Here is a 42985-nt window from a genome sequence, read left to right as displayed (position 1 = left end):
CCCCCTAAGTAATAATTGGTCCCCATCTGGATCAGGCTGGTCGCGCCAAAGGCCTCCATCACGCTTGTCATCAGGCTGGAGCTTGCGATGGTACCGTCGGCGAATTGGAAGTACTCGATACCCGTGTCGATATCAGCGCCCTCAGGAGAACCATTGCGCAGGTCGACCAGGGTGAAGGTCTGCGTCGTGGCATTGTACGAAATCGTGTAATTGGCCCGGTTGCCGGAATACACCGCGATGTCCGTACCTGAACCACCATTGATGGTATCGTTCCCTCCACCGCCCGTGATCGTGTCGTTGCCGCCGCCGCCGTTCAACGTATTGGTGATGGCGTTGCCGACGATAGTGTCGTTGCCGGATCCGCCGATCGCGTTGTCGATGTAGGAGCGTGCGTCGCCGTTGTAGAGATAGGCGTTGTAGACATTGCCCGAGGCGTAATGGCCGTCGCCGAGATAGGCCAGCTGCGTCGAGGAGAACACCGACGAGGCACCGGGATTGAGGTTGATGCTCAAATTCGTCGTGTAGTTCGAGAGGTCGTAGGTATCGACGCCGCCGCCGTCCCAGACCGTCTCGTAGATGCGGTTGGCCGAGCCGCCGACGCCGCCGCCCGGCGCGAGCTGCCCGACGCCGTTGATGAACTCCTGCCCGGTGGTCGCATTCCAGGTGTAGACGGTGTTGCTGCTCTGGGTCGCGTAGTCCGCGCCGTACATGGTCTGCAGCGCGAGGATATCGTTGGCCATATAGGTCTGCGAATATCCGTACGCTTCGTTGGTGTAGCCGGACGTGGTCGAACCGCCGACATAGCTGCGATAGCTCATGACGGTGTATTCGCTGTCGTCGTGGGCGCTGGGCACCGCGACGTTGGCGGGCCCTCCGGCCTCCTGGCTGTGCTTGAGGCCGACGGCATGGCCGAGCTCGTGCAGCGCGGTGGTGAAGTAATAATTGCCGAGCTTGGCCAGCGAGAAATTGTACTGAGTGCCGAACCAGATGTCGCCGCCGGGCGCGTAATTGCCGGGATAGTAGGCGTAGGCGGTCGGACTGGCTGCCGGCGACTGCGCGATCATGATGTCGGCGCCGTTCGTGCCCGCGTACTGGATGTCGGCGTTGGTGTAGCTGAGGATCAGCCCAATCGCGTAATTGATCGCCGCCTGGATCGGCGTGGGCACCGGGGCAAAGCCCGACGTCGTCGGCTCGCCGTTGCCGCCGCTATAGGGATTGGCGTAGTCGCTCGTTGCGTCGGGAAAACTGTAAGTGATCGTGCCAGACCATTTGGCACCGGACAGCAGGCCGTCGATCTCGGCGTTGTTGGTGGCACTGACATTAACGGCGGTAGCCAATGGACTCTCCAGAGCAACGCATCGTGTGCGATTCGGGACGAAAGCGCATGATTCTAGCTTGAGAGTTAAACGTTTGGTTTAAATTGGGCGGCGGCGTTCTCGCCCCTTCCATAAGACCGTGTTAGCCAACAAATCCCGTAATCATACGGGCGCGCAAACAGCGGCCTGCGCCCGAAGCACCCGTAATTTGCAGGGGTTTCATGCTACGACGTTCACTCCCGGCCGGCCTGTTTGGCGCCCTGATCGCGCTCGCCGGACTGGCCCATCAACCTGTCGGAGGACTGCCTGCCATGGTGCAGAAGGCCAAGGCGGACGACAGCGGCAAGGCGGGGCACGCGCCCGCCATGCCGATGGCCCGCGATCCCGCCGTCGCCGTGGCAGAGGAATACGAGGCCGCCCGTCGCAAGGGAACGCAGGAGGCCTTTGAGCTCTTCATCGCGCGCCATGGCGATGATCCCTTGGCAGAACAGGCCCGCGCGGAGTTGAAACGCCTGTGGCGCTGACCCCTCAGGCATGGCATTTCGGCAGGCGGCATCGGCGCCCGGGGCGGGTTGTCGCGTGATCTTTCGGCTCTATGGTAGGCTGGTAATCTCGTCCCGGAGCCATTCAAAATGCCTTTTCCGCATGCCTCGGAAGCCCTGTCGCGCTTCACCGTGCTCGATCTGACCCGCGTCCGCTCCGGGCCGACCTGCGTGCGGCAACTGGCGGACTGGGGGGGCGAATGTCGTCAAGATCGACGCGCTGACCGAGGATGCCGGCGGCGAGCAGCCGGGCGGGCCCCGGCGCGGTTCCGACTTCCAGAATTTGCACCGCAACAAGCGGGCCATGACGCTGAACCTGAAGGACGAGCGCGGGCTAGCCGTGTTCAAGCGCCTCGCCGTCAAGGCCGACGTGGTGGTCGAGAATTTCCGGCCCGACGTGAAGAAGAAGCTCGGCATCGATTACGAGAGTCTCGCCGCAATCAACCCACGCATCGTCTATGGCAGCATCTCCGGCTTCGGCCAGGACGGCCCCTATCACAAGCGGCCCGGCTTCGATCAGATCGCGCAAGGCATGGGCGGGCTGATGTCGATCACGGGGGCGCCGGGCGAAGGCCCGATGCGGGTCGGCGTTCCCGTCGCGGACCTGACGGCGGGCCTGTTCTGCGCCATGGGCATCCTCACCGCGCTGCTCGAGCGCGAGGTCTCGGGCAAGGGCCAGTGGGTGCAGACCTCGCTGCTCCAGGCCCAGATCTTCATGCTCGACTTCCAGGCGGCGCGCTGGCTGATGGAAAAGGAGGTCGCCAAGCAGGCCGGCAACAACCACCCGACCAGCATTCCAACCGGCGTGTTCAAGACCTCCGACGGCTACATCAACATCGCCACGACGGGGGGACGGATCTGGGAGCGCTGCGCGCAGGCGATCGGCGCACCGGAGCTCTACAGCCATCCCGACTACGCGACCGCCCCTGCCCGCTCCAAGAACCGCGACGCGCTCAACGCCGAGATCGAGAAGCGCACCATGACTAAGTCGACCGAGACCTGGGTGCGCGAGCTTAACGAGGCCGGCGTGCCCTGCGGGCCGATCTATGCCATCGACGAGATGTTCGAGGATGCGCAGGTCAAGCATCTCGGCATCGCCCAGGACGTGCCGAACGACGAGGGCCGCCAGATCCGCCTGGTTAGCCAGCCTGTGACACTCTCGCGGACGCCGAGCAGGATAGTGGCGCGGCCGCCGGAATTCGGCGAACAGACCGAAGAGGTGCTGAAGGAATTCGGCTTCGACGCGGACGAGATTTCAAACCTGAGAAGAGTCCGAGCAATCTAAAGATGCACTACAGGCCCAAGCGTATCTTAACGCGACACGCCGCCTACTTGAGGATGGCTGGTGCTCTCGGCTGTGCAAACGCTGCAGTTTCGGGCGGAGCATGGAAGCTAACTCAGTTGGCCCCGGCGAAAACTCGCTCCGATTGATCTGATGCAATACGGTTCAATTTCCGGCCAGAAACGGGAAGGGGTCGCCTCTCTTCTGATACTCCGCGGCAAGTCGCCATCCTGCAATGTCGTTGGCTGCACCGCACGCCTCGCAACGCAGCTGCTTCTCGCCCATTAGCCTTTGTCCCCGCACCAAGGTGGCGCTTGTCGGCGGCTCAAGACAGCTGGGACACACAAGGGGCAGACGCTTAGCTTTCCAATAGTCTATCAGGCTGAACAGACCTCCGAAAACCCAAAAGCGAAAACGATCTACTCTCATTGTAAGCTCTGTTTGCGTGAATCTGTTGGCTAAACTGGCTCGGATAACCGAAGCATTTGGTGTAGTATTGTAAACTGGTGATGGCCTCATGCGAAAGCCTCCCCACGCAAACGCATCCTGTCCCTCTTTTTGTTTTACGGAACCGGGCGGCGCGAGACCGAGAAATCTGCCCTTGAGCCAACGCCAGCGAACAAGCAAGCCAATAGGTAATCCTTTGGCTGCTATTCGCGGCGGAGTAGTAGCTAGTCAGGTCTGCGTACTGGCGGTCGGCTAGGCGGCGGCACGTTCAGATCTCGGGCCCACGGAGCACCAGCTGCACTTTTGGATTTGGAAGAGATGTCGTCAGAGCTCACGCAAGAAGAAGTAACTAGGCTTGCCGCGACTGCAGCGGCGCCCCAAACTATCCTGATACCGTACGCCAAACGCCTCGATCGAGATGAAGCTTCCCGCATGCCGAGCACCCAGCTGAGTCGAATGTAAATAACATTAAGGTGCAGAAGCCGTCGAGCCCGCAATTATTCTCCGAAAGTCATTATAGGACGCAGCAAGCCGGGGACTGCGAAGGGACAATTGGTCGGAAGGCCGGTCCCGTACAGTATTCGGTGGCCGCGATGGGTGGAAAGAGTGATCTGTTTTGGGCCAAGTCGCAGCAACCTAAGACTGCAACGATGAGATCAAGCTAAACCATGTGGTTGTTGCCTCCGCCAAACATCCGGGCGCCTTATAGATGATCAGATGATTTTGAGCACACATGCAGTTGTCGGCGGCGCGGTCGCCAGCCTACTTCCATCTCAGCCGGCAGCCGCGGCAATCGCTGGGTTCGCGAGCCATTTTGCCATCGATGCAATTCCGCACTGGGACTATCCACTTCGCTCAATAACTCTAGGCAAAGGTGCTAACAATCGCCGCCTGCCCTTCAGCAGCGCGACCCTGATGGATTTTGCAATTATCGGAATTGATGCGTGCGCTGGACTCGGCCTGGCGCTTTGGATGTTTGCAACGGAAGGATCGATTTGGACGATTGCGATTGGCGCCTTCGCCGCAATGTTGCCAGACGCGCTGCAGTTCGTCCACACCCTTTACCCCCGTGGCCTACTTCATGCCCTCCAACGCTTTCATTGGTGGATACACTCAAAGCGCGTGTTGACGGGATTATTTGGTGTAGGTTCGCAACTCGCATTTGCCGGAATGATTGCGGCACTTGCGAGAAGTTTCCATTGATTTCGGCCAGCAGTCAGCCGCACTTTTCGGTTGGTCATTTAATAAGGAATGGAGTCTCTCCAGGTCCAAAACGGACAACCTCCTATTTCATCTACTTTTCGTTTCGGGCGAAGCCAGACCCGTAAGTTCGAGCCCTGCAAAACTGCAAACTCATCGGCAAGGAGACTGTTTTGCAGACAACGATGCTCGTTGGAAGCATCAGATAGGTTGCTGAACGGGGACCATCTACGACCACCTCAGTCCGCCGACCCCCTTGGGGCAACTCTTGGGGAATAGCCGAGCCGGCGGACTTTCGGGCGGAACTGGGAGTTGCGCCGTCCAATGCTATAAAACCAAGCCCGCGTGTCAAACGGCAATATGCTAATGAAGAAGCGGCGCACCGATCGTGTGCCTCGCACTCTTTCACCAAGCAAAGCCTTTTCCTAGGCCTAGCGGAGCCTGGTACCCAATGAACTATGGAATTCCGCGAAAAGTCGATGTGAGGCCGGAAGAACGAGATCGAAGCGTCGGGAACAGCGGCGGACATTGACCGCTTTAGTGACCACTAATATCCTAAACTACGCCCTTTCGAGTTAGGGCGAAGGTACCATGGCCGATCAAAATACCTTTCACATAATCTGCCCGGTATGCCAGGCCGTATATGTGCGTTCCATAAGAGCCTCCCTAAGGCCCGAGATGGGGCAGTTCTCATGTCACACTTGTGGCAAGCTCATCGCGCAATGGCATACGTCGTATGTGCCCATCTACACAATTTGCGACCAAGTGATCTTATCGCGGCCTGTCGAGCCCCCTCGTAACACAAAGTTGGCTTTTGCGGTGGCTATAGCGAACGAGAACAGAACCACCGATCTTTTCTCTGCCCCGCGCACCATAAGCGGAATGCCGATCTTCTTGACGACGTAGCCAACCCCGCCAAAGCCGAGAGCATAGGGACATATGGACCATCGCGTTCTGGATCGCGTAGGCGCCGGTAGCGCAAAACACCACGATCATCGGCGCCACCACCGTCGCGATGCTCTGGCAAAGGGGCGAGCCGGAAACGACAAAGCCCGGCGCGAGCCGGGCTTTGCTTCCTAGTTTGACGCTCTGTTGAGCTCAATACCTGGCGACCACCGGGCCGCCGAACTGGTAGTTGATGCCTGCGCGCAGGATGTGATCGGTGAAGCGCGACGATCCGGTGGCCGCGATCGCGGCAGCAGGCGCGAGCGTGAACGGACCGGACGAGAAGCGGCCGAGATCCATGTAGAGATATTCGAGCTTGGCGCTCCAGTTCTGGGTGATCTTGCCTTCGACGCCGGCGCCGACGGTCCAGCCAGCACGCGTCGTCGAGGTCGAGCCGATCGAGGCAATTGCAACGCCCGCCGGGGTGAAGCCAAACAGGGTGCCGGTGGTCTTGATCTCGCCGAAGGCCAGACCGCCGGTGCCGTAGAACAGCACCTTCGGGGTCGCGAGGATGCCGATTCGGCCGCGGACCGTGCCGAACCACTGAAGATGTTGGTCGATCGTCAGCGACGTTCCGGCAGCGGAACCCGGGGGAAGGAAGGTCAGGCCCGGCAGACAGGCGCCGCCTGCGAGGCTGGAGGGGGCGCAGTTGAAGCCGGCGCTTCCTCTTTCACCGGACCACTGCAGGTCGCCCTCGATGCCGTACACCCAGTTGGCGTTCTGCCAGTTGTAGCCGGCCTGGCCACCCGCGACTCCGCCGTTCATGTCGAACGAGGCGCTGGTAACAGAACCGGCCGGCGGCACGATCACCGCACCGGTCGCCGAGTTGTTATAGGTCACATCAGTCCGCGAGCGACCCCAGCTATAGCCGCCGTTGACGCCGACGTACCAGCCGGTCCAGCTCCAGACCGGGTCCATCACCGGGGCCTTCACGTAAGGCCGGGCCGCGAGATCGGCAGCCATTGCACCCGTCGCGAACAGCGACATTGCCGCCGCCATACCAATCACGATCCGCTTCATGGAGATCTCCCCCTCGCACGATGTTGTGATTGGAAATATACACTGCCTCGCGCCCAAGGGTTGTGCCGCGATTGCAACATTCAGCAACAATTGGAGCTGCCTCACGCGACGTATCAGGACACCAGCGACAACCCTATCCCTTTGACCTAAAAGGACTATGCACCCCTGCGTTGAACCGCCCCGCCGCGCTGCGTCAGTCCGACGCGGGCGAGCATGCTGTCGATCACCGGCCAGAACAACAGGACAATCGCCAGCGTCGTGATGAAGCCGACCAGGCCGTTCGACCAGAACACCCCGAGGTTCCCGCCGGAGCCGATCATCGACAGACGGAAGGCATCCTCGGCGCGGTTGCCGAGCACGAGCGCGAGGGTGAACGGCGCCAAGGGAATGCCGATCTTCTTGAAGACGTAGCCGACCACGCCGAAGCCGAGCATCAGCCAGATGTCGAACATCGCGTTCTGGATCGCATAGGCGCCGATCGCGCAGGACACCACGATCATCGGCGCCACTGCAGCGAACGGCACGCGCAGGATCGAGGCGAAGATCGGCACCGTCGTCAGCACCAGCACGAGGCCGACGACGTTGCCGAGATACATCGAGGCGATCAGGCCCCAGACGAAATCCTTGTGCTCGACGAACAGTAGCGGCCCTGGGTTGAGCCCCCACACCATCAGCCCGCCGAGCAGGATCGCCGCGGTGCCGGAGCCTGGAATGCCGAGCGCCAGCATCGGCAACAGCGCCGCGGTGCCGGAGGCATGCGCCGCCGTCTCCGGCGCGAACACGCCTTCGATGCGGCCCTTGCCGAAGCTCTCGGGATCCTTGGCGAAGCGCTTGGCGAGGTTGTAGCCCATGAAGGAGGCCGCGATGGCGCCGCCCGGAGTAATGCCGAGCCAGCAGCCGATGAAGGAGGAGCGCAGCAGCGTCACCCAATATTTCGGCAGGTCCTTCCAGACGCCGAGCACGACGCGCAACGAAATGCTCGCCGCATGTCCGCGTAGCGCCAGCCGCTCCTCCATCGTCAACAGGATCTCGCTGATGCCGAACAGGCCGATGACGGCAACCAGGAAGTTGATGCCGCGGAGCAGTTCCGGCGAGCCGAAGGTCATGCGCAGATTGCCCGACACCGTGTCCATGCCGATGCCGGCGAGCAGCAGCCCCAGCGACATCGAGATGACCGTCTTGTGCTTGGCCTCGCGCCCCAATCCGACGAAGGAGCAGAAGGTGAGCAGATAGACGGCGAAGAACTCGGGCGGGCCGAACTTCAGCGCAAAGGACGAGATCATCGGTGCAAGGAAGGTGATCAGGAGCACCGCGACCAGCGAGCCGATGAAGGAGGAGGTGAACGCCGCGGTCAGCGCCTCCGCCGCCCTGCCCTGCTGCGCCATTGGATAGCCGTCGAAGGTGGTCGCGACCGACCAGGCTTCGCCCGGGATGTTGAACAGGATCGAGGTGATCGCACCGCCGAACAGCGCGCCCCAATAGATGCAGGACAGCATCACGATCGCCGAGGTCGGATCCATTGTGAAGGTGAGCGGCAGCAGGATGGCAACGCCGTTGGGGCCGCCGAGCCCGGGCAGCACGCCGACAAAAATGCCGAGCACCAACCCGACCATCATCAGGACGAGCGTCTTTCCCGTCAGCAGGACGGCAAAGCCGTGAAGCAGGAGACCGAAAGCTTCCATCGCGAAACCGCCTAGCGGCCGAAGGCCGCTTCGAGCGGCCCTTTCGGCATGATGACGTCAAAGGCGATGTCGAAGGTGACGAACATGATCGCCGTGAACAGGAAGGCGGTGAGCAGCGACTTCCACAGCGCGATCTTGCCGACGAAGCGCATGAAGCCGGAGATCAGCAGGAAGCTCGCGACATAGAGGCCGAGGAACTGTGTCACGAGACAGAACAGCAGCGTCGGCACGAACACCGCCAGCACGCGGCGGGCCTGTGCGCGCGTGACGAAGGTGTCAGACACCGTGCGACGTGCCAGCAGCGCCACGACCAGCCCGTAGAGGCTGCCGCCGCCGAGGATCACCGAGAGATAGAACGGGAAATATCCGGGTTCGGGCCCGGTCGAATCCCAGGACGCGCCGGTGCGCCAATTGTCGGTGCCGAGCGTGACCGCCAGCGCGAGCAGCAGCAAACAGACGACGATCTCGACCGTGCCGGAGGAGGCGACGGAGGGCGAGTTGTCTTCAGGCGCGGTCGGATCGTCGACGACGATTTCAAGATCTGTTTGGGACATGAGCTCTGATGCACGTCTGGAAATTACTCACCTTTCCCCGTGCTTACGGGGAGAGGTCGGCGCGAAGCGCCGGGTCGGGGGTTCTCTCCACGAGTCCAGACTCGTGGAGAGAACCCCTCACCCCTGCCCTCTCCCAGCAAGAACGGGGAGAGGGAGAAGAGGGAGACGGCTACTTCGCGACGAACCCGGCTTCCGTCATCAGCGACTTGTTCTGCGCATCATCCTCCTCGAGGAACTGCACCATGTCCTTGCCGGTGAGGAAGATCGGCTTCAGCGCTTGCTTCTCCATGTAGTCCTTGTATTCCGCCGTCTGCGTCACCTTGTGGAACAGATCGACATAGAACGCCTGCTGCTCCGGCGTGACCTTGCCGGGCAGGAACATCGCGCGCAGCATCAGATATTGCACGTCGACGCCCTCTTCCTTGCAGGTCGGGATGTCTGCCCAGGACTGGGTCTCCGTCACCTTGCTGGTGTAGGAGATGCGCTCCTTGTCGAACACGCAGAGCGGCCGCACCTGGCCCGCGCGCCAGACTTCAAGATTTTCGCTGGGGTTATTGACGTTGGCCTCGGTATGGTTGCCGACCAGCTGGGTCGCGGCCTCACCGCCGGACTTGTAGGGCAGATAGGAGAATTTCGCACCGGTCTTCTGCTCCAGGAAGACGGTCAGCACGTGATCCTCGCGCTTGGAGCCGGTGCCGCCCATCTTGAAAGGCGCGCTCGCGGCCTTCGCGGCCGCGACGAACTCCTTCACCGTCTTGGGGCCCGCGCTGTTGTCCCAGAGCACGAACTGGTCGAGCGCGACCACCGAAACCGGGGTCAGCTCACGCCAGTTGAACGGGATCTTCGCCGACAACGGCAGCATGTAGATCAGCGAGTAGGCGATCAGCACCTTGTTCGGATCGCCCTCGCTGGACTTCATGTACATCAGCGCTTCCGCACCCGAGGCGCCGCCCTTGAGCGAGACGACGATCGGCTGCTTCATCAGATTGTTCTTCTGGATCGCGGCCTGCATCATCCGCGCCATCTGGTCGGAGGCGCCGCCCGCGCCCGCGGCGACCACGATCTCGACCGGCTTTGCCGGCTCCCAGCCGGCAAATGCCGGCGTGCCGCAAAGCGCGACTGTCAGCGCGATCGCGGCCTTCATTCCATGTCCCACGGGCGTCTTCCCTATGTTCTTGTTTGAATTGGAAATTCAGAGCTGAATTCTGCGCCATTGTGCGGGCGAATCCAGCCGAGTTCAAGCCATCCGACGTCATCCCCGTTATGACTTTGGAATGAGATCCGATATGGGACAATGCTCGCGCAACTGAGCTACAAGCGATCCGCTAGTGCTCACCGGCTCAAGAAGAGTAATCAATGGCCCTGATCCGGTCCATCAGAGGAAGAGGCGCTTCGATTAAGCGAAATTTCCGAAAATGCAAAAGAGCAAAGAGTGACGAGTGATGCCGCGCCTGATTTACATCAACGAAAAATTTGGTCACGATGCGACGATCATATTGGACAGCGGAGACGCCTGCTGGATCTCCGTGGGCAAGAAGGGGGTCTTAGTCCGTTCGCACAAGCACAGCTTCTGGGGCGGACTACTGGGAAGCGTCCTTGGTCCGAAGCTCTACCAGGAGCGGAATATCTATCAAGCACTCAGCGTCGCGCAGGCTCTCGCGGCCACATTCCGTCCGGTTCCACAAATTAAGTGCAAGGACATGATGCTGAAGGCATTCTGTACAGCAGCCTGGCAGTGCTCGTCGCCGGAACGTGTGAAGATCGTGTTAAACGATCCGGGGTTGCTCGCCGCGTAAAACAGCTGCGCGTCACCAAGCCATTTTTTGCTACAACGCGGCGCTTGCAATTTTCTGATCTAACCATATTCGTGAAGTATGAATACGCGTGGAAAAGTACGTTTAGATCTCGACTACGGGCGGCGGAGAACGCGGTGGAAAGTCCAGTGGGGAGTTCCCGCCAGAGCCGCTGGCGGCGCTGCAAGAGCGGCCGCCCTATCAAGTGACGAGCGACGGGAGATTGCTCGGAAGGCGGCCAAGGCGCGTTGGGCGAGGAACTTGCCGCAGGCGACGCATCAAGGTGCCCTCCGTTTTGGAGACATCGAAATCGAGGTTGCCGTCCTCGACAACGGTCAGCGTGTAATTACTCAACATGGCTTCATGGCCGGCCTTGGTCGCATTCGGCCAGCCAAAAGACGTCAATATCACAGGAACGGCGCCAATCTCCCCGCCTTCTTGACAGCGCAAAATCTGAAGCCTTTTGCCCATGGAGACCTCTTGGTGCTAGCTAAACAGATCGAGTTCCGTACCCAACAGGGCGTTAAGATATTTGGGTACGCGCCGAGCTTTCTCCAAAAGGTCTGTGATGTCTTTGCGCGGGCTCAACACGCTAAAGTCTTAAAGGCTACTCAACTCAATATCGCTAATCGCGCCCAAATTATCGCCGAGCAGTTCGAGCGCTCATGCACGATGCGTCTCATAGACGAAGCGACGAGCTACCGAGAAATCTGCAAGACACAGACGCGGCGGAATTCTTATCGGCGCGAGGCATGAAGACAAGGCTCTGCCAAATATTGGTTTGCGGTATCGTTTAGGCAATGAGGAAAATCGACACGGAGCTCCACAGCGATCTCACCTCGTATCTTAGCTGGAGCATTGCGGTGCAGACTGTAGAGTCCTTGGTCGCGGTAGCGGAGGATATGAATCAGAACCTCTCGACGGACGGATGATCGCCGCAGCATACTGATCAAGTCCGTGCGGTCCTGCAGGAACGTAACGTGATAGAGATCCAGGATCTGGGTCGTTGAGCAGCTTCGCAATGGCAAAGCGCTGAAGGAGCTTCTCAAAGCGATTCCGGCCGGGAACGCTTAAGCACTATTATTGAGCACGACGGGTGAGGTCGATCGTCGCAGCAGATCAGACGGATGTGCACGTAGGGGCTCAGGCATGCCACTATCGAGACAAAGCGTCGCGAGACGGCTAGTGCTTGCCGGTAGAGCCTCGTTCGACTGTGGCCTTCATCGCGTCCGCCTCTGCCTCAATTGCTTTTGTTTCTGCGGGATCGAGTGGCGCTTCTTCGGCGGCCTTTTCGAGCCTGGTCATGCGACGATTCATTTCGACCAGTTTCCGGTAAATGAGGTCCAGATACAGCGTCTCGCTCTTCTTGGCCTCAAGCAGCTCCTTGGCCAAGAAATCAAACCGTTCGGTCGAGGGTTGCTGGATCCGATCGAAATAGCTCTGTTCAGTCCGCCAGATTTCAAGCCTTTGCAGCTGTAGAAGGGCCATGAAAACAAGATTGGCCCCAAGGAGCGTCACCAAAATTACGCGCCAGTTCTCCTTGAGCATTCGCGCTCCTCCATATGAAAAACAATCAATTATCGAGGACCTTCTGGCCACCAAAGCCTTTCGTTACCTGCAAAGCGGAACTGCTGCCATCGTCGAGCGGCTTTCCCTAGGTACTGCATGGCAACACTGTCCTCTTCTTTGCACCATAATGTGCATTTGGTTCCCCGTAAGTGTCTACAGCAAAAGGGATCTACCCTGAAGGCGGTGACTGGGTGTTGCGGATTGGGTACATCAACCTGCGGGCGAATGGGATACTCTTAGGACGACGCACGTGGGTGTGATTCCCATTTTGAAGTTTGATGGCACGAACCAACGATTTGGGAGGGGGGTATGGTGGAGCTTATTACAGTCAGCCGTGCCGCGAGGGCATACGGCTCGAATCCTGCAATCAGAAATTGGTGCTTGTCGTTGGTTTGGATCGCGCTCCTGGCGTTTGCCGCCTACGCGATCGCCAATCTCCCTTGGTAACGCGGGAGTTTGTCCTGGCTGAACGTCAACGGCTTCTGGCTCACGCCGAAGGCTTTTTCGTCGCGCTCAGCGTAGCCGCTAGCACCGCTGCCAATAAAGCCCAGCCGACGATATCGATCGTAGTCATGGCTTGCGTCCCTCACGTCCGTAGTAGAGTGAGTCCTCCGGGACCGAGATAGGTTCAAAATCATCGTATCATCGCTGACGCGTTTGGGCGGTGCTACCCGAACTGGGCTTTTTGGCTTTTGCTGATTGTCAACTCAAGCGAGGCGGGCTGTTGCCCCTGCTGATTGGGTTCGCGCCCATAGTGTTCGCTAACAAGCTAGCCTTGCCGGCGGCTGAGATTTGGTGTTGAGGTATTCCGTTCAGGGAATAGCCATTAATCACGTCCTCCCACATCGCCAGATGATCTAGCCCACGAAGGGAGACTCCGAACTCGTGGCGAGCGAGTTGCGCAGCCGGCGCATCGCTTCAACCTTGACCTTCTCACAGTCCGTGATCAGGCCGACTTGTGCGCGGCGATGATCCTCGAAGAGAAGGAATTCGGCTCCTTTCCGTTGCAGGCAGGAGGCTTGAAAGTAGCTCTTTAAGAAGGTGGTCCAGGTAGGAAATGCAAAGAGCACAAGGCCCCGCTCCGAACCGGAGTGAACTTCCTTGTTGTGGTCGTCCAAATAGTTCTGGAGATCGGGCAGGTCCACCGAAGCGGCTCTCAATGTTGAAACGCCATGAACTAGGAGATCGCAGGAGTTATCGCGAGCCATGCATTCGCAAGCAATGCGCTGCAAGTCCAGGCAGTTATTTTCGATCATAGAGCGGTCGTACTTGCGCAGCGGCCTCTGGATGGATTGTTGCAGGGCAGGGTAATTCAGCTCGTCGATGCCGTAAGATGCCGTGCTTGCTGCCGTAAGGACTATGTATGAGCTTCCTACAGGACGCCCTGGTTGCCTTAATGTTGGTCGGTGCTGGTACGGCCGTCTTCGCCAAGGGCGTGCCGCAAGATCCAAAACCCAAATCGCATTGCCTCGTGAATGCCTCCGAACTGCCGGCGGGAACACCAGACGTCATCTGTCCAACTCGAAGCTCACCGGGAGGCTTTTGCGTCTGCCCAAGATTCAACAAGGACGGCGGGGCAGAAGGATACTTTGTTGGGACGGCGAAATAGCCAGCTCCCGTCAGACCTACACGTGCATCATCGATGCTCTCGCGCATCTCGCCTACATAAGCCTCTCTTCCCGCGTAAACATGTAGCTGGTCCGGTGCACCGATTCTCCGACAAGCGATGATGGCGCGGGAACGGACAAATATGTTGCCCGAGAGCCACGATGATCGAAAAATGCAAGCGAAACGGACAGGGGCCAGGCGCGCATGGATGCCCGTTCATTGCAGCGCGTTCCTGCGCCATGAGATCATGGCGTGGGCGCCGGGCCTCGGTACGCGCCCCGGTTGCATGTTTGCGATGATTTCTTTGCTGATTTGAGACGATCGGATGGCTGGACCGACAATGGCAGGAGGGCGGATCGGATACGGGCTGCGTTCTGTCGTGCGCCGCTCCCTGGCGACGCTCCTCGCCACCACGGCGCTCGGCGTCGTCGCCGCGCATGCCGTGGACGGCACCTGGACCGGCGGTTCCTCGGATTGGACCGATCCGACCAATTGGACATCGAACCCGAGCGTGCCCGATGGGACCGCGATCCTCAGCACCATCGGAAGCACGGCGGTCGACAACAATAACGGTGTCATCAGCATCGGCACGATCCAGTTCGGGGGTACCGCGCAGGCCTACACGTTCACGATCGGCAACCCGTTCATCGTCAACGCAACGGGCATCATCAACAGCGACACGGTCAATAACCAGAATTTCGTGGTCACCTCGGGCAACAACCTGGTGTTCCAGAACAGCAGCACCGCGAGCGGCGGCGCCGGGATCGTGATCATCACGAACGACGTCGGCGGCAACGTCAACTTCATCCAGGACAGCACGGCCGGATCGGCGCGCCTCGTCAACAGCGGCTTCGTCACGTTCGAGGATTCGGCCTCCGCCGGCAGCGCCCAGATCACCAACAATGCCACCGGCCAAATCGATTTCTTCACCAACGCCTCGGCCGGCACGGCGACGATCAACAACGGCGCCGGCGGCATGCTGAACTTCCACAACACCACCACCGCCGCGACCTCGTCCATCATCAACGACGGAACCGTGAACTTCGACGGCTCCGCCAACGCAGGCAGCGCCACCATCACCACCAATAACGGCGCAACGACGAATTTCAGCGGGTCGGCGACCGGCGGCAGCGCCACGTTCATCACGAATGCCGGCGGCACCGTCGACATCTCGGGCCTCACCAGCGGCGGGATGACGTCCGGCTCGATCGAAGGCGCCGGCAATTACGTTCTCGGCGCCAACACGCTCACCACCGGCAGCCTCAACACCTCGACCCAGGTCGACGGCGTGATTTCCGGCGCCGGCGGCGGGCTGACCAAGGTCGGCACCGGCACGCTGACGCTGACCGGCACCAACACCTATAGCGGCGCGACGACGATCTCGGCCGGGACGCTGGCGATCTCCGGCTTCGGCAGCATCGCGTCGTCCAGCGTCGTCACGGTGGATGCGACGTTCGATATTTCCGCGGCCGCCGTTCCGTTCAACGCCATCACAACGCTTGCCGGCAGCTCTTCCGGCGTCGTCAATTTGGGCGGCAACGGGCTGGTGTTGACCAATGCCTCGACCGAATTTGCGGGCGTGATCCAGGGCACCGGCGGACTCGAGGTTTTCAGCGGCACACAGACGCTCTCAGGTGTAAACACTTATTCGAACGCCACCCAGATCGATGCCGGCGGCACCTTGGCGCTGAAGGGGGCTGGCTCGATCGCGAGTTCGGCATTCGTCTCGTTCAGCGCGCCGAACGCCACGCTCGACATCTCGCAGACCACATCCGGCACGTCGGTTCGCGGTCTGGGCTCCCCCGGCGGCAGCGGCATCGTCGCGCTGGGCTCCAAGACGCTGACGATCACGTCCGGCAGCACCTTCGGCGGCGTGATCCAGGACGGCGGCATCGGCGGCGGCACGGGCGGCAGCGTCGTCATCGCCGCCGGCGCCGTTCAGGCGCTCGGAGGCGTCAACACCTATACCGGAGCGACCACGATCCAGGCCCTCGGCGAGCTGGACCTCGTCAACTCCGGGGGCACCGACGGCAGCATCGCGACCTCGAGCGGCGCTGTGGTCAACGGCACGTTCGACATCGCGGGCCTCAACGCGGGCACCTCAATCAAGTCGTTGTCGGGGTCCGGCAATGTCCATCTCGGCGTCAATACGCTGACGATCACGGCCGGCAACGGCACCTTCGCCGGTGTCATCGACGAAAGCGGCGGCAGCGCCGGGCTCACGATTACCGGCGGCACGGAAACCCTTACGGGCGCGAGTACCTACAGTGGCTTTACCACCGTCGCCGGCGGCACGCTGGTGGTGGACGGCTCGCTCCTGAATAGCCCAGTCAGCGTGAATACGGGCGGCACGCTCGCCGGCATTGGCGCGGTCGCCGGCATCGGGGTAAACGGCGGAACCCTTGCCCCGGGCAATGCGGTAAACCCGTACGGCACGCTCAGCGTCGCCGGAAACGTCACCTTTACCGCGGCGTCGACCTATCTGGTCCAGGTCTCCTCGGCCAGTGCCAGTCTGACCCAGGCCAACGGCACGGGCGACCTCGGCGGCGCGACGGTGCGCGCGAATTTCGGGACCGGCACGCTGAAGAAGCAGTACGCGATCTTCTACGCGGCGGGCGGCCTCGTCGGCACTACCTTTAATCCGACCGTCGTCTCCAACATGCCAACGGTCAATGCGACGCTGAGCTACGACGCCCTGACTGCCTACCTCAACATCGGCCTCAATTTCACACCGGCGAGCGGCCTCAACGTCAACCAGCAGAACGTCGCCAACACGCTGACCAATTTCTTCAACAGCAGCGGCGGCATTCCAGCGGCCTTCGCCGCGCTGGGCCCGGCGGGGCTGACCACCGCTTCGGGCGAGCTCGGCACCGGGATCATCCAGTCCGCGATCAATGCCGACGGCCAGTTCCTGAACCTGATGCTCGACCCGACCGTCGTCGGGCGCAGCGGCGGCTTCGCCAAGGCGGGCAGTGTCGCACAATTTGCCGAGAGCGATGACGCTTCCGCCTTCGCGACCATGCGTCCGGCCGATGCGCGCGAGCGCGAGGCTTATGCGATGGCGAGAAAAGCGCCCTCGTTGTTGTCCGCGCAGCCAAGCAGCCGCTGGAGCGTCTGGGCCGCCGGCTATGGCGGCTCGGCCGAGGTCGGCGGCAATGCGCAGGTCGGCTCGCAGGACCTGACCGCGCGGGTCTGGGGCGGCGCAGCCGGTGCCGACTACCGCCTCTCGGTGGACACGCTGGTCGGCTTCGCGCTCGGCGGCGGCGGGCTGAACTACTCGCTCGCCAATGCGATGGGCTCGGGCTCGGCCGATTTATTCCAGGCCGGCGTCTATGGCCGGCACAATTTCGGGCCGGCCTACGTCTCGGCCGCGCTCGCCTATGGCTGGCACGACGTCACCACCAACCGCGCCGTGGCGCTTGCCGGGCTCGACCAGCTCCAGGGCCGCTTCAAGGCCGACACGTTCTCGGCTCGCTTCGAGGGCGGCTATCGCTTCGCGACGCCGCTGATCGGCATCACGCCCTATGCGGCGGCGCAGGTGACCAATTTCAACCTACCCAACTACTCCGAAGTCAGCCTCAACGGCGGCGGCCTGTTCGCGCTGAACTACGCCTCGCAATCGCTGACCGATACCCGTTCCGAGCTCGGCCTGCGCACCGACAAGTCCTACGCGATGCAGAACGGCGTGTTGACCTTGCGCGGCCGCGCCGCCTGGGCGCACGATTACAACCCGAACCGCGCCGTCACCGCGCTGTTCCAGACCCTGCCGGGCACCAGCTTCGTCGTGAACGGCGCCAGGGTCGATGCCGATTCCGCGCTCGTCAGCGGCAGCGCCGAGATGAAATGGCTGAGCGGCTTCTCGATCGCCACCACCTTCGACGGCGAGTTCTCCGGCAACGTCACCAGCTATTCCGGCAAGGGCGTGTTCAAATACAGCTGGTGAGTGGAGCAGGCGCTACTTCCCCGCCTGCCACTGTCCGAAAACGCCCGGGATCACCCTGACAGGGCGGCGCCGGCGTCGCTCTGGGCTGTCGTTTGCTTCCTGTTGGGGTAGCGCGGCCTACTTGCCCTTCCAGACCGGCGTGCGCTTGTTGAGGAAGGCGTCCATGCCCTCGCGGAAATCCTCGCTCATATAGGCCTTCAGGATCAGGTCCTCGCCTTCCTCGCGCGACAGCGTGCGCCGGATGCGGCGCACCGCTTCCTTGGTCGCCTCCAGCGTCAGCGGCGCGTGGCTGGCGACGAGCTTGGCGGTCTCGTCGGCGCGACGCTGCAGCGTCTCGACATCAGGCACGATTTCGGTGAGCAGGCCGAGCGCCAGCGCTTCCTGCGCCTCGACGAGGCGCGCCTTGAAGATCATGTCCTTGGTGCGGGCGGGACCGACCAGCGCGACGACGCGGCTGATGTTGGACATCGACAGGCAGTTGCCGAGCGTGCGCGCGATCGGGAAACCCATCCGCGTCGTCTCGGTGCCGATCCGCAGGTCGCAGCAGGCGGCAATGCCGGCGCCGCCACCGGTGCAGGCGCCGGCGATGGCCGCGATCACGGGCACGCGGCACTGCTCGAGCGTGCCGAGCACGCGGTCGATGCGCGCCTCGTAGTCGAGCGCGTCCTGCGCGGTCTTGAACGCACGGAATTGCGAGATGTCGGTGCCGGAGGCGAACGCCTTGTCGCCGGCGCCGGTCAGGATGAGCGCCTTGATCGAGCGATCGGCGTTGATCTCGGTGCAGATCTCCGCCATGCGGTCATACATGGCGAAGGTCATGGCATTGCGCGCCTGCGGGCGGTTGAAGGTGATCCGCGCGATGCCGTCCGTGACGGAGTAGAGCAGGTCTTCGTTGGTCGTCGTCGGTGCGTTCATCGCGCGCTCACTTCTCTTCCAGGTTAGCTCAGGCCACTTGCGCCTTGGTCATCGGCACCGCGTCGCGCCCCTTGAGGACGTCCATGGCCGCCAGCACGCCGCCGCTCCGGTGCGGAATCTTTGCAAGATCGAGGCCCATCTCGACGCCGGCGAGCGTGCCCATCAGCATCAGATCGTTGAAATGGCCGATATGGCCGATGCGGAACACCTTGCCCTTGACCTTGTTCAGGCCGGTGCCGAGCGACATGTCGAAGGCTTCCAGCACGACCTTGCGGAACGCGTCGGCGTCGTGTCCATCTGGCACGCGCACGCCGGTCAGCGCCGGCGAGTGCGCAGCGGGATCGGAGCACTGCGTCTCCAGGCCCCAGACCTTGACCGCGGCGCGCGTCGCGGCGCTGTGGCGCTTGTGGCGGGACCAGACGTTCTCGAGGCCCTCCTCTTCCAGCATCTTCACGGCTTCGCGCAGCCCGTAGAGCAGGTTCGTCGCCGGCGTATAGGGGAAGGTGCCGAGCTTGTTGAAGCTGATCACCTCCTGCCAGTCCCAATAGGAGCGCATGCCGGGATTGGCTTTCGCCACGGCCAGCGCCTTTTCGGAGACGGCGTTGAAGCCGAGGCCGGGCGGCAGCATCAGGCCCTTCTGCGAACCGGCAACGGAGACGTCGATGCCCCAGGCATCGTGCTCATATTCCATCGAGCCGAGGCCGGAGATGGTGTCGACCATCAGCAGCGCCGGATGCTTGACGCGGTCGAGCAGCTTGCGCACCTCCAGCGGCGGCGTCACGCAACCGGTCGAGGTCTCGTTGTGGACGACGCAGACCGCCTTGATGGCGTGCTGCTTGTCGGCGACCAGACGCTTCTCGATCTCGGCGAGGTCGGCGCCGTGGCGCCAGTCGCTCGGGATGAAATCGACGTCGAGCTTGAACTTGTCGGCGATGCCGCGCCACAGCACGGCGAACTGGCCGGTCTCGCACATCAGGAGCTTGTCGCCGGGCGAGAACACATTGACCATCGCCGCTTCCCAGGCGCCGGTGCCGGATGAGGGGAAGATGATCACGGGCTGCTTGGTCCGGAACACCCGCTGCATCGCGGCAAGGACGGCGAAACCGAGCTCAGCGAACTCCGGACCGCGATGGTCCAGCGTCGGCATGTCCATCGCCCGCAGCACCCGGTCGGGCACATTGGTCGGTCCTGGAATCTGTAGGAAATGCCTTCCAGTATGCACGGTCATCGGCGTCCTTCCCGGTCTTTGAAGCTTGTGTCGGCCTTGGTCTCGGAGGGCCCGAATTCGGGGCTCCGCGAGCCGCTCGCATATCACTATTCGCCGGGCTTGTCCCTCGCCCGGCGGGGTCCGTCAATGCACAAGAAGCAGGGCTCGCTTGCCAAGGGCCGTGACGGGAGGCAAGACGGTGCCGGCAAACAGGGCGAAGGCGGATCATGGCGGCGGAAGTGGCTGGGAAATCACCGGAATCGGTCGAAACGGACCGTCTGGCGGCGCGTCTGGCCCGAGAAATCACCGGCGACGTCCTGTTCGACCGCTTCAGCCGTGGCCGCTACGCCACCGACGCCTCGTTCTACCAGATCGTGCCGTCAGGCGTGGTGGTCCCGAAGACCATGGACGAGGCCCTGCGCGCGCTGGCGATCGCCCGCGGCGAGGGCGTCAAGGTCACGCCGCGCGGCGGCGGCACCTCGCAATGCGGCCAGACCGTCAATGACGGGCTCGTGGTCGATCTCTCAAAACACCTCAACCGCATCCTGTCGCTCGACGTCGAGGGCCGCACCTGCGTCGTCGAGCCCGGCATCGTGCTCGACGATCTCAACCGCCAGCTCAAAAAGCACGGCCTTTGGTTTCCCGTCGACGTCTCCACGGCCTCGCGCGCCACCATCGGCGGCATGGCCGGCAACAATTCCTGCGGCGGCCGCTCGCTTCGTTACGGCACAATGCGCGACAACACGCTGTCGATGGAGGCGGCGCTGGCCGACGGCACGCTGAGCCGTTTTGGTGAGGTCTCGCACGATCTCTCTGATCTCGACGCGAGCGAGAGCGTGCGCCCCCTGTTCCGCGACATGCTCGATCTCGGCGCGCGCGAGGCTGAAGAAATCGCAGCGCGCTTCCCAAAGGTGCAGCGCCGCGTCGGCGGCTACAATCTGGATGCGCTGGTGCCGCGCAATGCGCGCAACAACATGGCGCATCTGCTGGTCGGCTCGGAAGGCACCCTCGCCTTCACCACCAAGGTCGAGCTGAAGCTGTGGCCGGTGATCCGCAACAAGGCGCTGGGCGTCTGCCATTTTGGCAGTTTCTACGAGGCGATGGATGCGGCCCAGCATCTGGTCAAGCTGAAGCCGATCGCGGTCGAGCTGGTCGACCGCACCATGCTCGCGCTCGGCCGCGACATCGCGATGTTCAAGCCGATCATCAATGCGGCGATCAAGGGCGATCCGGACGCCGTGCTGGTGGTCGAGTTCGCCGAGGATGACCAGGCGGATAATCTGGTGCGCCTGAAGCAGCTCTCCGAGCTGATGGGGGATCTCGGCTTCGGCTGGAACAACGAGCCGCGCAAATGGGGCGGCGTGGTCGAAATCACAGAGCCCGCGCTGCAGGGCGGCATCGCCGATTTCCGCGCCGCCGGCCTCAACGTCATGATGTCGATGAAGCAGGAGGGCAAGCCGGTCTCCTTCGTCGAGGATTGCGCCGTGCCGCTGCCGCATCTGGCCGACTACACGCAGCGCCTGAACGAGGTGTTCGCCAAGCACGGCACCAGCGGCACGATGTACGCGCACGCCTCCGAGGGCTGCCTGCATGTGCGCCCGGTGCTGAATTTGAAGCTGGAGAAAGACGTCAAGGCGATGCGCGCCATCGCCGAGGAGGCGTTCGCGCTGGTGCGCGAATACAAGGGCTCGCATTCCGGCGAGCATGGCGACGGCCTGGTGCGCTCGGAATTCCACGAGACGATGTTCGGCGAGCGGCTCGTTGCGGACTTTAAGGAAGTGAAGCAGCGCTTCGATCCTGAGGGCGTGCTCAATCCCGGCAAGATCGTCGATGCGCCCAAAATGGACGACCGCTCGCTGTTTCGCTTCAAGCCGGATTATCGCGTCGGTGAGCTCACGACAAAACTCGACTGGTCGGCCTATCCCGGCGCCGGCGGCGGCTTCCAGGGCGCGGTCGAGATGTGCAACAACAACGGCGCCTGCCGCAAGCTCGAGGGCGGCGTGATGTGCCCGTCCTACCGCGCCACGCGCAACGAGAAGGATGTCACCCGAGGACGGGCCAACACCTTGCGGCTCGCGATCTCCGGCCAGCTCGGCCCCGATGCGCTTTCCTCCGACGAGATGATGGAGACGCTCAAACTGTGCGTCTCCTGCAAGGCCTGCCGCCATGAGTGCCCGACCGGCGTCGACATGGCCAAGATGAAGATCGAGGTGCTTGCCGCGCGCGCCGCCTCCCACGGCCTGACGCTGCGCGATCGTCTGGTCGGGTATCTGCCGCGCTATGCCGGCCTTGCCGCGCGCTTCGCGCCGCTGGCGAATTTGCGCAACCGCAGCCCGCTGCTGCGAAACCTGTTCGAGCGCTTTGCCGGCATCAGCGCACGGCGCGCCCTGCCCGCCTTTCGCAGCGATGTGTTCGTGCCGCCGCCGGGCAGCGTCGGTCCGGAGAGCGGCCGCGAGGTCGTTCTGTTCGCCGACACCTTCAATCGCATCTATGAGCGCGAAAACCTCGATGCCGCGCTGCGGGTGCTGACGGCGGGCGGCTATCGCGTGCACCTGCCGCAGCCCGTGAGCGGCAGCCGTCCTCTGTGCTGCGGACGCACCTTCCTGTCTGCCGGTCTCGTCGACGAAGCCAAGGCCGAGCTCGACCGACTTGTGGCCGCATTCGCCCCCTTTGCCGCGCGCGGCGTGCCGATCGTCGGTCTCGAGCCGAGCTGCCTGTTGACGCTGCGCGACGAGCTCGCCTCGCTGCGCAAGGACAACGACGCCAAGGCGGTCGGCGCGCACGCGTTGACCTTCGAGGAATTTTTGGTGCGCGAAGCCGAGGCGGACCGACTGCAATTGCCGCTCGGCGTCGTCGCCGACAAGGCGATGGTGCATGGCCATTGCCATCAAAAATCCTTCGGCGCCTTCAAGCCGGTCGAGCAGGTGCTGCGCCTTGTTCCCGGCCTTGAGGTCGAGACCATCGAATCGAGCTGTTGCGGCATGGCCGGCGCCTTCGGCTATGGCGCGGACACCTATGACGCCTCGATCGAGATGGCCGAGCTGTCGCTGCTGCCCGCCGTGCGGCGCGCCGACCAGAACACACTCGTTGTTGCCGACGGCACCTCTTGCCGGCATCAGATCCATGACGGCACGAAGCGCGAGGCGCTTCACGTCGCACGCGTGCTGGCGATGAGCCTCGATCGCGCCGAAGGAAATTCCACCTCAACCGCTGCAAAGGAAACCAGCCATGGCTGACCTCACCCTCGACACCGCCCGCAAGATCCTCGACGCCGCCTTCGCAAAATCCAACGAGCTGAAGCTGAAGCCGCTGGTCGTCACCATCCTCGACGCCCGCGGCGTGCTCAAGCTCGCCGCGGCCCAGGACGGCACCAGCCTGATGCGCGCCGAGATCGCTCACGGCAAGGCCTATGGCGCACTCGCGATGGGCATGGGCTCGCGCGCCCTGTTCCAGCGCGCGCAGGAGCAGGCCTATTTCATCGACGCGGTGAACACGATTGCCAAGGGCGCCCTGGTCCCGGTGCCCGGCGGCGTGCTGATCATGGATGGCACGACGCTGCTCGGCGCGGTCGGCGTCTCCGGCGACACCTCCGACAATGACGAGGCCTGCGCGGTCGCGGGTATCCAGGCGGCGGGACTGAAAGCGAACGCGGGGTAGCGCTCGTCATTCCGGGGCGCGCGAAGCGCGAGCCCGGAATGACGGTGGAGAGTGGGGCTGCATTCTCTTTGAAAATCGAATGGAGCTGGTGAGCCCACTCTCGTGCCCCGGACGCAGCGCAGCGCTTCTTCAGCGGTGCGCTGCAGAGCCGGGGCCCATCTCGCCGGATATTCCGCTGCAGCTCTGGATCCCGGCTCTGCGCAGCAACGCTGACGCGTTGCAGCGCGTCCGGGACACGAGATCAGGTCCCGCTCACCTCCCCGTCCAGACCGGCTTCCGCTTCTCGCTGAACGCCTTCAGGCCCTCCTTGGCGTCCTCGGTCATCGCGAGCAGCGCGATCTGGCTTTCAGTGTAGGCGATGCTCTCGTCGAACGACATCGCGGCGATGGCGCGCATCGCATATTTGCCGCGGCGGATCGCGGTCGGGGATTTGTCGACGATGCGGCCGATCAGCCAGTCGACCTTGGCATCGAGCTCGGCCGCGGGCACCACGTAGTTGAGAAGGCCCGCGCCCTGCGCAGCCCTGGCGTCGAACGGCTCGCCGGTGAGCGCCCATTCGTTGACGAGGCGCGGCGGCGCGATGTTCTGCAACAGGCTCAGCACCTGCATCGGGAACACCCCGACCTTCACCTCCGGCAGACCAAAGACGACCTGATCGGCCGCAACAGCCATGTCGGTCATGCACAGAAGGCCCATGCCGCCGGCCATGCAGACGCCGCCGACCCGCGCAATTGCCGGTTTGGTGGCGTTCTGTGACAAACGTAACAGATCGGCATAGTCGACATTTGGTTTGGAATGATCCATCGCGAAAGCGGCGCCGGAATTCTGCAAATCGGCGCCAGCGCAGAACGCCTTGTCGCCCGCACCCGTCAGCACGATGACGCGGACGTCCTTGTCGTCATGCGCGTCGCGATAGCCCTTGGTGATGCCGGCGATGACCTCGCCGTTCAATGCGTTGCGTTTCTCCGGCCGGTTGATGGTGATCCAGAACGCCTGCCCGCGCTTCTCGGTGATGACGGCTGTGGTGTCGGTCATGGTACGCTCGCTTCCTTGCCTTCCGTTTTGCCGCCATTTGCGGCAGGACGGGCCGCGCGTGCAAGGGCAATCTGCAACGCCCCGTCACCATAGCGTGTGGGCGCAAATTGGCTTGGCGATTGAATTAGCGGTGACGGCCGCTATCCTGACTGGAGATTTTGATCACCGATGAGCCATTTCATGCGCACTGCGATGACGATGTTGCTGGCAGGCTTGCTCGTGACGAGCGCAGCACCTGCAAGCCGCGCGGCCGACGCCGCCAAGCTCGCGCTGGTGATCGGCAACGCGAGATATCCCGACAACGAATTCGTGCTGAATGACGTCGCCAACGATACCCAGGACGTCACTGAAGAATTGAAGCGCGACGGCTTCGTCGTCGATCGCCAGAGCAATCTGACGGCCGACACCATGCGGCAGGCGCTGGATCGCTTCTATGCCCGCATCGACCGCGGCGCGGTGGCGCTGATCTTCTTCGACGGCTTTGCCATCCAGTCCAACCGGCAAACCTATTTGCTTCCGGTCGACGCGCAGATCTGGACCGAGCCGGACGTGGCGCGCGACGGCTTCAGCCTCGACGCCATCCTCGCCGAGATGAACACGCGCGGCGCCGCGATCAAGATCGCGCTGATCGACGCCTCGCGCCGCAACCCGTTCGAGCGGCGCTTCCGCCGCTATTCGGCTGGCCTAGCCCCCGCGATCGCGCCGAGCAATTCGCTCGTGCTCTATTCCGCGGCGCTCGGCGCGGTCACGGCCGGCGGCAAGACCGATCATGGCCTGTTCGTCGCCGAGCTGCTGCGCGAGATGCGCGCGCCGAGCATCAGCGCCGAGCAGGCCCTGACCAACACCAAGAACGGCGTGGTCGCCGCCACCAACCGCGAACAGGTGCCGTGGCTGTCGTCCTCGCTGACCACGGAATTCTCGTTCGGGGGTTCGGTGACCAGGCCGACCGACAACGCGGGCGGCGATCCGACCAAGCCGGAGCCTCAGAAACCGGAGCCGCAGAAGCCGGTATGCGAGGCGCCGCAGGCGGAGCCGCCCCCGAGCGCGGACATTCTTGCCAAGGATTCGGTCATCGCCGATCTCAGCCGCAAGATCGCAGCGAACGCCAATGATGTCGTCTCTCGCTACAAGCGCGGCCAGGTCTATGCGATCAAGCGGGCCTATGCGCTCGCCATGCAGGATTTCGACGTGGTGATCCGCGGGAATCCCAGGGATGCACAGGCGCTCAACAACCGCTGCTGGACGCGCGCGGCGACCGGCGACCTGCAGGGCGCGCTGGCCGACTGCAATCTGGCGCTCCAGATCAATCCCGGATTGAGCGATGCGCTCGACAGCCGCGGTCTGGTCAACCTCAAGCTCGGCCGGACCGCAGAGGCGATCAAGGACTACGACGACGCGATCCAGCGTAACCCGCGCTCGTCATCGTCGCTGTTCGGCCGGGGCGTCGCCAGGCGCAAAAGCGGCGGCGACGGCGCCACCGATATCGCGCAGGCGAAGTCCATGAACCCAGACATTGCGAAGGAGTTCGCGGGCTACGGCGTCACGGAATGCGTGCCCTGAGCGGCGGAGGCTTTCCTGATCCAGACCTTGTTGTCGTGGAAGGCGGCCCCGCCGATCGGCGCGACGGCTTCGGCGCCCGTCAGCATGTTGATGCCCCGCCCGCCGATATGGTTCTTGCTGGGATGAACGGATTCCGCGATCAGCACGCCGCGCCGCACGCCGTCGAACAGCGTGGCAACCAGCGTGGTCTCGCCGCGGGTATTGCCGAGCGTCACCGCGTCGCCGTCGGCAATGTCGAGCGCGGCAGCATCCATGGGATGGATCATCACGCTCGCCTTGCCCTCGCGCGCCTGCGAGGACGGCGTCTCGTTGAAGGTGGTGTTGAGGAAGCTGCGCGAAGGGCTGGTCGCAAGCCGGAACGGATGGGCCCGGTCGGCGTGCTCAATCACCGCCCAGTGGTCCGGCAGAGCAGGCATGTTGTCGACATCGCCCATCGTCACGCCGAACGGCGGATGGGCCCAATCCGCCCTGAAGTGGAATTTGCCGTCGGCATGCGCGAAGCCGTCGAGATAATGCGAGGTGCGGAAATCCGGTTGCAGGTCGCGCCAGATGTCGGCTTCGAGGCCGGCGATGTCGCCGTGATTGCTCAGCTTCAGCGTCGCGTCGATCAATTCGCGCGGCGTCATCTCGAAACCCCGGTGCTTCGCACCAAGCCGCGGCGCCAGCGCTTGCAGGACTTCATGGTTGGAGCGGCATTCGCCGGGCGGGTCGATCAGCTTCGGCCCGACCGAGATGTGCTGGTGACCGCCGCCGTAATAGAGATCGTCATGCTCCATGAACATGGTCGCCGGTAGCACGATGTCGGCCATTTGCGCCGTCTCGGTCATGAACTGCTCGTGCACGGCGACGAACAGATCCTCGCGCGCAAAACCCTGCCGCACCAGCGCCTGCTCCGGCGCCACCGTCATCGGGTTGGTGTTCTGGATCAGCAGCGCCTTGACCGGCCCCTTGCCGCACAACGCCTCGGCATCGCCGGTGAGGATACGGCCGATCTTGGACTGATCGAGCGCGCGGACACTCGGGTCGATGGCCTCGTGCCCCTCGATGATGGATTCGTTGAAATGCCAGAGCGCGTAATTGTTGAAGAAGGCGCCGCCGCCTTCGTATTGCCAGGCACCGGTCACTGCGGGAATGCTATTGGCCGCATGCATCTGCGTCGCACCATTGCGGCTGCGCGTAAAGCCGTAGCCAAAGCGGAAGAAGGTCCGCTTGGTCTCGCCGACGGCCTTGGCAAAGGCCTCGATCTCCGCCACCGGCACGCCGCAGATGGCGGAGGCCCATTCCGGCGTGCGCGTCTCAAGATGCGCCTCGAGCTCGGCAGGGCAATCGGTGTATTGGTCCATATAGGCGCGGTCGGCATAGCCGTCGCGGAACAGCACGTGCATCACGCCGCAAGCGAACGCGCCGTCGGTGCCCGGCCGCAGGATGATCTTGATGTCGGCCTGCTTCATCGTGTCGTTGTCGTAGATGTCGACCGCAGCGATCTTCGCGCCGCGCTCCTTGCGGGCACGCGCGGCATGCGTCATCACGTTGACCTGGGTGTTGACGGGATTGGTGCCCCAGATCACGACGAGATCGGACAGCGCCATCTCGCGCGGATCGACGCCGGCGATCTTGCCGGTGCCGATCGCAAAGCCGATGCGCGCGACATTGGCGCAGATCGTCTGATAGAAGCGCGAATATTTCTTCACATGCGTCAGGCGGTTGAGGCCGTCACGCATCACGAGGCCCATCGTGCCGGCGTAGTAATAAGGCCAGATCGATTCCGCGCCGAACTCGCGCTCCGCCGCGTTGAAACGTTCCGCGATCTCGTCTAGCGCCTCGTCCCAGGAGATTCGCGCGAATTGCCCCGAGCCCTTGGACCCAATGCGGCGCATCGGAAACGTCACCCGCTCAGAGTGATGGATGCGCTCGGCGTAGCGGGCGACCTTGGCGCAGACGACACCGGCCGTGTAGGTCTGCTTTTTCGAACCGCGGACGCGGCCGATGCTGCGGCCTTCGACCACCTCGACATCGAGGGCACAGGCCGAGGGGCAATCGTGCGGACAGGTCGAATGGCGGATTTCGATCTTGGTGTCGATCTTGGCGTGCTGGTTCATGTCTCAGTTCGTAACACCAAAATACCAGCCAGCCGAGAGCATTTTGCCGGCATTTCCCATGCGAATTGCTCAAGGCGCATGCGCCAGCGGTTCCTACCGCGCCTGCGAAAGGCGGGGCCATCACACCGAAAGCCGCTCGATATTCCCGGCCCGGCCGGTTTTGTAAGGCGTCGACAGTCCGCAGTCCCTGCCGCTACAGTGCCGGCCAACAAGAACGACATCAGGGAGGTGGGCATGACGGCCCGAAGCTTCATGCTGGCACTGGCTGCCGGCCTGCTCGCCGCGTTCTCCGCGCCCGCCTCACTCGCACAGGATTATCCCACGCACGCGGTCCGCATCGTCGTGCCCTTCGGCGCCGGCGGACCGGCCGATGTCGCGGCACGGCTGATCGGCAACGTGCTGCAGGAGAGTCTTGGCCAGCCCTTCGTGATCGAGAACCGCACCGGCGCCGGCGGTGTCATCGGCACCGTGGAAGCTGCGAAGTCGCCGGCCGACGGCTACACGCTATTGATGATGTCCAACACCCAGACCGCGAATGAATCGCTTCTGACGCCGGACAAACGCAAATACGAGCTGATGCGCGACCTCGCGCCGATCGCGCCGGTGAACTATTCCGATCTCGTCATCGTGGTGAATCCGCAAGTCCCGGCGAAGACTCTTGCCGAGTTCATCGCGCTCGCCAAGGCGCAACCGGGCAAGCTGAACTACGCCTCCTCCGGCCAGGGCACGCCCTATCACATGGCCGGCGAGCTGTTCAAAGCCATGGCCGGTATCGATGTCGTGCATGTGCCCTATCGCAACAGCGGTGAGGCCCGCAGCGGCGTGATCGGCGGACAGGTTCAGATGATGATCGACGCGGTGCCGGCGATGGCGCCGAACGTCGCCGAGAACCAGGTGCGCGCGCTCGCCACCACCGGCAAGCAGCGCTCGACCGTGCTGGCGAATCTGCCGACGGCGATCGAGGCGGGCGTTCCCGGCTATGAGGCGACGATCTGGCTCGGCTTGATGGCGCCTGCCGGCACGCCGAAGCCCGTCATCGACAAGCTCAATACGGCCGTCAACGCAATGGTGAAGCGGCCCGACATCATCAAGCTCTGGACGGAACAAGGCGCCGTGCCCATGTCGATGACGCCGGACCAGTTCGACAAGTTCCTGCGGGGCGACATCGAAAAATGGGCCGACGTCGTCAAGAAATTCGACAAGTCCTGAGGCCGCAGAGCGAGCATGCCAACCATTCAGTTCCGCCTCAACGGTGCGGCGACGGCCGTCGATGCCGGTCCCGATCAGACCCTGCTCGACGTGCTCCGCAGCCGGCTCGGTGCCACCGGAGCGCATTTCGGCTGCGGCGCGAACGAATGCGGCTCCTGCTACGTCATGGTTGGCGATCGTGCGATGGCCTCCTGCGACATGCCGTTATGGTCGGTCGCAGATAAGGACGTCGTCACTGTCGAAGGCCTCGGCACGGCAGAGCAGCCACATCCGCTGCAGCGCGCCTTCATCTCCGAACAGGCGATGCAGTGCGGCTATTGCGTCTCCGGGATCCTCGTCAGCGCCGCGGCGTTGCTGAAGCGCAACCCGGCACCGACGGAGGCCGAGGTCAGAGAAGCACTGGATCGCAATCTGTGCCGGTGCGGATCGCACAACCGCGTGGTCCGCGCCGTGCTGCGTGCGGCGACGGAGATGGCAGAGTCATGAGCATGCCATCCTCTGCCCCGAAACTGCCGGTCAGCCTTGCGGCCAATCCAAAACTATCGTCATGGGTGAAATTCACCGATGGCGACCGTGTCGCGATTTCGCCCGGCAAGGTCGAGATCGGCCAGGGCATCGTCACGGCGTTGGCGCAGATCGCGGCGGACGAGCTCGACGTCGATATCTCCAGGATCGAGATGATCCGCGCCTCGACGGCGATGAGCCCGAACGAAGGCGTCACCTCCGGCAGCCTGTCGATCCAGCAATCCGGCCGCGCGCTCCGGCACGCCTGCGCCGAGGTGCGCCAGCGCTTCCTTCGCGTGGCATCGGAACGCCTCGACGTCGATGTCTCGCTGCTCGATGTGGATGACGGCACGATCTCGGGCCCTGGCAATGTCAGGATCAGCTATTGGGAGCTGGCTGGAGACGTTTCGCTCGACCACGATGCCACCGCGGAGACGCGCGCGAAGAGCATCGCCAAGCGCGTTGTGGCTGGCCAATCGGTCCAGCGCGTGGATATTCCCGACAAGGTGTTCGCGCGGCCGCGTTTCATCCACGACCTCACGCTCCCGGGACTGCTGCACGGCCGCGTGCTGCGGCCGCAAATCTCGGGCGCCAAACTGATCGCGCTCGATGAGGAAGCTGCACGCGCCGTCCCCGGTCTCGTTGCGATCGTGCGTGATGGCGGCTTTTCCGGCGTGGTCGCCGACAGCGAGGCGGCGGCGGACGCCGCGTTGAAAGCCCTGCGCAAGGGCGCGACATGGTCGGCCGGCGAGCCGCTACCCGATGAAGACGACCTGGCCGGCTTTCTCAGGAGCCAGCCGGTCGAGACCTCAATGATCGACACCAGGATGGCGGCGCGGGCGCGCAAGCCCGCCCAAACCCTGCGTCGGCAATATACCCGCCCCTACATCGCCCATGCCTCGATCGCGCCGTCCTGCGCGATGGCGCAATGGGACGGTGAGCGTGTCCACGTCTGGACCCACAGCCAGGGCGTCTATCTGCTCCGCGCCGATCTCGCGATCGTGCTCAAATTGCCGCCGGAGAACATTGTGGTCGAGCACATGGAGGGCGCCGGCTGCTATGGACACAACGCCGCCGATGACGTCGCGCTCGATGCCGCGTTGCTGGCGAGAGCGGCCGATCGCCGTCCCTTGCGGGTCCAGTGGTCGCGCCACGACGAGATGTCCCATGCGCCGTTTGGCGCGGCAATGGCGATCGAGATCGAGGCCGATCTCGATGCGGACAACGAGATCGTCGGCTGGCGCCACGCGATCTGGAGCAACGGCCACGCTGCACGGCCCGGGCGGGCGGCACAGCCGGCATTGCTGGCCGCAACCGAAATCGCAAATCCCTACCCGCGCATGATCTCGACCAACCCGCCGGCCGCGAATGGCGGCGGCGGCGACCGCAACTCCGTTCCGCTCTATGATTTTCCTGCCTGGACGATCACGAGCCACCGGCTGCTGACCATGCCGGTGCGGACCTCGGCGCTGCGGACGCTGGGCGGACAAGGCAACGTGTTCGCCATCGAGTCCCTGCTCGACGAAATCGCGGCCTTGCGCGGCGAAGACCCGATCGCATTCCGCCTGCGGCATCTGCGCGACGAACGAGCGCGAGATGTCATCCGCGCCGCAGCGCGACGTGCCGGTTGGAAGCCGCAGAAGCGCGCCGGCATCGGCCAAGGCGTCGGCTTCGCCCGCTACAAGAACACGGGCGCCTATTGCGCTGCCATCGCAGAGATCGAGGGCGCCGACGATATCCGAGTCAGGCGGCTGACGCTCGCGGTCGATGTCGGCGAGGCCATCAATCCGGACGGTGTGACCAACCAGATCGAGGGCGGCGCGATCCAGGCGACGAGCTGGGTGCTGAAGGAGCGGGTCCGCTTCGACCGGTCGCGCATCACTTCGACGTCCTGGACCGACTATCCAATCCTGACCTTCAGCGAGGTGCCGGCCGTCGACGTCGAGATCATCCAGCGGCCGGAGATCGAGCCGGTCGGCGCCGGCGAGGCCGCCCACGGCCCCGTGACAGCGGCGATCGCCAATGCAGTCTACGATTACCTCGGTGTGCGCGTGCGTGACCTGCCGATCACGCGCGACAGGATCATTGCAGCCATGGAGCTCGCATCGTGACGACAGTGACCCTTTTGAGCGGCGGCGCGGCGCAAGGCCTGGTGCGCGGCCTCGCCGAGGCCTTCAAGGCGCAGACCGGCGCTGGCATCGACGGCGAATTCGGCGCGGTCGGTATCATGGCCGACAAGCTGCGCGCGGGAACGGCTGCCGATCTCGTAATCCTGACGCAGGCTCTCCTTGCGAAACTTGCCGAGGAGAAGCTCGTTGTCCCCTCCTCGATCACGGATGTCGGCCGGGTCGAGACTGCTCTGGCTGTCCGCAGCCGCGATCCCAAGGTGACGGTGAAGACCGAGACTGATTTGCGAGACGTGTTACGCTCCGCCGACGCGATCTACGTCCCCGACACCAAGGCCTCGACCGCAGGCCAGCACGTCACAAAAGTGCTGGACCAGCTCGGCATCGCCTACGAAGTCGCATCGCGCCTCAAGATATTCCCGAACGGCGCAACGGCGATGCGCGAGCTTGCGAATTCGACCGCGACGCGGCCGATCGGATGCACCCAGGCGACCGAGATCATCGCGACCGACGGCATTGTGCTGTCGGGGTCACTGCCGCCGGGCTGCGAGCTCGTGACCATGTACACGGCCGGCGTGACCGTGCGCGCCGCACATCCAAAGGAGGCGGCAGCGCTGATCGCGCTGCTGACTGACGCAGATCACAGAGAGCTGCGCCAGAGTGCGGGCTTCGCCGGCTAGACGGCCGCCTATTTGTGCAGTTGGGTGAGACCGGTCGGCGGACCGTCGACGGCGGTCCAGCCGCCATCGACGAACAGCGTGCTGCCGCTGACATAGCTCGCGGCATCCGAGGCGAGATAGGCGACGGCCGTGGCAACCTCGTCGGCGCTGCTCCAGCGATTGAACACGGTGTGGCCGGCATAGAGATTGTAGATGTCGGGACGCTGCTTGAACGGACCGGTCAGCGCGGTCTCGGCGATGCTCGGCGCGATGGCGTTGACGCGGACGCCGGCATGGCCGACCTCGGAGGCGAAGCCCTTCACCAGGAGGCCGATCGCCGCCTTGGTCGAGCCGTAGACGCCGAGGCCCGGCTCGATGGTCACGGCGCGCACCGAGGAGCAGGCAATGATGCTGCCGCCCTTCTGCGCGACCATGATGCGGCCGAAGGCCTGGAAGAAAAAGACGGTGCCCTTGACGTTGAGGCTCAGGACGCGATCGAGATCCTCCTCGGTATAGTCGAGGATGGTCTTGCGGATGTTGAGACCGGGCGTCGTCACGGCGATGTCGAGCCGTGAAAACTTCTGCATCACCGTCTTGGCGAGCGCGTTGACATCCGCGGCGCTCGCGGCGTCGCAGCTCGCGGCTTCGGCCCAGCAGCCCTTGTCGCGAATGCCGGCGGCGGTCGCCTCCGCCGCGTCAAGCGCGCGATCGGCGCAGATGACACGGGCCCCCAACCCGGCAAGGGCCTCGGCCGACGATTTTCCGATGCCGGATGCGGCGCCGAGGACGACTGCGGTTTTGCCGGTGAGATCGAAGAGCTTGCGATAGTCCGTCACTGATAACTTCTCCTGGTGCTGTTAGCCCTTGTAGCCCATCAGCAGGCGGGGCAGCCACAGCGAGAACGCAGGCACGTAGGTCACGAACATCAGAGCTGCGATCAAGGCAGCATAGAAAGGCAGGATGGTGCGCATCACCGCGCCGACCGAAATGCCGCCGATGGCGCAGCCGACGAACTGGGTGGTTCCGACCGGGGGCGTGTTCAGCCCGAGCGCGCAGTTGATCAGCATCAGCATGCCGAACTGCACCGGATCCATCCCCGCCTTCATCGCGATCGGCAGGAAGATCGGCGTGCAGATCAGGATGGTCGCGGCCATGTCCATGAAGGTGCCGAGCACGAACAGGATGACGTTGATCAGCAGGAAGATGATCCAGGGCTGCGAGGACACCTTGCTCATCAGGTCGCCGGCAAAGTCAGCCACCTCGTACAGCCCCATCAGGTACTGGAACATGGTGGAGACGCCGATCAGCAGCAGCACCACGCCCGTCGTCTTCACCGCCTTGGCGGCCGCGCGCAGGAAGTTCGGCAGCGTCATGGTGCGGTAGATGAAGAAGGTCAGCAGGATCGTATAGGTGACCGCGACGGCGGCGGATTCCGTCGCCGTGAACACGCCGGAGAGGATGCCCGTCAGGATGATGCCGACGATCAGGAGGCCGGGCAGCGCCGCCGCGAACGAGCGGAACACCTCGGCCCAGCCCGGGAACTTGCCAGCGGGATAGCCGCGCTTCACCGCAACCGCGTAGGCAGCGACGAGCATGCAGACCATCAGCACCATCGCCGGAAGGAGGCCGGCCGCGATCAGCGCGCCGATCGAGACTTTGCCGCCGGCCGCGAGTGCATAGATGATCATGTTGTGGCTGGTCGGCATCAAGGCTCCCACCAGCGAAGCGTGGGTGGTGACGTTGACGGCGTAGTCGGTGTCAAAGCCTTCCTTTTTCATCATCGGGATCATCACCGCGCCCATCGCCGACACGTCGGCCACGGGCGATCCTGAGACGCCGCCGAACAGCGTGCAGGCGACCACGTTCGACATGCCGAGGCCGCCGCGGATGTGCCCGACGAGATTCTTCGCGAGCTGCACGATCTTGTCGGCAACGCCGCCATGCAGCATCAGCTCGCCGCTGAAGACGAAGAAGGGAATCGCGAGGAAGGAGAAGATGTTCATCCCCGACATCATCTGCTGGAAGATGACGGCAACCGGCAGGCCTTCGTAGAGGATGGTGCAGATCGCCGACAGGCCGATGGCGAAGGCAACGGGAACGCCGAGAATCAGGAAGCCGAAGAAGGTGGCGCCGAGGATGATCAGTTCCATGAGGGGACGACCTCTTCGCCGCGCAGGAGTGCGATGATGTGCTCGATCGAAAAGGACACGATCAGGACGCCGGAGGCGATCAGCGGCACGTAGCGGATGATTTCGGGAAGACCGAGATTGGGGATCTTCACAGTTCCGACCGACACCCCGAGGATCCAGCCGTTATAGGCCATCGCAACGCCGAAGATGGCGACCAGGACGTGGATCAGGAGTTCGATCTTCTCGCGCGCGTGATCCGGGAGCATCACCAGGAGACTATCCATGCCGATATGTCCGGCATCGCGCACGCCGACGGCGGCGCCGATCAGGGTGACGTAGAGGATGAGGACCAGTGCGAGGTTCTCGGTCCAGGTTGGGCTGGAATTGAGCACGTAACGCCCGAACACCTGATAAAACACGATGGTGACGATGACGAGCAGGCCGGTCACGGACAGATACATGCCGGCGCGCGCAACCGGCGCGTTGATCCGCGACAGCAAGGCGGTGGACGGGCGTCCGGCGTCCTGTTCGTGATCTGCGACGTGTGGATCTGTCATTCCGCGCCTCCCCGCGAGGTCCGATGTCACCTCGCGGTGACGCCGGACCCGCTCCGATGTTTTATTACTTCGTGTCCTGGATACGCTTGACGAGCCCCTTCAACTTCTCGTCACCGGCGAACTTGTCGTACACCGGCTTCATCGCGTCGACGAACTCCGCCTTGTTGGCGATCGTCACGACCTGAACGCCGGCCGCCTCGACCGTCTTGCGGGAGGCCTGCTCACGCTCGTCCCAGAGCTTGCGCATGACCGGCACCGATTCCTTGGCCGCCTTGCGGACCATGGCCTGGTCCTCCTTGCTCAGCGTGTCCCAGACTTTTTTCGACATCACGAGAACTTCGGGCGCAAGCGAGTGCTCGGTGATGTTGTAGAACTTGGCGGCCTCGAAATGGCGCGAGGATTCGTAGGACGGCCAGTTGTTCTCGGCCGCATCGACGAGGCCGGTCTTGAGCGCGGTATAGACCTCGCCATACGGCATCGGCGTCGGGTTGGCCCCCAAGCTCTGGATCATGCCGACCCACAAATCGGACTGCTGGACGCGGATCTTCAGGCCCTTGAGATCGGCAAGCGACTTGACCGGTGCCTTGACGGTGTAGATCGACCGCGCGCCACTATCGTAATAGGCAAGGCCCACCAGGCCCGCGGGCTCCATGGCCGCCAGGATCTCGTCGCCGATCGGGCCGTCGAGCACGGTGCGCATGTGCTGCGTGTCGCGGAAGACGAAGGGCAGGCACAAAGCGATGGTCTCCGGCACGAAATTGTTCAGGGGCGATGCGTTGATCCGCATCATGTCGAGCGCGCCGATCTTGAGCTGCTCGATGGTGTCCTTCTCGGAGCCCAGGGCGCCGTTGGGAAACACCTTGACGCCGAGCTTGCCGCCGCTCGCCGTCGCGAGCTGCTTGCCCATGAACTTGACGGCCTCGACGGTCGGATAATCGGCGGGATGGATGTCGGCGGAGCGGAAATCGCGTGCGGTCGCCACGGGCGCTGAGAGCGCCAGCGCAACGGCTGTGATGATACCGGTCAGTGTCTTCATCTGGGCTTCCTCCGGGGTTGATTATGTCGTTGTCGGGCAGGCTGCGGGCCGCCTTGGGTCGCTCCACTTCAAGAGTGAAGTCAAGGACCAAGTCGTCCCTAGGGCGGCCGGCATTCTCTGTCCAAGCCAATTCCAGCATCGATCGATGCAAGAGTTGCATCGATCAATTTTCGACGCAATTCGCTTTATGGCGGGTATGGGGGCTGGCAGACGTCGCCGCCACGTGACTTGACGCCACCAATGCAGGCCCATCAAGATATTCGAAACAGCGGTCCAAGTTGAGGGAATGCCCATGCCGCGGAAGCTGATCGATATCTCCGTGCCGCTTCGAAACGACGTGACGTCCGATCCGCCCGGCAATCACCCGACGATCCAGTATATCGATCACCAGCAGGGCCTGCCCCGGATGCTGCAGTTCTTCGACGGCCTCAAGGCGCAGGATCTGCCGGACGGTCAGGGCTGGGCCGTCGAGCAGGTCTCGCTGTCGACCCATAACGGCACGCATCTCGACGCGCCCCGGCACTTCCATCCGACCATGAACCGCGGCGAGCGGTCATGGACGATCGACGAGGTGCCGCTGGAATGGTGCTTTCAGCCCGGCGTGAAGCTCGACTTCCGGCACCTGCCCGATGGCTACGTGGCGAGCGCCGACGACGTCGAGAAGGAGCTGAGACGCATCGGGCACACGCTGTCGCCGCTGGAAATCGTCGTCGTCAACACCAGCGCCGGCGCGAAATTCGGTAAGGCCGAATACGTCAATTCCGGCTGCGGCATGGGCTATGAAGCCACCATGTACCTGCTCGAACGCGGCGTGCGGCTCACCGGCACTGACGGCTGGAGCTGGGACGCGCCGTTCGTCTACACCGCGAAGAAATATGCCGAGACAAAAGACGCCGGCCTGATCTGGGAAGGCCACAAGGCGGGACGGCACATCGGCTATTGCCATCTCGAGAAGCTGCACAATCTCGACCAATTGCCCGCGGCCGGGTTCACGGTCTCATGCTTCCCGGTGAAGATCGAACGCGCCTCCGCCGGCTGGACCCGCGCCGTCGCCATCATCGACGATCAGGCCTGAGGCATCACTCGCCGTCGAGGCCGCTCTCGGCGAGTTCGCGCAGCGCGTCCGTATCCAGCACGACGATGGCGCCGTGCTCGAGGCGAACCCAGTTGCGGCCGGCCCAGGCGCGCAATTGCTTGTTGATGCTCTCGCGCGTCATCCCCACCATCTCGCTGATCTCCTGCTGCGTGATGGCGAGCGTGCCGCTACCCGAGTCGAACTTGCGCTCCTCGGTGAGACCGAGCAGAGCGCTCGCCAGCCGGCCCGGCAGATTTTGCAGGATCACCTGCTCGACCTGCTGGCTGGTCCAGCGCAGACGCGCGCAAAGCAGCTCGATGAATTTCATCGCCAGCGCGGGCTGGCTCTTCACGAACGGCAGGAAGTCCCGGCGATCGATGATGTAGAGCTCGCAATTGGTGTTGGCGGTCGCATCGGCCGACCTGGGAGCGCCGTCGAGCACCGCGATCTCGCCGAAGATTTCTCCGGGACCGATCAGATTGAGAATGGCGTTCCGTCCATCGGGCGACGAGGAGGAGATCTTCACCGTCCCCGTGATCACCGCGAACAGATTGTTGCCGGGATCGCCCTTGGCGGCGATCGTGGCGCCGCGCTTCACGGTGGTGTGCTTGGCGTAGCGGCAGAGCTGATCGAGCGCCTCCGGCTCCAGATCCGCGAAGATCGGGTGCTTGCGCAGGACCGATAGTTTGTTGCCCGCCGACTGTCGGGGGTCGCCGGTCTTGTCCTGAGGCACGCCGCGGGGCTCCTAAGACTACGAGGCACTGGGGTTCCTGCGTAGTCAACGTTATCAGGCTTTTCAACCGGAAAGCACGCGCGCGGTTTGAGGCAAATGCCGCGAAAAAGCCGCGGTTGAGCCGGAAGTCGGCATCCGAAGGATGCGCCAATGCGTTCTGATCGCTGCAGAGTTGCAAGCGACGCAAGCCGCGATTGCGTTGAGACGCTGGGCGAACGGCGGAGCCGCCCGAGCGTTGGCGGTCGGCCTGTCTGTGCGGATCAGGACCTCGAGAACTTCAGCGCTTGGAATCCGGATCGAGGCGGCCTGAGCTGGTTTGCCGGTCAGCCCAAGCCAAGGCCGCGGCAAATGTCACGAAGATCGCGACGACGACAACGGTCACCAGCAACGCGTCAGCAGGCATGATCCCCTCCCGATAGTTTGGGGCATTATTTGCCGCGGGTGGCCGGCGTCATTGATCGAGATCAAAAACGTGGGGACAGACCGTCACGCTGCGGCCAGCGCCTCAGCGCGCGCAGGATCGAGCAGGCTGATGCCGCCATGGATGATCTCGATCACCCCGTGGCGCTCCAGCTTGGTGAAGGTGCGGCTGACGGTTTCGATGGTGAGGCCGAGATAGTCCGCGATGTCCTGACGGCTCATCGGAAGCGGAACCGTGTCGGACAACCCGTTGCGCCCGACCAGCCGTTCACGCCAGCCGAGCAGAAAGGTCGCGACCTTCTCGTCGGCCGAGCGGCGGCCGAGCAGGACCATATGGTCGCGTGCCTGGCTCAATTCGCGAATGGCGAGCTCGTTGATCCGCCTCAGCAGCTGCGGCCGGTCTTCGATGAAGCGGCCGAACGGCGCTTTCGCGAACTGGCACACGGTCACCGCGCCGATCGCGTCCGCGGAAAAATTATGCCGGCCGGACAAATTCATCCCCAGGAAATCGCCGGGCAAGGCAAAGCCCACGATCTGCCGTCGGCCGTCGGGCAGCAGCTTGTACAGCCGCATGACGCCTTCGAGGACGTTGTAGAACGAGGTGGTGATGTCCTCCTCGGAAAACACGGTCTCGCCGGAGTCAAAATGAACGCGGCGTCCGAGATGCTCGAATTCCCTGAGCTCGGCCGCATCCAGCGACGAACACACCGCCGCTCCGCGCACGGCGCAATCGTCGCAAAAATGCCCACTCGGCTCGATCGTGACCACGGAAGGCTTCATCCACCGCTCCCAGCGTCGGTCCAGCTCCGCCCCCCGGCCGAGCCCGCCACGCGGCTGCATTTTACTGCACTGCGCCAAAGCCAATTGACTCAGATCAAATTTGAGTGGCATCCCCATCTTATTCTTTATTCTGCGTCCAGAATTCGACGGGATCTTTTCCATGCTGCAAGGCGCCCTGCGTCACGGCCTGATTGCGCTGCTTCTGATGACACCCGCGCTGGCGGCCCCGAGTGCCGAACAGCGCGGCAAGGCCTTCGCACGGGCCAATTGCGCACGCTGCCACGCGATCGACCGCGCCTCCCGCAGCCCGCTCGAGGCCGCGCCCCCGCTGCGCACCCTGCATCGGCGTTATCCGATCGAGAGCCTCGGTGAGGCGCTGGCCGAAGGGATCTACACTGGTCACGCCGACATGCCGGCCTTCGAGCTCAGTCCGGACCAGATCCACGACCTTCTGTCCTACCTGAAGACGCTGGAATAGACGGCGTCACACCGCCTGCACGGTCCACCCGATCAGCTCTTTGGCGATGCGGGCAAAAGCCGCGTCGAAGGCGGCGACCGAAGCGGCCGGCTCGACCTTGTCGAGCTTCTCGCTGGTCTCGACCAGGCGCGAGGCAACCACCTTGCCGTTCTTGTCGACGATCCGCGCCGACAGTCCGATCTCGACCCGTGGCTCGCCCTCCGTGGCGATCCGGAAGCGCCGGATGTCGATCAGCAGCTGATAATCCGCCTGACCGAGATCCGACGTGCGCAAGGGGGCGTGGGCGATGTCGTAATTCTCAAAGCTGTCGATCAGGCGCGCCTGGAGCAATTTCGGAATGCTGTCGGCCCAGAGGAAATCGGCAAAACCCGGCCTGTCCCCGCTGGGTGAGAACAGCATGCGCTGGGTCTGCAGCATCGCGACCGCGCTTGGCTCGGGGATGGCCAGTGACGCCGAGAGCGTCTTGGCGGCCGGGCCGAGGTTCTGCGGCGTGTGCAGATCGTAGGTGACCTTCGGCGCAGGTGTGCCACCGCCAGTCATCTTCTCCAGGCCGGCCAGAATGCCGTCGATCTTGCCGGTGTTGCGCGCGAGCCCGTCGGAGAACGTCTTGAGATTGGCGATGGTGTCCTTCAGCGGGCCGGAATTGTCCTCGAGCACCGTGTCGACCCGGCGCAGTGCATCGCGCGCCGCCTGCGTCATGCTTTGACCGGCACCGGCTTCCGCGATCAAAGACGGCGGCTCGCCGGACTTGGCCGTGATCACCCCGCCCTCCAACGTCACCACCGGCACACCGGTCAGGCCCTGGAATTCCAGACCGACCTTGGTGTCGGAACGCACCGGCGTGGCGGCGGCAACCGAGATCGTCGCGTTGACGAAGCGCGGATTATCAAGCGCGAGCCCGAGCTGGGTCACTTCTCCGACTCGGATGCCGTTGAACAGCACGCCAGCGCCGACCAGGAGGCCAGGGACCGGCCCTTGGAATTGCACGTGGTAGTTCGTGCGCGGCCCGATGCCGCCGGTGTTGTTCAGCCAATAGACGAAGCCAAACACCGCCAGGATCGCGGCCAGCACGAAACTGCCGATCAGCACGTAGGGAGCGCGGGTTTCCATGTCTCATCTCATTTCGTGTTGCAGCATCTGCGAGCGCTTGCCGTGGAAATAGGCGCGCACCCATGGATGCTCGGATTGCAGCAATTCGCGCATCGGGCCGATCGCGACGATCTTGCCGTCGGCGAGCGCGGCGACGCGGTCGCAGACCGTGGTCAGGCTCGCCAGGTCGTGGGTCACCATGAACACGGTCAGCCCCAGCGTCTTTTGCAGCGTCGTGATCAGCGCGTCGAAATCACCGGCGGCGATCGGATCGAGGCCGGAGGTCGGCTCGTCCAGGAACAGGATCGGCGGATCGAGCGCGAGCGCGCGCGCCAGCGCCACGCGCTTGGTCATGCCGCCGGACAGCTCCGCCGGATATTTGTCCGCATCCTGGGCACGCAAGCCCACCATTTCGAGCTTGGCGATCGCGATCTCGTCCATCAGCTCTTGCGACAGGACGAGATTTTCACGCAAAGGAAACTGGACGTTCTGGCGGACCGTCAGCGAGGAGAACAGCGCGCCCTGCTGGAACAGGATGCCCCATGTCGTGGCTGCGCCGCGGCCGTGGCCGCCGATGGGCTGCCCCATGACTTCGATGGTCCCGCTCTGCCCCTTGATGAGGCCGATGATGGTCCGCATCAGCACCGACTTGCCGCCGCCGGACGCCCCTACCAACCCGAGGATCTCGCCCCGGCGGACGTCGAGCGACAGATGGTCGAGCACGGTCTGGCGGCCGAAACCGACCACGAGATCACGGACGCGGATCGCGAACTGGTCTTGCGGTGCATCCATCGTCACATTCCGATCGAGGCGAAGAAGATCGCGAACAGGCCGTCGAGCACGATCACCAGGAAAATCGACTTCACCACTGACGTCGTGGTCTGCCGCCCGAGCGACTCTGCGCTGCCCTTGACGCGCAATCCCTCGCTGCAGGCCACGATCCCTATGACCAACGCCATGAACGGCGCCTTCAGGATGCCCACCTCGAAATGGGTGACGGTGATGGCCTCGTGCAGACGCGCGATGTAGATCGCAGGCCCCATGTCGCCATAGAACTGCGCGACGAGGCCGCCGCCATAGAGCGCGGCGATCGATCCGATGAAGGTGAGGATCGGCAGCGCAATGACCAGGGCCGCAACGCGCGGCAGGATCAGGATCTCGACCGGATCGAGCCCCATGGTCGAGAGCGCGTCGATCTCCTCGCGCATCTTCATCGAGCCGAGCTCGGCGGTGTAGGCGCTGCCCGACCGGCCGGCGACCATGATGGCAACGATCAGCACGCCGAGCTCACGAAGCACCAGAATGCCGACCATGTCGACGGTGTAGGACTCCGCGCCGAATCTGCGGAAGTGAAAGAAGCCCTGCTGCGCGATGATGGCGCCGATCAGGAAGGTGATCAGTGCAACGATGGGAATCGCCTGCCACCCGATGCGGTAGAGCTGATACACCAGCGACGTCAGCCGCAGCGACCGCGGCCGGCGCAGCACGCCGACCACCGCCATGAACAATGCGCCGAGCATCTGGAGGAAGATCGTGATGTCCTCCCGCGCCCCGACCGTGGATTTGCCGAGGTCGCCCAGCCTCGCCAGCACCGGATTGGGCGCAGCCGTCGGGGCCGGCGTGTGGCGGTTGACCTGACGTACCTCGTCCATCAGCCCGCTGAAATGATCGGCGACACCGACGAATTCGGTCGATCTGCCTGCTGATGCAGCCCTGCGCGACAGTTTTTCCAGGACCCAGGCGCCGAGCGTGTCGAGCGCGCTGACGCCCGACATGTCCAGGGTGACGACGCGCGAGCGATCGACGTCTGCACCGA

The 42985-nt window shown here is 63.4% G+C and carries 35 protein-coding genes and 1 pseudogene (1 of these 36 cut by a window edge); 15 read left to right on the top strand and 21 right to left on the bottom strand.

Features of this window, described 5'->3' with window-relative positions; all coding sequences use genetic code 11:
* Nucleotides 1-1337 (bottom strand): M10 family metallopeptidase (locus tag SE92_RS33650; RefSeq protein WP_198172867.1); only part of this gene is annotated, 1337 nt, incomplete at its 3' end.
* Nucleotides 1338-1627: 290 nt separating this feature from the next.
* On the opposite strand from SE92_RS33650, the gene SE92_RS33645 reads away from it, so the two are divergent.
* The 3 genes and pseudogenes from SE92_RS33645 to SE92_RS35420 all read left to right on the top strand — a co-directional run bounded on the left by SE92_RS33645 (nt 1628) and on the right by SE92_RS35420 (nt 4790).
* Nucleotides 1628-1840, top strand: a complete 213-nt coding sequence (locus SE92_RS33645) for a hypothetical protein (protein WP_349510046.1) — start codon at nt 1628-1630, stop codon at nt 1838-1840.
* A gap of 108 nt (nt 1841-1948) precedes the next feature.
* Nucleotides 1949-3143: pseudogene (locus tag SE92_RS33640) on the top strand (CaiB/BaiF CoA transferase family protein).
* 1161 nt (nt 3144-4304) lie between these two features.
* A complete protein-coding gene (locus SE92_RS35420) occupies nt 4305-4790 on the top strand; it encodes a hypothetical protein (protein WP_084251937.1) in 486 nt (161 codons plus the stop codon).
* 1095 nt (nt 4791-5885) lie between these two features.
* Here SE92_RS35420 and SE92_RS33635 read toward each other — a convergent pair.
* The 4 genes from SE92_RS33635 to SE92_RS33620 form a co-directional block, all read right to left on the bottom strand.
* A complete protein-coding gene (locus tag SE92_RS33635) occupies nt 5886-6752 on the bottom strand; it encodes an outer membrane protein (RefSeq protein WP_063203026.1) in 867 nt (288 codons plus the stop codon).
* Between the two features lie 155 nt (nt 6753-6907).
* Entirely contained in the window at nt 6908-8434 is a 1527-nt protein-coding gene (locus tag SE92_RS33630) for a tripartite tricarboxylate transporter permease (protein WP_063203024.1), read from the bottom strand.
* Nucleotides 8435-8445: 11 nt separating this feature from the next.
* Complete coding sequence (locus tag SE92_RS33625; RefSeq protein WP_063203022.1) at nt 8446-8988, bottom strand: tripartite tricarboxylate transporter TctB family protein; 543 nt, start codon at nt 8986-8988, stop codon at nt 8446-8448.
* A 169-nt stretch (nt 8989-9157) separates the two neighbouring features.
* Nucleotides 9158-10132, bottom strand: a complete 975-nt coding sequence (locus SE92_RS33620) for a Bug family tripartite tricarboxylate transporter substrate binding protein (protein ID WP_063203020.1) — start codon at nt 10130-10132, stop codon at nt 9158-9160.
* 298 nt (nt 10133-10430) lie between these two features.
* Between SE92_RS33620 and SE92_RS33615 the strand changes: the two genes are divergently transcribed.
* Nucleotides 10431-10784, top strand: a complete 354-nt coding sequence (locus SE92_RS33615; RefSeq protein ID WP_063203018.1) for a hypothetical protein — start codon at nt 10431-10433, stop codon at nt 10782-10784.
* Nucleotides 10785-11042: 258 nt separating this feature from the next.
* Nucleotides 11043-11537: a hypothetical protein gene (locus SE92_RS36400; RefSeq protein ID WP_157095797.1), complete on the top strand. Its 495-nt coding sequence runs from the start codon at nt 11043-11045 to the stop codon at nt 11535-11537.
* 426 nt (nt 11538-11963) lie between these two features.
* Here the strand turns inward: SE92_RS36400 and SE92_RS33600 are convergent, their stop codons facing one another.
* The gene (locus SE92_RS33600; RefSeq protein WP_063203012.1) at nt 11964-12329 is read right to left on the bottom strand and encodes a hypothetical protein; all 366 of its coding nucleotides are present in this window, start codon (nt 12327-12329) and stop codon (nt 11964-11966) included.
* Nucleotides 12330-13207: 878 nt separating this feature from the next.
* A complete protein-coding gene (locus SE92_RS33590) occupies nt 13208-13606 on the bottom strand; it encodes a hypothetical protein (RefSeq protein WP_063203008.1) in 399 nt (132 codons plus the stop codon).
* A 677-nt stretch (nt 13607-14283) separates the two neighbouring features.
* Here SE92_RS33590 and SE92_RS33580 point away from each other — a divergent pair.
* A complete protein-coding gene (locus tag SE92_RS33580; protein WP_157095796.1) occupies nt 14284-17901 on the top strand; it encodes an autotransporter outer membrane beta-barrel domain-containing protein in 3618 nt (1205 codons plus the stop codon).
* A gap of 117 nt (nt 17902-18018) precedes the next feature.
* On the opposite strand, the gene SE92_RS33575 is transcribed toward SE92_RS33580, so the two are convergent.
* Nucleotides 18019-18816, bottom strand: a complete 798-nt coding sequence (locus SE92_RS33575) for an enoyl-CoA hydratase/isomerase family protein (protein ID WP_063203002.1) — start codon at nt 18814-18816, stop codon at nt 18019-18021.
* A 28-nt stretch (nt 18817-18844) separates the two neighbouring features.
* The gene (locus tag SE92_RS33570; protein WP_063203000.1) at nt 18845-20044 is read right to left on the bottom strand and encodes a pyridoxal-phosphate-dependent aminotransferase family protein; all 1200 of its coding nucleotides are present in this window, start codon (nt 20042-20044) and stop codon (nt 18845-18847) included.
* 206 nt (nt 20045-20250) lie between these two features.
* Between SE92_RS33570 and SE92_RS33565 the strand changes: the two genes are divergently transcribed.
* Together SE92_RS33565 and SE92_RS33560 are read left to right on the top strand one after the other, a co-directional pair.
* Nucleotides 20251-23259, top strand: coding sequence for an FAD-binding and (Fe-S)-binding domain-containing protein (locus tag SE92_RS33565; RefSeq protein ID WP_063202998.1), 3009 nt, complete (start codon nt 20251-20253; stop codon nt 23257-23259).
* Nucleotides 23252-23680 (top strand): GlcG/HbpS family heme-binding protein, encoded by a 429-nt coding sequence (locus tag SE92_RS33560; RefSeq protein WP_063202996.1) that lies wholly within the window; start codon nt 23252-23254, stop codon nt 23678-23680. Before SE92_RS33565 ends, SE92_RS33560 begins: the two co-directional genes overlap by 8 nt.
* A gap of 252 nt (nt 23681-23932) precedes the next feature.
* Here SE92_RS33560 and SE92_RS33555 read toward each other — a convergent pair whose 3' ends face one another.
* The gene (locus SE92_RS33555; protein ID WP_063202994.1) at nt 23933-24715 is read right to left on the bottom strand and encodes an enoyl-CoA hydratase/isomerase family protein; all 783 of its coding nucleotides are present in this window, start codon (nt 24713-24715) and stop codon (nt 23933-23935) included.
* Between the two features lie 168 nt (nt 24716-24883).
* Between SE92_RS33555 and SE92_RS33550 the strand changes: the two genes are divergently transcribed.
* Nucleotides 24884-26275, top strand: coding sequence for a caspase family protein (locus SE92_RS33550; protein ID WP_198172864.1), 1392 nt, complete (start codon nt 24884-24886; stop codon nt 26273-26275).
* Here the strand turns inward: SE92_RS33550 and SE92_RS33545 are convergent.
* Nucleotides 26248-28374 (bottom strand): molybdopterin oxidoreductase family protein, encoded by a 2127-nt coding sequence (locus SE92_RS33545; RefSeq protein WP_063202992.1) that lies wholly within the window; start codon nt 28372-28374, stop codon nt 26248-26250. The two genes, SE92_RS33550 and SE92_RS33545, sit on opposite strands and share 28 nt — an antisense overlap.
* A gap of 234 nt (nt 28375-28608) precedes the next feature.
* On the opposite strand from SE92_RS33545, the gene SE92_RS33540 reads away from it, so the two are divergent.
* The 4 genes from SE92_RS33540 to SE92_RS33525 are packed head-to-tail and all read left to right on the top strand — an operon-like array spanning nt 28609 to nt 32893.
* Nucleotides 28609-29583 carry a Bug family tripartite tricarboxylate transporter substrate binding protein gene (locus tag SE92_RS33540; protein WP_063202990.1) on the top strand — a complete coding sequence of 325 codons (975 nt, stop codon included), beginning with the start codon at nt 28609-28611 and terminating at the stop codon, nt 29581-29583.
* Nucleotides 29584-29598: 15 nt separating this feature from the next.
* A complete protein-coding gene (locus tag SE92_RS33535; protein ID WP_063202988.1) occupies nt 29599-30069 on the top strand; it encodes a (2Fe-2S)-binding protein in 471 nt (156 codons plus the stop codon).
* Entirely contained in the window at nt 30066-32198 is a 2133-nt protein-coding gene (locus SE92_RS33530; protein ID WP_198172862.1) for a xanthine dehydrogenase family protein molybdopterin-binding subunit, read from the top strand. The genes SE92_RS33535 and SE92_RS33530 overlap by 4 nt, the downstream gene beginning before the upstream one ends.
* Nucleotides 32195-32893: a molybdate ABC transporter substrate-binding protein gene (locus SE92_RS33525; protein ID WP_063202984.1), complete on the top strand. Its 699-nt coding sequence runs from the start codon at nt 32195-32197 to the stop codon at nt 32891-32893. Before SE92_RS33530 ends, SE92_RS33525 begins: the two co-directional genes overlap by 4 nt.
* Before the next feature lie 8 nt (nt 32894-32901).
* On the opposite strand, the gene SE92_RS33520 is transcribed toward SE92_RS33525, so the two are convergent.
* The 4 genes from SE92_RS33520 to SE92_RS33505 all read right to left on the bottom strand — a co-directional run bounded on the left by SE92_RS33520 (nt 32902) and on the right by SE92_RS33505 (nt 36594).
* A complete protein-coding gene (locus SE92_RS33520; protein ID WP_063202982.1) occupies nt 32902-33708 on the bottom strand; it encodes an SDR family NAD(P)-dependent oxidoreductase in 807 nt (268 codons plus the stop codon).
* Nucleotides 33709-33729: 21 nt separating this feature from the next.
* Complete coding sequence (locus SE92_RS33515; protein WP_063202980.1) at nt 33730-35022, bottom strand: TRAP transporter large permease; 1293 nt, start codon at nt 35020-35022, stop codon at nt 33730-33732.
* Complete coding sequence (locus tag SE92_RS33510; protein WP_063202978.1) at nt 35013-35558, bottom strand: TRAP transporter small permease; 546 nt, start codon at nt 35556-35558, stop codon at nt 35013-35015. The genes SE92_RS33515 and SE92_RS33510 overlap by 10 nt, the downstream gene beginning before the upstream one ends.
* A 64-nt stretch (nt 35559-35622) precedes the next feature.
* The gene (locus SE92_RS33505) at nt 35623-36594 is read right to left on the bottom strand and encodes a TRAP transporter substrate-binding protein (RefSeq protein ID WP_063202976.1); all 972 of its coding nucleotides are present in this window, start codon (nt 36592-36594) and stop codon (nt 35623-35625) included.
* Between the two features lie 292 nt (nt 36595-36886).
* Here SE92_RS33505 and SE92_RS33500 point away from each other — a divergent pair, with 292 nt between their 5' ends.
* Complete coding sequence (locus tag SE92_RS33500) at nt 36887-37669, top strand: cyclase family protein (RefSeq protein WP_063203900.1); 783 nt, start codon at nt 36887-36889, stop codon at nt 37667-37669.
* A 4-nt stretch (nt 37670-37673) separates the two neighbouring features.
* Here SE92_RS33500 and SE92_RS33495 read toward each other — a convergent pair whose 3' ends face one another.
* From SE92_RS33495 to SE92_RS33490, 3 genes are all read right to left on the bottom strand, one after another.
* Nucleotides 37674-38402, bottom strand: coding sequence for a Crp/Fnr family transcriptional regulator (locus tag SE92_RS33495; protein ID WP_028142565.1), 729 nt, complete (start codon nt 38400-38402; stop codon nt 37674-37676).
* Nucleotides 38403-38679: 277 nt separating this feature from the next.
* The gene (locus SE92_RS37430; protein WP_283806811.1) at nt 38680-38805 is read right to left on the bottom strand and encodes a hypothetical protein; all 126 of its coding nucleotides are present in this window, start codon (nt 38803-38805) and stop codon (nt 38680-38682) included.
* Between the two features lie 83 nt (nt 38806-38888).
* Nucleotides 38889-39602, bottom strand: a complete 714-nt coding sequence (locus SE92_RS33490) for a Crp/Fnr family transcriptional regulator (RefSeq protein ID WP_063203899.1) — start codon at nt 39600-39602, stop codon at nt 38889-38891.
* A gap of 160 nt (nt 39603-39762) precedes the next feature.
* On the opposite strand from SE92_RS33490, the gene SE92_RS33485 reads away from it, so the two are divergent.
* The gene (locus tag SE92_RS33485; RefSeq protein WP_063202974.1) at nt 39763-40080 is read left to right on the top strand and encodes a c-type cytochrome; all 318 of its coding nucleotides are present in this window, start codon (nt 39763-39765) and stop codon (nt 40078-40080) included.
* 6 nt (nt 40081-40086) lie between these two features.
* Here the strand turns inward: SE92_RS33485 and SE92_RS33480 are convergent, their stop codons facing one another.
* The 3 genes in view from SE92_RS33480 to SE92_RS33470 are tightly spaced (at most 3 nt apart) and all read right to left on the bottom strand, a layout consistent with a single transcriptional unit that may run on beyond the window.
* The gene (locus tag SE92_RS33480; protein ID WP_063202972.1) at nt 40087-41190 is read right to left on the bottom strand and encodes an ABC-type transport auxiliary lipoprotein family protein; all 1104 of its coding nucleotides are present in this window, start codon (nt 41188-41190) and stop codon (nt 40087-40089) included.
* Nucleotides 41191-41193: 3 nt separating this feature from the next.
* Nucleotides 41194-41961 carry an ABC transporter ATP-binding protein gene (locus SE92_RS33475; RefSeq protein WP_063202970.1) on the bottom strand — a complete coding sequence of 256 codons (768 nt, stop codon included), beginning with the start codon at nt 41959-41961 and terminating at the stop codon, nt 41194-41196.
* A 2-nt stretch (nt 41962-41963) separates the two neighbouring features.
* Nucleotides 41964-42985 carry the 3' portion of an ABC transporter permease gene (locus tag SE92_RS33470; RefSeq protein WP_063202968.1) on the bottom strand. The gene runs 115 nt beyond the window's last position, so only the last 1022 of its 1137 coding nucleotides appear in the window; its start codon lies beyond the right edge, outside the window; its stop codon occupies nt 41964-41966.

Source organism: Bradyrhizobium sp. AT1 (assembly GCF_001590795.1).
Taxonomy (GTDB): Bacteria; Pseudomonadota; Alphaproteobacteria; order Rhizobiales; family Xanthobacteraceae; genus Bradyrhizobium.
Note: the sequence above shows the minus strand (reverse complement) of the source record. Positions and strands in the feature narration are given on the sequence as shown.

What these genes read in the sequence shown, in the direction of transcription:
- SE92_RS33490 (WP_063203899.1), bottom strand. Translation starts at nt 39,602, where the DNA reads ATGAAGCCTTCCGTGGTCACGATCGAGCCGAGTGGGCATTTTTGCGAC.
- SE92_RS33615 (WP_063203018.1), top strand. Translation starts at nt 10,431, where the DNA reads ATGCCGCGCCTGATTTACATCAACGAAAAATTTGGTCACGATGCGACG.
- SE92_RS33600 (WP_063203012.1), bottom strand. Translation starts at nt 12,329, where the DNA reads ATGCTCAAGGAGAACTGGCGCGTAATTTTGGTGACGCTCCTTGGGGCC.
- SE92_RS33505 (WP_063202976.1), bottom strand. Translation starts at nt 36,594, where the DNA reads ATGAAGACACTGACCGGTATCATCACAGCCGTTGCGCTGGCGCTCTCA.
- SE92_RS33620 (WP_063203020.1), bottom strand. Translation starts at nt 10,132, where the DNA reads ATGAAGGCCGCGATCGCGCTGACAGTCGCGCTTTGCGGCACGCCGGCA.
- SE92_RS33510 (WP_063202978.1), bottom strand. Translation starts at nt 35,558, where the DNA reads ATGACAGATCCACACGTCGCAGATCACGAACAGGACGCCGGACGCCCG.
- SE92_RS33625 (WP_063203022.1), bottom strand. Translation starts at nt 8,988, where the DNA reads ATGTCCCAAACAGATCTTGAAATCGTCGTCGACGATCCGACCGCGCCT.
- SE92_RS33570 (WP_063203000.1), bottom strand. Translation starts at nt 20,044, where the DNA reads ATGACCGTGCATACTGGAAGGCATTTCCTACAGATTCCAGGACCGACC.
- SE92_RS33540 (WP_063202990.1), top strand. Translation starts at nt 28,609, where the DNA reads ATGACGGCCCGAAGCTTCATGCTGGCACTGGCTGCCGGCCTGCTCGCC.
- SE92_RS33555 (WP_063202994.1), bottom strand. Translation starts at nt 24,715, where the DNA reads ATGACCGACACCACAGCCGTCATCACCGAGAAGCGCGGGCAGGCGTTC.
- SE92_RS33530 (WP_198172862.1), top strand. Translation starts at nt 30,066, where the DNA reads ATGAGCATGCCATCCTCTGCCCCGAAACTGCCGGTCAGCCTTGCGGCC.
- SE92_RS37430 (WP_283806811.1), bottom strand. Translation starts at nt 38,805, where the DNA reads ATGCCTGCTGACGCGTTGCTGGTGACCGTTGTCGTCGTCGCGATCTTC.
- SE92_RS33475 (WP_063202970.1), bottom strand. Translation starts at nt 41,961, where the DNA reads ATGGATGCACCGCAAGACCAGTTCGCGATCCGCGTCCGTGATCTCGTG.
- SE92_RS33515 (WP_063202980.1), bottom strand. Translation starts at nt 35,022, where the DNA reads ATGGAACTGATCATCCTCGGCGCCACCTTCTTCGGCTTCCTGATTCTC.
- SE92_RS33550 (WP_198172864.1), top strand. Translation starts at nt 24,884, where the DNA reads ATGAGCCATTTCATGCGCACTGCGATGACGATGTTGCTGGCAGGCTTG.
- SE92_RS33485 (WP_063202974.1), top strand. Translation starts at nt 39,763, where the DNA reads ATGCTGCAAGGCGCCCTGCGTCACGGCCTGATTGCGCTGCTTCTGATG.
- SE92_RS33590 (WP_063203008.1), bottom strand. Translation starts at nt 13,606, where the DNA reads ATGATCGAAAATAACTGCCTGGACTTGCAGCGCATTGCTTGCGAATGC.
- SE92_RS33575 (WP_063203002.1), bottom strand. Translation starts at nt 18,816, where the DNA reads ATGAACGCACCGACGACGACCAACGAAGACCTGCTCTACTCCGTCACG.
- SE92_RS35420 (WP_084251937.1), top strand. Translation starts at nt 4,305, where the DNA reads ATGATTTTGAGCACACATGCAGTTGTCGGCGGCGCGGTCGCCAGCCTA.
- SE92_RS33560 (WP_063202996.1), top strand. Translation starts at nt 23,252, where the DNA reads ATGGCTGACCTCACCCTCGACACCGCCCGCAAGATCCTCGACGCCGCC.
- SE92_RS33545 (WP_063202992.1), bottom strand. Translation starts at nt 28,374, where the DNA reads ATGAACCAGCACGCCAAGATCGACACCAAGATCGAAATCCGCCATTCG.
- SE92_RS33630 (WP_063203024.1), bottom strand. Translation starts at nt 8,434, where the DNA reads ATGGAAGCTTTCGGTCTCCTGCTTCACGGCTTTGCCGTCCTGCTGACG.
- SE92_RS33565 (WP_063202998.1), top strand. Translation starts at nt 20,251, where the DNA reads ATGGCGGCGGAAGTGGCTGGGAAATCACCGGAATCGGTCGAAACGGAC.
- SE92_RS33635 (WP_063203026.1), bottom strand. Translation starts at nt 6,752, where the DNA reads ATGAAGCGGATCGTGATTGGTATGGCGGCGGCAATGTCGCTGTTCGCG.
- SE92_RS33500 (WP_063203900.1), top strand. Translation starts at nt 36,887, where the DNA reads ATGCCGCGGAAGCTGATCGATATCTCCGTGCCGCTTCGAAACGACGTG.
- SE92_RS33535 (WP_063202988.1), top strand. Translation starts at nt 29,599, where the DNA reads ATGCCAACCATTCAGTTCCGCCTCAACGGTGCGGCGACGGCCGTCGAT.
- SE92_RS33480 (WP_063202972.1), bottom strand. Translation starts at nt 41,190, where the DNA reads ATGGAAACCCGCGCTCCCTACGTGCTGATCGGCAGTTTCGTGCTGGCC.
- SE92_RS33580 (WP_157095796.1), top strand. Translation starts at nt 14,284, where the DNA reads ATGGCTGGACCGACAATGGCAGGAGGGCGGATCGGATACGGGCTGCGT.
- SE92_RS33645 (WP_349510046.1), top strand. Translation starts at nt 1,628, where the DNA reads ATGGTGCAGAAGGCCAAGGCGGACGACAGCGGCAAGGCGGGGCACGCG.